The following is a 51,500-nucleotide window of genomic DNA, read 5'->3' on the forward strand; positions in this document are numbered from 1 at the left end:
TCGCCGACGACTCGGGCCTGGCCGTGGACGCGCTCAACGGCATGCCGGGCGTCTTCTCGGCCCGCTGGTCGGGCCTGCCGGGCGGCGCCCCCGACCGCGACGGCGCGAACCTCCGCCTGGTCCTCGCGCAGGTCGGCGACGTCCCCGACGAGCACCTCGGCGCCGCGTTCGTGTGCGCCGCCGCCCTCGTCTACCCGGACGGCCGCGAACAGGTCTTCCGCGGCGAGATGCGGGGCCACCTGATCAGGGCTCCCCGCGGCGACGGCGGCTTCGGCTACGACCCGATCTTCGTGGCCGACGGCTACACGAAGACGACCGCCGAGCTGACCCCGGAGGAGAAGGACGCCATCAGCCACCGCGGCAAGGCGTTCCGGGCCCTGGCCACCGCCCTGTAACACCGCGGATCTCACTTACTGCCAGACGGCGGTCGGCCCAGGCCGGGTTTTCCCGGTCCCTGCTCCGGCCGCCGCTCTGGCCCTTGTTCGTGCTCTCGTCAGGCGAGCGGCCCCGCCACCCCCTCGATCTCCTTGCGCAGCTCCCGCGACCAAACCAGCCCGCGAGCCGCCTCCATCACCGGCGCGAGGAACACGTCCGGCCCCGGCCCGCCCGCGAACCGCTCCACCATCGCCACCGCGCGCGTCCCGGCCGGCGAGGGCCGCAGCGGCGCCCGCAGCTGGATCCCGCGCACCGCCGAGAGCAACTCGACCGCCAGGATGCTGCACAGGTTGTCCAGAACGGTCCGCAGCTTCCGCGTCGCCGCCCACCCCATCGACACGTGGTCCTCCTGCATGCCCGACGTCGGCAACGAGTCCACGCTCGCGGGCGCCGCCAGCCGCCGGTTCTCCGCGACGATCCCCGCCGCCGTGTACTGCGCGATCATCAGCCCCGAATTGACTCCCGCATCCGGGGTCAGGAACGGCGGCAACTCCCGCGACCGGGTGACGTCGAGCAGCCGGTCCACCCGCCGTTCCGTGATCGCCCCGACCTCGGCCGCCGCGATCGCGAGGTAGTCCGCGGCGAACCCGAGCGGCGCCCCGTGGAAGTTCCCCGTCGACTCGACGCGCCCGTCGGTGAGCACCACCGGGTTGTCCACGATCGAGCGCAGCTCCCGCCCCGCGACCGTCGCCGCGAACTCGAGCGTGTCCCGCGCCGCGCCGGCCACCTGCGGCGCGCACCGCATCGAATACGCGTCCTGCACCGCATGCACCAGGTTGTCCCGGTGCGAGTCCATGATCGGCGAGCCCTGCAGGAGCCGGTGGATGTTCGCCGCCGAGGCCGCCTGCCCCGGGTGCGGCCGGATCGTGTGCAGCTCCGGCATGAACGGCCGGTCTGAGCCGAGCATCGCCTCGATCGACAGCGCCGCGGTGATGTCCGCCATCGTGAACAGGTGCCGCGAGTCCTCGATGGCCATGATCAGCATGCCGAGCATGCCGTCGGTGCCGTTGATGAGCGCCAGCCCCTCCTTCGAGGACAGCGCGATCGGTGACACCCCGGCGTCGAGCGCGCTGATCCGGGTGCCGTCCTTCGCCAGCACCCACCCCTCGCCGATCAGCACCAGCGCGCAGTGGGCCAGCGGCGCGAGGTCCCCGGACGCACCGAGCGACCCGTGCTCGGGCACCCACGGCGTGATGTCGGCGTTGAGCAGGTCCACGAGCGCCTGCGCGACCTCGGGCCGCACCCCGGAGCGCCCCATCGCCAGGGAGCGGATCCGCAGCAGGATCATCGCTCGTACGACCTCCCGCTGCACCGGCGCCCCGACGCCCGCCGCGTGCGAGCGGATCAGCGCGTGCTGCAGCTCCGCCCGGCGCTCGGGTGCGATGAACGTGTTGGCGAGCGCCCCGAACCCGGTCGACACCCCGTACACCGGGCGCCCGTCCCGCTCGATCGCGTCCACGATGGACCGGCTCGCGCGCATGGCGTCGAGCGCGTCCGGCGCGAGGGTCACCCGTGCGTTGCCCCGGGCGACCGCGATCAGGTCGTCGGGGGTGATGCCAGAGGCGGTGATGGTGATCAAACCAGCTCCCCATTGAGCACGACGTTGGTGGTCAGCGGCACCCCGGGCCGGTAGGCCAGGTGCACGTACGAGGGGGCGTCCAGCACGACGAGGTCGCCGCGCGCCCCGTACGTCAGCCGCCCGATGTCTTCCCGGCGCAGCGCCGCCGCCCCGCCCCGCGTCGCCGCGAGCACGGCCTCGGCCGGCGTCATCGCCATCTCCCGCACCGCGAGCGCGATGCAGAACGGCATCGACGTGGTGTACGACGACCCCGGATTGCAATCCGTCGCCAGCGCGACCGTCGCCCCCGCGTCGAGCAGCGCCCGGGCCGGCGGATACGGCGACCGCGTCGAGAACTCCGCCCCCGGCAGCAGCGTCGCGACCGTGCTCGACCCGGCGAGCGCCGCGATGTCCGCCGCGGCCAGGTGCGTGCAGTGATCCGCCGACGCCGCGTTCAGCTCCACCGCCAGCCGCACCCCGGGCCCCTCCGACAGCTGGTTCGCGTGCACCCGCACACCCATCCCCGCGTCGGCGCCGACGGTCAGGATGGCCCGCGAGTGATCCGCGTCGAACGCACCCCGCTCGCAGAACACGTCGATCCACCGCGCCCCGGCCCCGTGCGCCGCGGTGAGCATCGGCCCGCAGACGAGGCTCACATAGTCGTCCGCCCGGCCCGCGTACTCCGCCGGCACCACATGCGCCCCGAGGAACGTCGTCTCGGTGCTGAACTCCCGCGCGATCCGCAGCGACCGAGACTCGTCGGCGACGCTCAGCCCATACCCGGACTTGATCTCCATCGTCGTCGTACCCTGCCGCAGCGCCTCATGCCGCAACCGCGCCACGTTCGCCCGCAACTGCTCGTCATCGGCGGCCCGGGTCGCCCCGACGGTCGTCCGGATCCCCCCGCCCGTATACGGCTGCCCTGCCATCCGCGCCGCGAACTCCGCCGCCCGATCGCCCCCGAACACCAGGTGCGAGTGGCTGTCGACGAACCCGGGCAGCACCGCCGCCCCGTTCGCGTCGAGCCGCATGTCGGCCGCCGGCGTGTCCCCGGCCCGCCCGATCCACTCGACCCGCCGGCCGTCGATGACGAGCGCGGCATCGCGCCGGATCCCGAGCGGTCCCTCACCCCAGCTCGGGTCGCCCGTGACGAGCTCCCCGATGTTGGTGACCAGCAGCGACCTCATCGCGCCGCCGCCCCGACACGCCGGCTGTCAGCGGTCTCACTCGCACCGGCCGAGATCTTTCCGAGCGCCCCCTGCAGCGCCGCCCCCACATCCGGAACCGCGATGTGCACTCCATCGCGCACGACGACCCGCCCGTCGACCACCACATGGCGCACGTCCGCCGCCGTGGCCACGAACCCGATCGCCGCCGGATCGCAGCCCGCCGTCCGCGGCGAGTCGAGCGCCACGGTGACCAGGTCCGCCCGGCCGCCGACCGCGATAGCGCCGGCGTGCGACCAGCCGAGCGCCGCGTGCCCGGCGGCCGTGGCCGCGCTCATCAGCTCGGCGCCCGTGAAGTGCCCGCGATGCTCGGTGTGGAGCCGCTCGTGCATCTCGACCCCGCGCGCCTCCTCGAACAGGTCGATCACCGCGTGGCTGTCGCTGCCCAGGCTGAGCGGGCTGCCCGCGTCGACCAGCGCCCGCGCGTGCCCGATGCCGTCGGCGAGATCCCGCTCGGTCGTCGGGCAGAAGCACACCCCGGTGCCGCTGTCGCCGAGCTCGGTCCGGTCCGTGTCCGTCAGGTGCGTGGCGTGCACGGCCGTCACCCGCCCGCCGAGCAGCCCGCGATCGGCGAGCAGCTCCGTCGGCGTGCGGCCGTGAACCGCGAGGCAGGCCTCGTTCTCCGCGCGCTGCTCCGAGAGGTGCACGTGCGTCGGCAGGCCGTCGGTGCGCGCCACGAACGCCGTCAGCGCCTCCGCCGGCACGGCCCGCACGCTGTGCGCCGCCGCCCCGATCCGCGCGTGGGGCCGGGGCCGGAGCCGATCAAGCCGGTTCGACCAGGCATCGACCGACCCGTCGCCAAACCGCAGCTGTACCCCCTCAAGCGCCCGCCCATCGACCCCCGCCGTCAGATACAGCGTGTCGAGCAGCGTGATCCTGATCCCCGCATCGGCCGCCGCGGCGATGAGCGCCTCGCCCATCGCATTGGGGTCCGCATACCTCACCCCGCCCGGCCCGTGGTGCAGATAGTGGAACTCACCGACGCAGGTGATCCCGGCCCGCGCCATCTCGGCATACACCGCCACCGCCAGCGCGTGATACGAGTCCGGGTCGAGCGCCCCCGCCACCGCGTACATCTGCTCGCGCCAGGTCCAGAACGTGCCCCGCCCCCGTTGTGTCCGGCCCCGCAGCGCCCGGTGGAACGCGTGGGAGTGCGCGTTGGCCAGGCCCGGCAGCGTCAGCCCCGGCAGCCGCATCGCCCCGGCGGCCTCGGGCGCGTCGACCGGCGTCCGCGGCCGAACCACGACGAACCGGCCGCCCGCGATCTCGACCACCACGTCGTCGGCGACGCCGGACGGCAGCCAGGCGTGCTCGCAGTGGTACCGCATCACTGACATAGCCGGGCCAACAGATCGGTGAGCTTCTCCACCCCCGCGGCGCAGTCGGCATCGCGGGCCGATTCCTGCGGCGCGTGCGAGATGCCCGTCGGGTTCCTCACGAACAACATCGCCGTGTCGACGTGGGCGGACAACACGCCCGCGTCGTGCCCGGCACCGGTCGGCAGCACGGGCGCCTGAAGCTCGAGGGCGGCGAGCTTGCTGACGTCTCCCGTGAACCCGACCTCGCCGGTGACCGACTCCGCGGCCATGGTCACGTGCGTGCCGTCGAGCCGGGCCCGCCTCTCCGCTCGCTGGTGAATGGCCTCGACGAGCTTCTGCAGCGTCTCGCCGTCCGCGGCCCGGGCGTCGAGCCAGGCGGAGGCGCGGGCCGCGATGGCGTTGGTGGCGTTCGGCGCGACCTCGACCCGCCCGACGGTCGCGTGCGCGCCGTGGGTCCGGGCGGCCTCGTCGGTCGCCAGCACCGTGTAGGCAAGCGTGAGCATCGGGTCGTGCCGGTCCGACATACGGGTCGTGCCGGCGTGGTTGCCCTCGCCGGTGAACTCGAAGCGATACCGCCCATGCGGCCAGATCGCGCTCGCAATCCCGACCGGGGCGTCGAGGTGGTCGAGGGCTCGCCCCTGCTCGACGTGGAGCTCGACGAACGCCCCGATGCGCGCCAGACGCTCCGGATCGGGCCCGAGCCGATCCGGGTCGAGCCCGGCCCGCCCGATCGCGTCCGCGAGCCAGGCGCCCTCCTGGTCCCGCAGCCGCAGTGCCTTCGCGGGATCGAACGCGCCGGTCATCAGCCGCGAGCCGAGGCACGGCACCCCGAACCGGGCGCCCTCCTCCTCGGTGAACACCACGACCGCCACCGGCCGCGCCGGCTTCACGCCGCGCTCGCGGAGCCGGTCGATGGCGAGCAGCCCCGACACGACGCCCAACGGCCCGTCGTAGGCGCCCCCGTGCGGGACGGAGTCGAGATGGCTGCCGGTGACGACGGCGCCCTCCTGGTCCGGCTCGCCCCACCAGGCCCACAGGTTGCCGTTGCGGTCGATTTCGACCTCGAGGTCGCGGTCCAGCGCCTCCTCGACGAACCACTCGCGGCAAACCAGGTCGGTGTCGGTCCACGAGTGCCGGACGTACCCACCGTCCTCGCCGACCCGGCCGATCGGGCTCAGCGATCCCCACAGCGCGGCGAACCGGTCGGCGCTCATCATGCCCGCTCACCGGCCCCTCCGCCGTCGGCCGCCGACTCCCGCATCGGCACCCGTAGCCCGTTCGACTCGGCGACCTCGGCCGCGTCGTCGTACCCGGCGTCCACGTGCCGCAGCACGCCCATCGCGGGGTCGTTGCTGAGCACCCGTGCCAGCTTCTGCGCCGCGAGCTCGGTGCCGTCGGCGACCGAGACCTGCCCGGCGTGGATGGAGCGGCCGATCCCGACGCCGCCGCCGTGGTGGATCGACACCCAGGAGGCGCCCGAGGCCGTGTTCACCAGCGCGTTGAGCAGCGGCCAGTCCGCGATCGCGTCGGAACCGTCGCGCATCGCCTCGGTCTCGCGGTACGGAGAGGCGACGGAGCCGGTGTCGAGGTGGTCGCGCCCGATGACGATGGGGGCCTCCAGCGTGCCGTCGGCGACCATCTCGTTGAACCGGAGTCCGGCCCGGTCGCGTTCGCCCTGACCGAGCCAGCAGATGCGAGCCGGCAGGCCCTGGAACGCGACCCGCTCCTGCGCCATCTTGATCCAGCGGTGCAGCGAGGCGTTCTCCGGGAAGAGGTCGAGGATCGCCTGGTCGGTGGCGGCGATGTCGGCGGGGTTGCCCGACAGTGCGGCCCAGCGGAAAGGGCCCTTGCCCTGGCAGAAGAGCGGCCGGATATACGCCGGGACGAACCCCGGAAATGCGAACGCCCGATCGAACCCGCCCAGTTGCGCCTCGCCCCGGATCGAGTTGCCGTAGTCGAACACCTCGGCGCCGCGGTCGAGGAATCCGACCATCGCCTCCACGTGCCGCGCCATCGAGTGGCGGGCGCGCTCGGTGAACTCCTCGGGCTTCTTGGTCGCGTAGTCGGCCGCGTCCTCGGGATCGATGCCGCTCGGGATGTAGGACAGCGGGTCGTGCGCCGAGGTCTGGTCGGTCACGATGTCGACTGGGACGCCCATTCGCAGCAGTTCGGGAAGCAGCAGCGCGGCGTTGCCCACGATCCCGACGGAGAGCGGCTTGCGCGCGATCTGGGCCTCGGCGGCGGTGCGGACCCCGGCCTCCAGCGAGTCGGCGATGACGTCGAGGTAGCGGGTGGCGACCCGGCGTTCGAGCCGGCTGCGGTCGACGTCGATGATCAGGCAGACGCCGCCGTTCATGGTGACCGCGAGCGGCTGGGCACCGCCCATCCCGCCGCACCCCGCGGTGACCGTGAGCGTGCCGGCCAGCGTCCCGCCGAACCGCTTCTCCGCCACCGCCGCGAACGTCTCGTAGGTGCCCTGCAGGATGCCCTGCGTGCCGATGTAGATCCACGACCCGGCGGTCATCTGCCCGTACATCGTCAGGCCGAGCGCCTCCAGCCGCCGGAACTCCGGCCAGTTGGCCCAGTCGCCGACGAGGTTGGAGTTGGCGATCAGGACCCGCGGTGCCCACTCGTGCGTCTGCAGCACCCCGATGGGCCGGCCGGACTGCACCAGCATCGTCTCGTCGGGCGCCAGCGTCGTCAGCGTGCGGACCAGCGCCCGGTAGGACGGCCAGTCCCGCGCGGCCTTGCCCGTGCCGCCGTAGACCACCAGGTCCTGGGGGCGTTCCGCGACGTCAGGATCGAGGTTGTTCATGAGCATGCGCAGGGCGGCTTCCTGTTGCCATCCTCGCGCCGTCAACTGGGTGCCCCGAGGGGCACGGATTGCTTCCATGATTCTCCTCGGTTAGGGCAGGAATACCTGACGAGTGGCGGCGGAGCGCTCGAACGCCTCGAGCCGCTCCTGGGTTTCGGCCGGTGCGGAGTCGCACATCGCCTGGAGCAGGATCGTCACCATCGCCATCGGCGCGGTGTGCATGTCGAAGACCAGGCGGGAGCCCACCGGCGCGGTGAGCACCACGTCCGACTCGGCGGCCGCCGGACTGACCGGTGAGTCCGTCACGGTGACGACACGAAGCCCCGCGGCCCGCGCTTCCCGGAGCGCGTCGACCGCCTCGCGCGGATAACGGGGCAACACAAACGCCAGCATCGCAACTGCACCGGCCGCGCGCGCCTGTTCCAGACGATCCGCGAGCAGGCTGCCTTGCTCCTGGACAAACCGTACATCCGGATGGACCTTGGCCGCGAAGTAGGCGAAGGCTCCCGCGAGCGCCGCGGCTGCCCGCAGGCCGAGGACCGGCAGTGGCCGGCTCGCCATCAGTAACTGCCCCGCCTCGGTCAGCGGCCCGGGGTCCTTGACCATGGCGGAGAGCTGCTGCAGGTTGGCGATCTCGTCGCCGAGCGCCTGCTCGAACTCGCTGACCGGAACGGACTCGTCGGCGTCGTCCACTGTGGATGAGCCGTGCCGGTAACCGTCGATCGTCACGCGCAGCTGGTCGCGGAGCGCGGGATAGCCCTCGAACCCCAGCGCCGTTGCGAACCGGGTCACCGACGGCTGACTCACGCCCGCGAGGGTCGCCAGGTCGCCGCTGGAGAGATAACCGGCCTGCCCGGCGTGCTCGACCAGGATGCGCGCGATGCGCCGCTGGACGGGCGTGAGGCGCTGTCCATCGAAGAGGTCGAGTATCCGCTGGCGCGGGGTGGAAGTCATGGGGTCAATGTAAGTCGACTTTCAGGCTTGCGTCAAGTGCATGAGATCATTCAGAATGTTGGCGGGAAGGGGGATGGCCATGCGAGTCTCTGAGCGTGCGGCTGAGCTACCTAGCGACCTACCCGATCAAGAGCTGCTACCGCGTCGAGGCGAAAAGCGCGGAAGTCGAGCCATGGGGCCTGGCCGGCGACCGCCGCTGGATCGTCGTCGACGAGGCGGCCAAGCTGATCACCCAGCGGGACTGGCCGCCGCTGGGGCGGGTCCGGCCGCGGTACAACGACTTCGGGCTGGTGCTCGAGGCGGAGGGGGCGGAGCCGCTCGCGGTGCCCTATCCGTCGGCCGAGACGTCAGACATCAAGCACTTCCACATGTGGATCGCCGCGACGTCCGCGGGGGACGTCGCGAACCGCTGGGTGTCGCAGGTGATCGGCCGGCCGGCCCGCCTGTTCCACCTCGACGATCCGACCCGGCGGGTGGTCGACCCGGAGTACGGGACGCCGGAGGACCGGGTCAGCTTCGCGGACGGCTACCCGCTCCTGCTGGCCAACGAGGCCTCGCTGCGGGCGGTCAACGACTGGCTGGCCGAGGACGGGGACGAGCCCGTCGCGATGACGCGGTTCCGGCCCAACGTCGTCGTCTCCGGCGCCCCGGCCTGGGCAGAGGACGACTGGATCGGCCGCCGGGTCGTCATCGGCGAGGTCTCCTTCCGCGTGCCGAAGGCGTGCGAACGGTGCGTGCTGACCACCATCGACCCCGAGACGGGTGAGAAGGGGCGGCAGCCGCTGCGGGTGCTGGCCAAGCATCGGCGGTTCCCGAGTGGGCTGCTGTTCGCCGTCAACCTCATCCCGGACATGCGCGGGAAGATCGCGATCGGCGACGAGATCACGGTCGTCTGACAGCGCCTGCAACGAGATTCGGACATTGACGACGAGAGCACGCCGGACGGCGAGGCGAAAGTGGCATAACGCGTCGCGGGGTGCTGCTGGCGGGACATGATCAAGGCGTGACGCCCGTGCGGGTGCGGCCCCATCTTGCCGAGATCCTCGATCGCACGCATCACGTCGTCGTGACGTTCAGCGTGCTCGGGAACCTGCTGCCCGAGCCGGAGACGGTGGCGCGGCAGGTCGGCGAGATGCTGCAGGAGACCGGGCATCGGATGTCGATCCTGGGCGGCACGAGCGACAACCCGTTCGAGGTGCTGGCCGAGGCGTACGAGGTGTCGGAGGAGGTGGGGCGCAGGGCCGAGCAGCTGATCCACGACGCAGAGGTCGACGCGGCGGACTGGGCGCCGGTGACCACGGGATCGACCGAGTTGCTCGAGGCGTGCCGGGCGACGGGACGGTCGGTTGCCGTGTACGCGCCGCACAGCGAGTCGGCGGTCGGGCGGTACCTGCACCGGCTGGGGCTGCGCGGGCTCGTCGGGCCGGCGCTGGGGCGGGGGTTCGCGATGCGGAACCCGGCGATCCGGACGATGGCGCCGGTGTTCGAGGCGATCGGGGTTCAGGCGCAGGACGCGGCGGTGGTGTGCGCGACGTTCTCGGCGATGTCGGCGACGCAGCGGGCGGGGGCGCATGCGATCGGGGTGGAGCGGATTCGGGAGCCGCGGAAGATGCTGCACGGAGGGGAGGGGCGCAATGCGGTGGTGCGGTCGTTGATGGCGCTGGCTGAGGCGATGAAGGAGGTCGGGTCGCCGCGGGGTCTGTTGTAGCGGCGCTCGGGGCCACCGGGTTCAGTGGCCTTCGTCGAGGGGCGGCCAGCGTCGGCGGCTGGGGCGCGGCGGTTCGCGGCTGAGGGCTTGCGGTGCGCGCCGTGGGCGCTGGTGGCTTGGGGCCGCGGCGGTTTGGGGCTGAGGGCTCGTGGTGCGCAGCGGGGGTGCGGGCCGAAGCCGGAACCGGAGACAGGGCTTCGAGGCACGAAGTCGGGGTGGGTGTGGGGGCTCCGTTGGGGCATTGAAGGACTGCTATCGATGCAAGATCAGTGGCCAAAACACACCGGTAATGTGAGTGAAATGGTTCGTGCCTAGGCTCCGTTCATGGCGGACATCTTCGATGAGTACTCGATGTCCGGGGCCATGTTCGAGGCGTGGGACGAGATGTTCGAACGCCCCGGGCAGCCGCGGTCGCCCTATCGGTCGTTGTTTGCTGCGCTGCAGCCGCTCGCGCCGGCTGACCTGCGGTTTCGGGCCGATCAGCTGGCTCGGGTGTTCACCGATCGCGGGGTCACGTTCGCCTACGCCGGGGAGGAGCGGCCGTTCCCGCTCGACCTCATTCCGCGCATCCTCGACGCCACCGAGTGGGATCTTCTCACCGCCGCGGTGCAGCAGCGGGTCAAGGCGCTCGAGGCCTTTCTCGCCGACATCTACGGGGCCGGGCGCGTGTTCGCCGACGGGGTCGTGCCGCGCAAGCTGATCACGACCAGTGCGCACTTTCACCGGCAGGCGTACGGCATCGAGCCGCCCAACGGCGTCCGGGTGCACATCAGCGGCGTCGACCTGGTGCGGGACGAGCAGGGGCATTTCCGGGTACTGGAGGACAATCTCCGCATTCCGTCCGGGGTGTCGTACGTGATCGAGAACCGGCGGGCGCTCACGCACACGATGCCGGCGCTGTTCGCCGATGCCCGGGTGCGGCCCGTCGACGACTATCCGGCCCGGCTCCTCGCGGCGTTGCGGGCCGCGGCGCCCGAAGGGGTCGACGACCCGACCGTCGTGGTGCTGACGCCCGGGGTCTACAACGCCGCCTATTTCGAGCATGCGCTGCTCGCGCGGCTCATGGGCGTCGAGCTCGTCGAGGGGCGCGACCTCGTGTGCAGCGGCAACCGGGTGCGGATGCGCACCACGCAGGGCGAGCGGCCGGTGCACGTCGTCTACCGGCGCGTCGACGACGACTTCATCGATCCGCTGCACTTCCGGCCGGACTCGGTGATCGGGTGCCCGGGGATCGTGAACGCGGCGCGGGCGGGGCAGGTCACGCTCGCCAACGCGGTGGGCAACGGGGTCGCCGACGACAAGCTGCTGTACACGTACGTGCCCGACCTGATCCGCTACTACCTCGCCGAGGAGCCGCTGATCGACAACGTGGAGACGTACCGGCTCGACGACCGCGACCCCGAGGTGCTCCACGACGTGCTCGGCCGGCTCGACCAGCTCGTGCTCAAGCCGGTCGACGGGGCCGGGGGCAAGGGGATCGTGATCGGGCCGCAGGCCTCCGAGGAGACCCTGGCCACGCTGCGGCGGGCGGTCGAGAAGGACCCGCGCGGCTGGATCGCGCAGCGGCCCGTCGCGCTGTCCACGTCGCCGACGCTGCTCGGGGACCGGGTCGCGCCGCGCCACATCGACCTGCGGCCGTTCGCGGTCAACGACGGCAACGAGATCTGGCTGCTGCCCGGCGGGCTGACCCGCGTCGCGCTGCCCGAGGGGGCGCTCGTGGTCAACTCCAGCCAGGGCGGCGGCTCCAAGGACACCTGGGTGCTGGCCCACCCGGGCGATCCGGCGCCGCCACCGCAGCCGCGGGTCGCCGCCGAGCCGCGCGACACCGGCGGGAGCCCGCGCGACAGCGGGCCCGCGGCCGCCCAGATGGCCGGACAGCAGCAGTAGGGAGGAGGGCAGATGCTCAGTCGCATCGCGGAGTCGCTGTTCTGGATCGGCCGGTACATCGAGCGCGCCGACGACACCGCACGCATCCTCGACGCCTTCCTCGGCCGGCTGCTCGAGGACCCGTGGGCCGACGAGGACGCGGCCTGCCGCACACTCATGTCGATCCTCGGCGCGCCCGCGCCGCAGGACCGCCGGCTCACCACCGGCGACGCGCTCGAGCTGCTCGCGTTCGACGCCGAGGACCCGAGCGCGATCTCCGGTGCGATCGTGGCCGCGCGCGACAACGCGCGGGGCGTGCGCGAGACGATCTCCAGCGAGATGTGGGAATGCCTCAACGTCACCTGGCACACGCTCGCGTCGCGCCGGGTCGCGGCCGAGCGGCTCGGGCCGACGGTCTTCCTCAGCTACGTGCGCGAGCGGGCGGCCGTGCTCGCCGGGCTCGCCGAGTCCACGATGAGCCGCGACGACGGCTGGCGGTTCCTGGTCCTCGGCCGCAGCCTGGAGCGGGTCGACATGACCGCGCGGCTGCTGTCGATCCAGACCAACACGCCCGACGAGGTGACCGGCTGGCGCACGGTGCTGCGCTCCTGCGGCGCCGACGAGGCGTTCCTGCGCACCCATGGCGGCACGTTCGACCCGCAGCGGGTCACCGAGTTCCTGCTCCTGGACCGGCTGTTTCCCCGGTCCGCCCTGCACGCGCTGGGTACCGCCGAGCAGTGCCTCGTCGACCTGGCCCCCACCACCGAACGCGCGGGCGTGACCGATGCCGCCCGCCGGCCGATCGGGCAGATCCGCACGCGGCTGGAGTACGCCGACACGACCATGCTGCTGGCCGAGCTCCCGCAGCACCTGCGCGCGCTGCAGCAGACCTGCGCGACGGCGAGCGCGGCCATCACGGCCCGGTACTTCCCGCAGTCCACGCCCGTCACGTGGGGCACAGTCGCTTGGGGTGGCTCATGAACTGGCGCCTGAAGATCCGGCACGTCACCGGCTACAAGTACGCCGGCACGGTCTCGGCCTCCTACAACGAGGCGCGGCTCACCCCGCTGACCCTGCCGTGGCAGACGACGCTCTTCAGCCAGGTCGAGGTCACGCCCGGGGCGGCCACGTACCGCTACCACGACTACTGGGCCACCCAGGTCACCGCGTTCGACCTGCACCGCCCGCACCAGCAGCTGCGCGTGGTCTCCAGCAGCCTGGTCGAGGTGTCGCCGCCCCCGACGCCGGCGCTCTCGCTCGGCTGGTCCGACCTCGGCACCGACCTGGTGCTCGACGCGCACGCCGAGTTCCTCGCGCACTCGCGGCTCACCGCGGTCGCCCCGGCCCTCGTCGCCGAGGTCTGGGACGCGTGCGGGGGATCCCCGGGCGACGCCGCCGAGGCCGTCTGTCACTGGGTGCGGGATCAGGTGTCGTACGTCCCCGGCTCGACCGGTGTGCAGACCAGCGCCCAGGAGGCGTGGGACCTGCGCAAGGGGGTCTGCCAGGACATCGCGCACCTGACCGTGGGCCTGCTGCGGGCGCGGGGGATTCCCGCGCGCTACGTCTCCGGCTACCTGCACCCCAAGGTCGAGGCCGAGGTCGGCGAGACGGTCGCCGGGCAGAGCCACGCCTGGGTCGAGTGGTGGGCGGGGGAGTGGGCCGGCTTCGACCCGACCAACGGCGTGCCCGTCGGGCCGCGGCACGTGGTGGTCGCCCGCGGCCGCGACTACGACGATGTGCCGCCGCTGCGCGGGGTGTACCACGGGGCGCCGAGCAAGCACCTTGGCGTCACGGTGGAGATCACACGCCTGGCGTGAGTATTGTGTCTCTGCGTTACGCGGGGGCCGTAGCCCAATGGCAGAGGCACACGGTTTAGGTCCGTGCCAGTGTGAGTTCGACTCTCACCGGCCCCACCGCCTCAAACGCTTCGTGCTCACGCGCCGCCGTTTATCGCTACTGCAACCTGTTTGCGGGCTCGTACACTCGTGCGCATCATGACGAAGCTGAATCAGATCATCGCGGTCGAGAAGGGCGTGAAGTCCCGCTCGTTCCAGGACCTCACCGAGTCCCACCACGTCCTGCAGAAGCCGGCGCTGCTGGCCGGCATCTCCCGCACCTACCGCCCGAAGGACGAGGAGGGCGAGCAGCTGCCGCCCGAGTCGACCCGGGTGCAGGTCAAGGCCGAGGAGGTGCTCCGCCAGACGGGCACGATCCTGACCCGCCTGTTCGACGTCACCGCCACCAAGGACTGGACGAACTGCGTGGCACGCGCGGACGTCTCGGTCGACGGTCAGGTCCTCCTGCGCGAGGTTCCGGTGTCGTACCTGCTCTTCCTGGAGAAGCAGCTCGCCGACCTCCTGACCTTCGTGCGCAAGCTGCCGATCCTCGACGCCGCGGAGACGTGGGTCTACGACGCCTCGGCCGACACGTACGCGACCGAGCCGACGCAGACCACCCGCACGAAGAAGATCCCGCGCAACCACGTCAAGGCCGAGGCGACGGAGAAGCACCCGGCGCAGGTCGAGGTCTACTACGAGGACGTGGTCATCGGCTACTGGAAGACCGTCAAGTTCTCCGGTGCGCTGCCGGCCAAGCGCGTGAACGAGCTCGTCGAGCGCGTCGAGAAGCTGCAGGCCGCGGTGAAGTTCGCCCGCGAGGAGGCCAACGGCGTGGAGGTCGTGGAGCAGGAGACCGGGGAGAAGGTCTTCCGCTACCTGTTCGGCGCCTGACCGCGCGGCGGCGGGGCCGGAAATCGCGTTTCGCCGATCGGTGCCGAGCGACTAAGATCGGCAGTGCGCAAGGAGCGCAGGCTGAACCTGAGGCTCAGTTTGACAGGTGCGCGCGGTGTCAATGTGGAGGTTCGATTCCTCCCGCCGTCACGACACGAGACGGCGTAGCCCAACGGTAGAGGCGGCCGCGGGAGCCGAAACACAAACTCAACTTCTCGCTCCAGTCTGAGCATCCGCCGCCGAACGCCGGATCAACCGAACGGGACGCCAGTCGTCGAGGTTGCGGGTTCAACTCCCGCTCGGTCCTCTCCATGGGCCGATAGCTCAATCGAAGAGCGCGACGTCATAATCTGATCTTCGTTCTTCAAACGTCGCCGGTGTGTGCAATTGGGCGGCAAGCCGAAGCCCGGTGGATGGATACTCCGCCGGGCTTCACCAATTCCCGCGCCGGCCGGGCTGACAGCAAAGAACGCGGACAGCAAGAACACGGACAGCAAGAACACAGACTATGACTCGGGTCCGTTTCACCGGCGGACCGTTGCTCCCGCCAGACACCGCTTGGCGCTGCGCGCCGTCGCTGCCAGGTCCGTGGCGCAAGAGCGCAGTCAGTCCAGACCGAGGTCCTTGCGCAGCTTGGCGACGTGGCCGGTGGCGCGCACGTTATACATGGCGCGCTCGATGAGGCCCTTCTCGTCGATCACGAAGGTGGAGCGGATCACGCCGAGGACGGTGCGGCCGTAGTTCTGCTTCTCGCCGTAGGCCCCGTAGGCGCGCAGGACCGCGCGGTCGGGGTCGGAGACCAGCGGGAAGGTGATCGCGTCGCGGTCGCGGAACTTGGCCAGCTTCGCGGGGGCGTCGGGGGAGATGCCGACGACCTCGTAGCCGGCCGCCTGCAGTGACGCAAGGTTGTCGCGGAAGTCGCAGGCCTGCTTGGTGCAGCCGGGCGTCATGGCGGCGGGGTAGGCATAGAGGACGACCTTGCGCCCGCGAAGGTCGGCGAGCGACAGTGGCTCGTCCCGGTCCGTCTGCAGCGTGAACTCGGGGGCGGTGTCACCCGGCTCGAGGCGCGTCGTCGTCATGCCCCCGACTGTAGCCCTCGCGTACGACAAAATCCGCCGCGACGAGGTCGACACACGTCGCTACGCAAAGTCATGGCGGAGTCGTGAAGGAGTCGTAGGGAACTTTTTGCTGCCGCCCCGCGACCAACTCACAATGACCGGCGCGAAATCATGAACCCATGACCCGACGCAGATGGTCCGTCCCCCTGGCGATGCTCCTCGGCGCCCTGGCCATCCTCGTGCTGCCCGCCGCGCCCGCCAGCGCGCACGCGGAACTGGAGAAGACCGCGCCGGTCGCCGGTACGGTGCTCAACGACATGCCCGGCGAAGTGACGCTGACCTTCAGCGAGCAGGTCCGGCTCGTCGCGGACAAGATCAAGGTCGTCGCGCCGGACGGCGGCCGGGCCGACACCGGCAAACCGGTCGTGCGCGACCAGGAGCTCGTCATCCCGCTCAAGTCCGGCGGTGCGAAGGGCACCTACCTGGTCAGCTACCGGGTCATCTCGGCCGACAGCCACCCGGTCAGCGGCGGCTACAGCTTCTCCTACGGCCAGCCGTCGGCCACCCCGAACGCCGACGACGCCGGCTCCGGCGTGCAGACCGACGGCGTGGTCAAGAACGCCATGTCGGTCGCGCGCTTCCTCGGCTTCGCCGGCCTCGTGCTGCTGGTCGGGCCCGCGCTCATCCTGTTCGCGCTGTGGCCGCGCCGGCTGTCCACGCGCGACCCGGGGCGCGTCGCGCTGACCGGCGCCGGACTGCTCGCGGTGAGCACGATCCTGGAGTTGTACGTCCAGATCCCGTACACCGCGGGCACCACGCTCTTCGACGTCACCGGCGCGGCCGCGAGCGAGGTGATGGGCACCCCGTTCGGCGCCGCGCACCTGGTCCGGCTCGGCGTCGTGCTCGCGACCGCGATCCTGCTGCGCCCCGTGATCGCCGGGCGGGCCGGGAAGTTCGACCAGACCATGCTCGTGATCCTCGGCATCGTCGGGCTCGCGACCTGGCCGATCTCGGGCCACCCGAGCGCCTCGCCGGTGCCGACGCTGACCGTGGTCGCCGACGCCGCCCACCTCGCGGCCATGTCGATCTGGCTGGGCGGGCTCGTCATGCTCTTCGGCTTCCTGCTGCGCCGCGCGAACGCCCGCGAGCTGAGCGCGATCGTGCCGGTGTGGTCCGGGTGGGCGCTCTTCGCCATCACGGTGCTCGTGCTCGCGGGCACCGCCCAGGCCCTCGTGGAGATCGGGACGCTGGACGCGCTCACCGGCACGACGTACGGCCAGATCGTCATCGCCAAGGTCGCGCTGCTCGCCGTCGTGGTGGCGGTCGCGGCGTACTCGCGGCGCCTGACCGGCCGCCGCTTCGCCCCGGCCACGCCGGCCGCGCAGGACGACCTCGCGGACGACGACGAGCTGGTGGACGACGATGCGATGGACGACGGGTTGATGCATGACGAGCCGGTGCAGGAGGTGCCGGTGATCGAGGAGCGCGACCGGCGCCGGCTGCGCACCGCGGTCATCACCGAGGTCGCGATCGCCGTGGTGGTGCTCGCCCTGACCTCCGTGCTGGTCCAGACGAGCCCGGCCCGCGCCGGGCAGAGCGACACCCCGCCGGGCCCCTTCGACACGGTGGTCTCCACGAACCTGCTCAAGATCCAGGTCGACATCTCCCCGGCGACCGTCGGCATGAACTCCATCCATCTGTACGCGGTCAAGCCCGACGGCTCCGGCCCCCAGACGGTCGTCGAGTGGAAGGCGACGGCGGCGCTGCCGTCCAAGGGCATCGAGCCACTGACGGTGCCGACGCTCGCGGTGAGCGACGACCACGCGATCGGCCAGGTTTCGCTGGTGTCCGCGGGCACCTGGGAGTTCAAGATCACGGCCCGGGTGGACGACCTGAACCAGAGCACGGTGACGGTCCAGGTCCCGGTCAAATAGCGCGAAAACCGCGACATTCTGGGGTTTTCGGGCGATACGTGCGGTCTGCGCCCGAATTGCCCGGTAATGTCGGGCCCGTAACGCCGGGGGGAAGAGGGGCCGCTGCCATGGTCGTGCGTCTGGTTCGGGCGGGTGTCGGCGCGCTGCTGCTGCTCATCGCGGTGCCGCTGGCTCTCGCCGGTGGCGGACTGCTGCTCGCCATGGAGCATCGGGCCGGCGACGACACGTTCTCGGCGCGACTGGAGCGGGTCCGTGCCGACGGCGCCGCCGTCGTCGTGCCCGACGTCGACGCGCTCCTGCGAGCCGACGCGCCGTTCGCGCGGGGTGGGCAGACCACGCTCAGCCTGTCGGCGGTCGGCTCCGGCGGCCCGCTCTTCATCGGGCTCGCGCCCACCACGGACGTCAAGCGCTACCTCGACGGCCGGGCCCACACGAGCCTGACCCACGTCCGCCTCGCCCGCGGCCCGCTGCCGGTCGAGCTGACCGCCGAGCCCGCGAACCGCACCGCGAACCAGTCGGTCGTCCACAACGACCCCACCGACCTCGCCGACGCCGCGAACCAAGCCGCGAACCAAGCCGCGAACCAAGCCGCGAACCAGGCGGCCGACCAGGCGGCGAACCCGGACGCGGCGAACCCGGCCGCGAACAACCCGGCCGCGAAGCGCCCGGCCCAGGAGAAGTTCTGGATCGCCCGCAGCGAGCAGCGCGCCGCCGAGGCCCGGCTCACCTGGTCGTCCTCGGCCCTGCGGGGCAAGCACCTCGCGCTCGTCGTGATGCGCGCCGACGGCCAGGCCGGCATCGACGCCGCGATCACCGCCCGCCTCGCCCCCGCCTGGCTCGGCCCCACCACCGGTGGCCTGCTCATGCTCGGCGGCGCCCTGTTCTTCCTCGCCCTGATCACGCTCGCCTGGCCCCCGGCCCGCCCGGCGCTGCAGGCCGCCGCCCCGGCCTCGGCCCCGGAGCCGCTCCCGATCCCGGCGCAGGCCACGCCCGAGGAGCCCGAGGAGCCGAAGGCGCAGGAGCGGGAGCAGCCCGAGGAGCCCGAGGCCGAGACCCCCGGGAAGGCGAACGAGCGCGTCATGGCCACCCTCGCCGACGTCCTCAAGGCCGCCGACGCGGAGGTGCCGGCCCCGGCGAAGCCCGAGGAGCCGGCCCTGGAGGAGTGCGAGCTCGACCGCCCCGCCCCCAAGGACGCCGGCCTCGAGATCGACCTCCCGCCGCTGCCGGCGATGCCCAACATCGAGCTGCAGTTCACGTGGGCCCCGCTGGAGGTCGGCGACGAGCCCGCGGCCAAGGCCGAGAAGCCCGCCGAAACGGCCGCCATGCCGTGACGCACGCCACATCGTGGCCCGGCTTTGGTAACGACATGGCGCAGTATGGGTGGTTGCCCGCACCGAGGAGCGAGAAGTCGGCCGAATGAACACTAGGCTGTCCGGTGTGGGTGATCTTTTGGTCTGGATCGACTGTGAGATGACGGGTCTCGATCTGGGGAAGGATGCGCTGATCGAAGTCGCGGCGCTGGTGACCGACCCCGATCTCAACGTGCTCGGCGACGGCGTCGACGTGGTGATCCACGCCGACGACGCGGCGCTGGACGGGATGCTCGAGGTCGTGCGCGACATGCACGGCAAGTCGGGCCTCACCGAGGCGGTGCGCGCCTCCACCGTGACGGTGGCCGAGGCCGAGGACCTCATCATGTCCTACATCACCGAGCACGTCCGCGACCCGCGCACGGCCCCGCTGTGCGGCAACTCGATCGCGACGGACCGGGGCTTCCTGGCGAGGGACATGCCGCGCCTCGACCACCACCTGCACTACCGGATGATCGACGTCTCCTCGATCAAGGAGCTGTGCCGGCGCTGGTATCCGCGCGTGTACTTCGGCCAGCCCGCCAAGGGCCTCGCCCACCGCGCCCTCGCCGACATCCGCGAGAGCATCCGCGAGCTGGAGTACTACCGCCGCACCCTCTTCGTGCCGCTGCCCGGCCCCGACGTCGAGACCGCCAAGGGGATCGCCGCCGAGTTGAGCCGGGAAGGCGACACGAACGCGTCATAACCCTGTCGACGAATCCCGTCCCGCATGCCCTACTATTAGCGGGCGAGTTCATGGTGGCTGTAGCTCAGTTGGCAGAGCACCGGGTTGTGGTCCCGGGTGTCGTGGGTTCAAATCCCATCAGTCACCCCATATGAAAGCGGCCCCCGTCCGAGGACGGGGGCCGCTTTCATGCAGAGGATGCTTCGTGCGGGGGCTCAGGAGAGCGGGAGCAGCGCCAGCCGGGCGTGGTATTCGCCGCCGATCTTCTCCGTGTCCGAGCCCACCAGCAGGCCCTGGGGCGTCGCCAGCAGCGCCCGGGCGCCCACGCCCCGCGGATTGCGCTGCGGGTTCCACGCCGTGGCCTTGCCCGTCTGCGGGTTGATGGCCGCGATGCCCGGCCGCGACACCGCGCCCGGCCCGGCCGTCTCGCGGCCCTGCGGGTTGTCCATCCAGCGCTGGTGCCCGCCGACGTAGATCGCGGCCCCGGTGTCCGCCACCGAGTACAGCGAGTCCCCGCCCGTGTGGTTCACCCACAGCGGCTTGTGCAGCCCGCTGCCGCGCAGGTCGAAGCGCGCCGCCGTGTCGCACATGAGGTCCTGGCCCCACTTGCGGCCCGTCGCCACGATCGTCGCGTACGTGCCCGTCGGGTCGAAGTCGATCCCGCGCAGGTACGTCTCGAAGCCCGCCCGGCACTCGTGCGCGTACGCGTCCGTGTACCAGTCCGCGAGCCGCACCGCCCCCGTCGCCGGAATGTCGATCATCACGACCTGGGCCCGCCACTGCCCGGCTGCCTGCTCGACCGCGCCGATCGCGGCGAGCCGGTGCCCGTCCGGGGTCAGGGCCAGGTCCTCGAGCTTCACGCGGGTCAGGTGCGGCGCGGCCAGCTTCATGTCGAAGGCCGGGTCGACGGCGCCGGTGGTCGCATTGAGGCGGGCCAGGCCGACGCGCTGGGTGCCGTTGATGGCGCTGAACGAGCCGGCCGCGTAGAGCCACTGCCCCTGCGCGATGAGCGCCCGGTCGTCGCCCCAGTTGATGGCCGCGGTGAAGGCGGGCACGCGGCTGCCGTCGGCCAGGCTGAGCTGCGCCAGGCCCCGCTGCGCGCCCCCGGCGATCTTCTGGAACGCCCCGCCGGCGTAGACGGTGTTGTTCGGCCCCGTGGCCAGCGCGAACACCGGCGCGTCGGGCTGCGGCGCGAACGGCAGGATCTCGCCCGTCGCGGCGCGGTACGCGAACAGGTTCTTGCGGTTGTACCGCACCTTGCGCTGGGCATCGGTGACGGTGCTGAAATCGCCGCCGACCACCACCGTGTCCCCGACCAGCGCGAACGCCCGCACCTCACCGTCGAGCACGTTCGGGGTGAAGTCGGCGGGGTTGGTGGACACCTGGGTCGGCTGGTTCAGCGCGGCTGAGGCGGGGATGGCGACCGCGAATGCGGCCAGTGCTGTGGCGGCAGCGGCGATCAGGCGTCGGCGCATGCAGGCGTCTCCTCGGTCGTTTCATGGGTCCGGCTGTGCCACCGGAGACGGCGGCACATAGCCAAGACAACGGGAAACGTGGCGAAAGGAAACGCTAAAGCCGCTAAAGCACCTTAACGGCCGGAGAGTCCGATTCTTCCGGGTCGTCGGCGTTGACCATGAAGTGGGCCGCGCGCTCCAGGTAGTCCCAGAGCACCGCCTCGTGCTCGGGCGCCAGCTCGATCGCGTCGACGGCCCGGCGCATCTGCCGCAGCCAGGCATCGCGCTCGGCGGAGGCGATGCGGAAGGGGGCGTGGCGCATCCGCAGGCGCGGGTGGCCGCGGTTCTCCGAGTAGGTCGTCGGGCCGCCCCAGTACTGCATCAGGAACAGCCGGAAGCGCTCGTTGGCCGGGCCGAGGTCCTCCTCGGGATACAGCGGCCGCAGGATCGGATCCTCGGCCACGCCGGCGTAGAACTCGTCGACGAGCTTGCGGAAGGTCGGCTCGCCGCCGACGAGCTCGTAGAAGTTGGGGGACGTCACGCCATCAACTATGCCGCGCCGGCTGCGAGGGCGGTGCGGGCGGGAGGCCACCGAGCTCCGTGGTGCGCTCGGTCAGGTCGACGGTGACTTCCGGCGGGTCGACCATCATCGGCTCGCGGCGCGGGCCGGGGGAGGGGCGCCGGCGCGGCGGCAGCGGCACCCGGGCCAGGTCGATGGTGACCTCGCCGAGGTCGTCGATGGTCTCGTGCTCGGCGGCGTACTGCGCGGCCGCGGTCCGGACCTTGTTGGCCGCGATCGCGTCGGCGATGGTCGCCTTCGCCGGCCAACCGGCGATGATCAGCACGGTGGCGCCGAGCCCGGCGATCCCGAAGTAGCCGACGACGTCGGGGAGCGCGTAGCTGGTGGCCAGCCAGCCGGTGAGCAGGATGGCCCCGCCCTGCAGCAGGTGCACGCCGCTCTGCATCACGCCGAACGCGCGGGCCCGGTACGCCGGCGGCAACACCTGCACGAAGAGCCCGTTGCCGGCCGGGAGCGTGATCGCCAGCGAGGCGCCCGCGACCAGCGTCATCACGACGATGAGCGGCAGTTCCGGGTCCAGCAGGGCCGGGACGAGCGCGAGGGGCGTGACGATCGCGAGGGGGCGGATGAGCGCGACCCGGCGCTGGGGCGGCAGCAGCCAGGTGACCAGGGCGCTGCCGAGCACGAAGCCGGCCGCGGCCGCGGTCATGATGACGCCGAAGCCGAACGCGTCGGAGTGCCCGGCGAGGTGGGCGGCCCAGGCCGCGGCCAGCCCCTCGGGGACCACGCCGAAGCAGACCCCGGCGAAGACGATCAGCGCGATCGAGCGCATCACCGGCGAGCGGAACACCACCCGGTAGCCGTCGGCCGCCTCGCGCAGCAGGCCGGTGTGCTCCTCGTGCTTGAGCGAGGGCTGCCGCTCGGCGACGGCGAGGCTGATGAGCAGCGCCGAGACCGCGAACGTCAGGCCGTTGACCAGCAGGGCGAGGGAGCCGTTCACGGCCACGAGCAGGGCGCCGAGCGCGTAGCCGGCGATGAGCGAGACCTGCCCGGTGGTGCGGTTGAGCACGATCGCGGTGACGTACCGCTCGCCCTGCAACAGCTGCGGCATGAGCGCCGAGCGGGAGGCGTCGAACGGCGGGCTCAGCAGCGCGTTGCCGAACAGCAGCGCGATGACCAGAGCGGTCGGCATCCCGGGAAAGGCGGCCAGCACGAGCATGATCCCGGCGCGCAACAGGTCGCAGCCGATCATGGTGCGCCGATACGGATGCCGCTCGGCCCAGGCCGACAGCAGTGCCCCGAAGCCGAGCCAGGGCAGGTAGCTCACCGCGAACGCGGCGGCGGACATGATAGGGGAGTTCGTCTGCTTGTAGACCAGCGCGACCACGGCCGCGCGGGCCACATTGTCACCCAGGCTCGACTGGGCCTGCGCCGCGAACAGGGCCGCGAACTCGCGGTTGGCCAGGGTCTCGCGGATCGTGGCGGGGCGCTTCGCGGACTCGTCGGGGTGCGGCACCGGCAGAGCCCCCTTCCCCTTTGGTCGCGACGGCGGAATGTTCGCGGGCGCGGCCGAACCGGTCAATCCGCCCGAGAGGGGTCAAAGGCGGCGGACCGGGACACTGTGCAGCGATGCACCTGAACGAACGGACGATAACCGACTGACCACCCGACGCGCGACCCTACCCTCCGGGTTGATCACAGATGGCCGTGAGATTGGACAAACACCACCGATCAGGTGGGTCCACCCGGTCCCGGCTCGCCGCCCTCGCCGTTGGCCGGGCGGATGTACATGCGCGCGGCGGAGAGCTGGGCCGCGATCCCGGCGCGCTCGAGCGACTCGGTCAGCCGCCGGCGCAGCTCGCGCCCGATGCGCCACTGCGCCTCGTTCGACGTCTTCACCGTGGTCCGCAGCACCGCGCCGTCCGCGGTGAGCTGCTCAACGCCGAGCACCTTCGGCGGGTCCATGAAGTCGTCGGCGTAGTCGGGGTCGTCGGCGAACGCGTCGGCCGTCTCCTGCAGCACCGCGGTGGCCTGGTCGACCGAGACGAACCCGACCGGCACGTCGACGTTGACCACGGCCCAGCCCTGGCTCTTGTTGCCGACCCGCACGATCTCGCCGTTGCGCACGTACCAGACCACGCCGCCCGCGTTGCGGATCGTGGTGATGCGCAGCCCGACCGCCTCGACGGTGCCGGTGACCTCGCCCACATCGACCACGTCGCCGACGCCGTACTGATCCTCGAGCAGCATGAACAGCCCGGCGATGAAGTCCTTGACCAGGTTCTGCGCGCCGAAGCCGATCGCCAGGCCCGCGATGCCGGCGCTGGCCAGCAGCGGCCCGAGGTTGATGCCGATCTCGCCGAGCACGAGCATCGTCGCGATCGTGAACACGACGGCGGAGGCGATGCTGCGCAGCACCGAGCCGAGCGCCCGGGCGCGCTGGTTGCGCCGCTCCGAGGGGGCGGACAGCGTGGGCAGCCGCTTGCGCAGCGGCCGCAGCATCGCGCCGCCGGCCTCGTTGTCGCTGACCGTGTGCTTGATCAGCCGGTCGACCGCCCGGTGGATCAGCGCCCGGATGATCAGCGCGATGATGATGATCACGAGGATCGTCACCGGTTTGACCAGCACCCAGTAGCTGCTCTCGGCCAGCCATTTGTTCTTGGTCTGGTCGAAGATGAAGTCGCAGAAGCCGGATTTGTCGGCGCAGCTCGGCGTGCTTCCGGGCTTCGGCGTCTCCTCGAACGGCATCGCGATGGGGCTGATCACGGGGCTCCTAGCAGCAAACCGGGGCGAACGGGGCAAGTCCGCCCAAACAACAGGGGTGACGGGCGAAGGTTCACCCGACGGCCGCAAATAGTACGTGCAATCCGAGGATCTATCAGGGACGATTAGCCCACGGACCACCGCCGGTGGGCCCGCAAGCAGACCTCACGTGGCCTCATCCGGGGACGCATCGGGGCCCATTCCAGGGAGATTTCCTTCACGCACTAGGGGGACGGCGATGCCTGACATACGACCCGCACGAGTATCGGGTGCGCTGGTGCTGAATGCCACCTTTGAGCCGCTGTGTGTCGTGTCTGTCAGACGTGCCACCATCCTGGTCCTGACGTCGAAGGCCGTGTGCGTCGCCGACGGTGACGGGATCCTCCACAGTGCGATGAACGAGTTGCCGGTGCCGTCCGTGGTCCGGCTCACCCGCTACGTCCGGGTGCCGTACCGCACGCACATAGGCCTCTCCCGCCGCGGCATATTCGCTCGCGACGGATGGCGTTGCGCCTACTGCCGCGGCCCGGCCGAGACCATCGACCACGTGATGCCACGCAGCCGGGGTGGGCGGCACGCCTGGGAGAACGTCGTCGCCGCCTGCGCCCGTTGCAACCACACCAAAGGTGACAAAACGCCAGCCGAACTCGGCTGGCGTTTGCATGCCACCCCCATTGCGCCGAAGGGCGTGGCCTGGCGTGTCCTCGGTCACCGCACGCCCGACCCGCGCTGGGCCGACTGGCTGGACCTGCCCGTGGACGGCCTGCAGCAGGCCGCATAAATCCATGGCTCGGGTCCGCGTCAGTCGCTGACCGTTGCTCCCGCCAGACAAATGGGCGGGCCCGAGGGCCTTCGGCCGGAGGGGCCCGCCCAGCCAGGCCCGCGGTGCCAAGGGCGTCATGTGACGCGCCCGAGCTCAACGCCGTAGGACGAGTCCGCGCCAGTGCCGGCGACGTCCCGCGGCCGCGCCATGCCCTTCGGCCCCGGACTCGCGCAGCGGCACCCGCACCGAGCCCGCGGAGTGGCACAGATCCCACAGTGTGAGGACGCCCACCCGGTGCGTGACAGTGGTGATCGCCACCATGTCGGCGATCGCGCCCGACCGGTACGCCACGTGCGAGAGGCACACCAGCCGGCCCAGGGAGTTGCCGTCGAAATAGACCAGCTCGGTGTCCGGAATGTAGAATTGCGCCGAGAATGTCCGATCGGGTCCTGGGTGTCGAGCTATTCGGCATACTGGCGCGAGAGGGCCATGAACGTGACGGTAGGCCCCCGGCAACCGGCTGGTCATTGCCGCCCGCTAACGTGAAGCCGGTCTTTTAGTCCCTTCGACGCCTGGGGGCGTTGAGCTTGTCCATCATCGAGACGACGCTGATCTTCGCCGGGATTCCGGTTGCGGTCATCCTGATCATCGCGGGCGCCGTCTACGCGGGGGGTTCCCGCCGTAGCAGGCGCTACCGGCCCGGACGGCCGTTCGATTTCACGCCCGTCTGGTTCCTGTCCGCGCCCGAGCAGCAGACCGAGGCGGCGCACGCCCGCGAGCTCACCGGTGTGCGGCGGGCCGAACTGACCGCGAGTGGCGAGAGCTCCGGCGTGACCGACTGGTCGGGCGACCGGACGCAGCCGCAAGTCATCGGAGGCGCAAGTGACCGGTGGTAGCCCGGCCGGCCTGACCGGCCGGCCCGAAGTCCTCAACGGCCCGTTCACCACGCGCCAGCTGCTGCGCCTGGACGAGGCGCTGCGCCTGGCCGACTCGTCGACCGGGCTGACGTTCAGCATCTACGTCGGCGACCTCGAGGAGCCGGGCCGGACCTACGCCGAGAAGCTGCACGGCCAGCTCGCCGACCCGGCCAACACGGTGCTCATCGCCCTGTCGCCGAACCAGCGCGTGCTGGAGATCGTGACCGGTGGCGAGGCCCGTCGCCGGCTGCCCGACCGCGCGGCGAAGCTCGCGGCGCTGTCGATGGCGGCGGCCTTCGGCGGCGGCGACCTGGCCGGGGGCCTGGTCTCGGGCCTCGCCCAGCTGGCCGACCACGCGGGCAAGCACTGAACTGACGCGAAAAAGAGGCGCCGCGCTCGACTCGAGCGCGGCGCCTCTTTCCTGTCTCAGGAGGCCTCGGCGTCCTTCGCGCGCGCCTTGAGGGCCCGCACGATCCCGTCGCGCCCCTCGCCGACCAGGCGGCGCAGCGGCGCCGGCGTGCCGGGCGTGGCCAGCCAGGCCTCGGTGCGCGCCACGGTGTCCTCGCTCACCTGGTAGGCCGGGTACGCCATCTCCACGAACTCGGCCGCCGGCTCGCTGTCGCGGTGCTCCCAGACGGGCAGCAGCGCGTCGAAGTAGGCGGGCACGAACGGCGCCGTCAGCTTCGTCTGCGCCGAGTGCTGGAAGCCCTGCAGCAGCGAGCGCTGCAGCCAGTTCGGCAGCGCGTGGTCCTCGGTGAGCCGGCGCCATGTCTCGGCCTTCGACTCCTCCGTCGGCACCAGCGCCCGGCCCAGCGCCGCCTGCCGCTCGCCGCTGGCCGTGCGGTCGCGGTCGAGCTCGGCCTCGATCTGCTCCGGGTCGGCCGCGCCCGCCGCGATCAGCGAGTGCAGGATGCCCCAGCGCAGGTCGGCCTGGATGGTCAGCCCCGGCGGCACGTCCTCGCCGCGCAGCCAGCCCGCCAGCACCGCGAGGTCGGCCTCGCTGCGCGCGGCGGCCGCGAACGAGCGGGCCCAGGCCAGCTGGAAGCCGCTGCCCGGCTCGGCCGTGGCCAGCGCCGCGCGGGCGGTGTCGGCGAGCTGGGCCCAGCCCTGCGGCCCCCACGCCGGGTCGGCGTAGAACACCAGCGCCGACTGGGCCTGGCGGATCGTCGCGGTGACGAGGTTGATGTCGCGCTCGGCGGGCAGGCCGGTCGCGACGAGCTTCACGTAGTCGCGCGCCGCGAGCTCGGCGTCGCGGACCATGTCCCACGAGGCCGACCACACCAGCGCCCGGGCCAGCGAGTTGTCCAGCCCGTCGATGTGATCCACGACGACGGCCATCGAGGCCGGGTCGAGGCGCAGCTTGGCGTAGGTGAGGTCGTCGTCGTTGAGCAGCAGCACGTCGGCCGCACGCACCCCCGCGAGCGCGGCGATCTCGGTCTGCTCGCCGTCCACGTCCGCCTCGACCAGGTCGCGGCGCACCAGCCGGCCGCCGTCGGCCAGGTCGTAGAGGCCGATGCCGATGCGGTGCGTGCGCAGCGTCGGGTAGGCGGCCGGGGCTTCCTGGCGCACCACGACGCGCTCGTAGGTGCCGTCCGCGGCCACGGCGATCTCCGGGCGCAGCGTGTTCACCTGGGCCGTCTCCAGCCACTGGGCGGCGAACTTGCGCAGCTCCTTGCCACTGGCCGACTCGAGCGCGGTGAGCAGGTCGTCGAAGGTGGCGTTGCCCCACTGGTGCTGCTGGAAGTAGGCGCGCAGGCCGCTGCGGAAGGCGTCGATGCCCACGTACGCGACCAGCTGCTTGATGACGCTGGCGCCCTTGGCGTACGTGATGCCGTCGAAGTTGACCTCGACCGCCTCGACGTCCGGCATCTCGGTGTAGACGGGGTGGGTCGAGGACAGCTGGTCCTGCCGGTAGCCCCAGTTCTTGCGCACGGAGAGGAACGTCGTCCACGCGTCGGTGAAGCGGGTCGCGTGGGTGTTGCACCAGTGGCTGGCCCACTCCGCGAACGACTCGTTCAGCCACAGGTCGTCCCACCAGCGCATGGTCACGAGGTCGCCGAACCACATGTGGGCGAGCTCGTGCAGGATCGTGTTCGCGCGCTGCTCGTACTCGAAGTCGGTGACCGGTGAGCGGAAGATGTAGTGCTGCTCGGCGTGGACCACGCAGCCGAAGTTCTCCATCGCGCCGGCGTTGAACTCCGGGGAGTACACCTGGTCGTACTTCGGCAGCGGATACCGGATGCCGAACTCCTCGTGGAAGAAGTCGAAGCCCTGCTTCGTCACCAGGTTGATGTCGTCGGCGTCGAGGTACTGCTTCATCGACTGCCGGCAGAACACGCCCAGGTCGATGCCGTCGTGGGTGTCGCGGACCTCGTGGTACGGCCCGGCGCACACGGCGGTGATGTAGGTGCTCATCCGCGGCGTGGCCTGGAAGTGCCGCACGAGGCCCTCCTGCCGCTCGAGCGGCATGTTGGAGATGACCTTCCAGTGCGCGGGCGCCGTGACCCGGAAGGTGAACTCGGCCTTGAGGTCCGGCTGGTCGAAGCAGGCGAAGGCGCGCTGCGCGTCGGCCGTCTCGAACTGGCTGTAGAGGTACACCTCCTTGTCCACGGGGTCGACGCTGCGGTGCAGGCCCTGGCCGGTCGTGGAGTACGCGAACTCGGCGTCCACGACGAGCACGTTGTCGGCCGCCAGCCCGGACAGCGCCAGGCCGCCCTCGGTCGTCCAGCCGCTCGTGTCGACGGGCTCGCCGTTGAGCGTGGCGCCGTGCAGGGTCGCGGCGGCGACCTCGATGAAGGTCCCGGCCCCCGGCTCCCGGCAGGTGAAGCGCACCTCGGTGGTCGACCGGAACGTGCCCTCTCCCGGATGCCCGGCGCCGTCGGTCAGGTCGAGGCTGATGTCGTACGCCGTGACGCCGAGCAGGCGGGCCCGCTCGACCGCTTCGACCTGGCGTAGGTTGCGTACACCGGCCACGTGTCGTCTCCTGTCGTTTCGCTGTGGCCGTCCCCGTCGACGGCGTCACCCCGAGTGTTCCATGCTCGCGGAGGAGACTGGGGGAGTGGCTCAGGTCACTCATGCCCGAAGTGGTACCTCACGGGACGGTTGCGTAAGGATCGGTTCGGGTTTCCGACTCTTTCACTAGTGAGGTGGTCACCGTCATGGCCGAAGACCGCGTCGTCGCCGATATGTGGTTCGACCCGCGCTGCCCGTGGGCCTGGATCACGTCCCGCTGGCTGCTCGAGGTCGAGCAGGTCCGCCCCGTCGACGTCCGATTTCACGTGATGAGCCTCTCGATCCTCAACGAGGGCCGCGACGAGCTGCCGGAGAAATACAAGGAGGGTCTGGCAAAGGGTTGGGGGCCTGTCCGCGTGGCGATCGCCGCCGAGCAGAAGTTCGGCAATGACGTACTTCGTCCGCTTTACACCGCCCTGGGCAACCGGATCCACCACGAGCAGCAGGAGCTCTCCGCCGAGCTGTACCGTTCCGCGCTGGTCGAGGCCGGGCTCCCGGCCGAGCTGGCCGAGTACGCCGAGTCGACCGAGTTCGACGCCCAGCTCCGCGAGAGCCACTTCGCCGGGATGAACCCGGTCGGCATGGACGTCGGCACGCCGGTGATCCACGTGCCGGGCCCGGACGGCGGGATCATCGCCTTCTTCGGCCCCGTCGTCACCCCGCGCCCCAAGGGTGAGGCGGCCGGTCGCCTGTGGGACGGCACGCTCCTGGTCGCGGGCACGCCCGGCTTCTACGAGATCAAGCGCACCCGCGACGTGGGTCCGGTCTTCGACTGAGTAGCCTGGCTACTCGTGCGGCGATTCTTCACACCCCGGTGGGTGCTCGGGCATGTCCTTGCACTCGTCGGGGTGGCCGTCTGCGTGGTCGCTTGTCTGTGGCAGTACCAGCGGGCCACCGCGGGCAACATGCTCAGCTGGGCGTACACGGTGCAGTGGCCGCTCTTCGCGATCTTCGTCGTGTTCCTCTGGGCGCGGGCGATCCGCGACACGCGCGGCACCGTCACGCCGAGGAAACCGGGCCCGCCGCCGCTGCGGCCGATGGTGCCCCGGCCGGCGCCCGTGACCGAGGACGATCCGGAGCTGGCGCAGTACAACCGGATGCTGGCCTGGCTCGCCGCCAACCCCGACCGCCGCCCGAGCGACTTCCGAGGATGAAGCAGATGAATCTGAACCCCGCCCTCGCCCGCTACCGGGTCGTGGCCTGGATCGTCGGCGTGCTGCTGATCGTGCTCACGGTCGGCACCGTGCTCAAGTACGCCACCGACAACGAGACGATCGTGGCCATCGTGGGGCCGGCGCACGGCTTCCTGTACATGGTCTACCTGGTCCTCGCGGCCGACCTCGCCCGCCGGGCGCGCTGGAAGATCGGGTTCACGGTGCTGGTGCTGCTGGCCGGCACGGTGCCGTTGCTGTCCTTCGTCGCCGAGCGTGTGGTGACCCGCCGCGTCCGCGCCGCCCAGGCCCCGGAGCCGGTGCGCACCGCGGCCTGAGCGCGGGCCGCAAGTTTCCTCCCTTCGTGTGCGGGGCACCCTTACTGCACAAGGTGATCGCGCGAAGGGAGCCCGTTGTGGGGATGGAAGTACGGCTTTCGCTCTCCCTGCCACGCGACACCACGACGGTCCCGCTGACCCGGCGCGTGCTCGACGCCGCGCTGGCCGTCTTCGCCGTGACGACCGACTGCCGTGAGGACATCGGCCTGGCCGTCGGCGAGGCGTGCGCCAACGCGGTCCAGCACGCCGAGACCGGCACCGACTACGAGGTGACGGTCACCATCCACGAGGACCGCTGCATCATCGACGTGGTCGACGAGGGCATGGGCCTGGACAGCGCCGCCCCCAAGGACGTCGGACCCGACGCCGAGAGTGGCCGCGGGCTGAAGATCATCCACGCACTGGCCGACATGGTCGAGCTGCGGCGACGCCAGCCGCGCGGGATGGCCCTTCGGATTGTCAAGCTCCTCACCCGGACGACCCCGGCCTTCTCCTAACGGTCCATTGTTCGTGCCAGGTCCGCGACTGAACGCTCGCTCGGGTGCATACCTGTTGTTCTCTGGAATCGCACCCCTGGTGCGTCACCCGAACGGATGGGTGCCGTTGCACCTTGCGACGACACATTCTGGAGAAAGCCGAAGATCATGTCTGAGTCCCGCTGCACCGTCCAGGAACGGACCTGGAAGGACGAGCTGCCCGAGCTGCCCGACGATCTGAGCGCGCTCCTGGCGCCGCCGGTCGTGGTCCGCTTCGACACGGTGGTCTTCCACGCCACCGCTGACGACGCGCACCGGACTGCGGGACTGCTGAACCCCCACGCCGTGGCCACTGTCGCCTGACCTATAGCGTCGTACGCATGACGGTTGCGTACCCGATCGCCCACGCCTGGCTCTCCACCGGAGGGACCGGCGCGCAGAACTACGACGAGTTCGCCGACGACGCGGAGATCACCGCGATCATCGCCGCCAACCCCGCCAGCGCCCTGGCGGTCGAGATGCCGCACCGGGCGCCCGAGAGCGTCGGCCGCCCGTTCCTCGACTGCCTCCCCGACGCCGTCGCGCGCCTGCGCACGGCGAAGGAGGACGGCCACTACGCACCCGCCGCCGACGTCGTGGTGCTCTACCGGATCACGGCGCCGGACGGCGCGCGCGCATATGGCCTGTGGTGCATGGTTGCCACCGACCAGATCTCGACCAGCGCCGACGAGCCCGGCACGGTCATCCGCAACGAGGACGTCTTCATCGAGAAGGTCCGTGAGCGCGTCGCCCTGGCCGAGGCCACCAAGCACCTGCTCTCGCCCGTCCTGCTGCTGCAGACGGCCCACGGGGACGCCCTGCACGCCGCCCTGGCCCAGGCCGTGGCCGACGCCGGTCGCCCCGCCGTGACCGACGTCGACCCGACCGGTCGCGCCCACGAGATCTGGGCCGTCGGCGCCGGCACCACCCGCGACCGCCTCCTGGCCCTCGCGGGCGGTGGCGAGCTCGTCGTGGCCGACGGCAACCACCGCAGCCTCGCGGCCCAGACCGCCGGATACGAGCGCTTCCTCGCGGTCGTGACCACGCCGGAGTCGGTCGCGATCCAGCCGTACAACCGCCTGGTCTCGGATCTCCCGGAGCCCCTGGAAGGCCTGGACCTGGTGCCGATCACCGGCCCCGCGGGCGTCCCGGCCACGGGCGGCCGTGTGCACCTCTACACGCGTGAGGGTGCCTGGTCGGTGAGCCTGCCCCGCACCGAAGGGGCCGGCGTCGTCGAGAACCTCGACCACGCCCTCGTCGAGCGTCGCCTGTTCGCCGAGACGCTGAGCCTCGAGCCCGGGGACAAGCGCATCACGTACGTCGGCGGCGACTACCCCGCCGAGTGGCTGCGCGGCGAGGTCGACGCCGGCCGGGCCGAGCTCGCGGTGCTGATCGCACCGGTGACGGTCGATGACTTCGTGGCGGTCAACCTGGCCCGCCAGAAGATGCCGCGCAAGAGCACCTGGTTCACGCCGAAGGCCCGCGCGGGACTCGTGGTGGCTCAGCTCGATTCGTTCTAGTCACCCGATCGTGGTACACACTAGGCCGCTGAACTTCGGGCCTGGGGTGTGTAGATGCAGATGCAGATCTTCATCGCGGCGATGATCGCCGCGTGCGGAATCGGCGCGTTCGCCGCCGCCGCGCTCGTCTGGGACCGCCGGAGAATCCTGCGCCTCAAGTCGGGCGCGACGGCGGGTTGGGTGTTCGGCCTGGTCGTGCTGGGTGGCGGCTTGCTGGCGGGTTCCTGCCTGGGGCTCATCCGGCTCTGACAGACTGCCGGGTATGCGCGTCTACCTTGGTTCGGACCACGCCGGCTATGAGCTGAAAGTGCACCTGGTCAGCGCTTTGGGGCTGCAGGGCTACGAGGTCGTGGACGTCGGCCCGGCGAAGTACGACCCGGACGACGACTACCCGGTCTTCTGCTTCCACACGGGAGCCCGGGTGGTCGCCGATCCCGACAGCCTCGGCGTGGTGATCGGCGGCTCGGGCAACGGCGAGCAGATCGCCGCGAACAAGGTCCCCGGCGTGCGGGCCGCCCTGGCCTGGAACGTGGAGACGGCCCAGTTGGCCCGCGAGCACAATGACGCGAACATCGTCGCGATCGGCGCGCGCCAGCACACCCTTGACGAGGCGACCACCCTCGTGACGACGTTCCTGTCCACGAAGTTCTCGGGCAACGAGCGCCACGCCCGGCGGATCGCCCAGGTCCTCGAGTACGACAACTCGCGCGTTCTGCCCCCGCTGCCGACGGCCTGAGGTCTGCTCGGGGACATCGGGGGAGCCGGTGTCCCCGAGCAGGGTGCTCAACACTCACTCGGGGTCGAGCGGGACGTCCTCGGGGTTCTTGATCCCAAGCTGGCGGCGAACGGCGATGAACAGGTCTCGCTGCGCCCGCTCCAGCCGCACGGGCGGCGCGAGGCCACCGAACCGGGGATCGGTTTCGTACGGGTCCGGATGTCCTTCTCCCACGACTCGCACGGAGTATGCGTGCCGGAGGACCAGCCGAGCGGTCGACTGGACCTCGCCGGTGCCGAGAATGCGGATCTTCTGCATCAGCCCGCGGAGGCGCTGATGCTCGTCGTCGAGAGCCTTCGCGTGTCCGTCGACGTCCGCGGTGCGCTCATGGCCTTCCGCGAGATGACGGAGGCGCCGAGCGCTGTCCATGAAGTCGGCCACGACCGTGTACAGCGAAGAGTCCCACCGGATGCTTCGAGACTTGCGCTCCTTGACCGTCTCGTTGATGAACGCGGGCAGAAAGCCGATGACCGCGCCGACCACGACGGGTGCCAGCGCCTTGATCCAGTCCACCGCGTGACGCTAGCAGTCGATGCCTACGGCATCCATGATCTTCGTGCTGTGGGCTACGAGGTGGGGGAGCGGCGGCCCGGGCGCGTCAGCTCCTCGCGCGGCACCCAGCCCCGCCGGATGATCTGCAGGTCCCGCTCCGCCGCCGCAATATCCGCCTCCGTCGGACGGGCAGCATCGCGGGCGCGCAGGGCCGCCGACACCGAGACCTGCGACGCGCCGCCGCCGACCAGGCCGCGCAGGCCCCGCTCCGACACCACCTCGTCGTGGTGATGGTGGTGATGATGCTGCGGGTGGTGGTCATCGTGCGTGTTGGGGTTGTGCGGGTGGGGGTGATGCTCGTCCTCGTGGGCCGGCGCCGCCTCGGCCGGCTCCGGGTCGTGCACCGCGGCGGTCATCGCGAAGGTGCCCGACAGCTCCGCCAGGTGGTGTGGCGAGGGCGGGCGGGGCACGGCGGGCTTGGGCGGCTCCTCGGCCGCGGGCGCCGGCTCTTCAGCCGCCGGCGACTCGGGGGGCGTCTGGGTCACCGGTTGATGTTGCCGCATGCGGCGCCGCCGGCGCTGGATCCCTCCCATGAACCGAATCTACCGCCTGCGGCCCCGCCCGCCGAGGGATCAGAAGATTTCGATCGAGTACGGGGCGATCGGCCAGCTGAAGGCGGTGCTGGCCGCGGCCACCGCGGTCGGGCGGTGCTCCGTCACCCGGCCCGACAGGTGCAGGGCGCCCAGCCGGGTGCCGCCCATGTAGGCCGCGCCCAGCTCCTTGATCCCGAGCGTGAAGTCCGGGTCGCCGTCGGCCCTGGTGCAGGTGACCAGGGCACCGCCGGCGCCGGCGCGCAGGCGCCAGCGGCCCGCGTTGGCCGGGAGGAGCTCGTCGGTCACCTCGAAGACGACGTCCAGCGGGGCGGCGTACTTGCGCGCCGCCAGCGCCCGCGGCAGGTCCACGATGCGCACCCAGAGGCCGTCGCCGGCCTTGGCGCCCAGGTGCCTCGGCTCGTCGACGAGGTGGAAGAGCGGGTCGTCGGCGCTGGTCATGCCCTGGACCAGGGTGCGGGCGAGGTCGATGCGCAGCAGGAAGCGGTAGAGCTCGGCGTAGGCCGCGGGCGTCCCGGCCACCACCTCGATGACGTTGACCTCCTGCTTCGGGCCGTTGTCGTCCCAGGTGCCGCGGATCCGGTACCGGGCGAAGCCCTCGATCGCCCCGTCGCCGTTCTCGTACAGCACCGCGCGGGCCCGGGTGGCGCCGCCGCGCTCGGATTCCGGGTCCGAGGTCAGGTGCCGCCACCAGTGCTCGTCGCGGCTCGACCAGCCCGGCTTGCCGGGGAACACGCGCGAGTACACCTCGGAAAGCTCCTTGATGAGCTCCGCCGGGTTGCCCGAGCGCAGGGTGCCGGGCGCCGGCGGGGCCGTGATCGAGAGCTCCCGGCGGTCGGCGCGCATGGTGACGTTCTGGGCGGCGAGGCCGTAGCCGAACCGCGGGTAGATGCGGCCCTCCGACGCCCACAGCGTCGCCACGGCCTCGGGCGCGGTCGTCAGCTGGGCGGTCATCATGCGGCTGAGCAGGCCCTTGCGGGTGTGCACCGCGGACACCGCGACGCCGGTGACGTGCGCGGCCGGGATCACCGCGCCCGGCACCGCGAGGTCCCGCGTGAAGACGCCCGCGGCCGCCACGACCTGCCCGTCGTGCTCGACCAGGTGGGTCCGCGCCGGCTCGAAGACCAGCCGGTACGTGCTCTCGGGGTCGAAGTCGGCGGCGGCCGCGAACGCCTCGCGGCGCAGGCGCGCGAGCGCGGGGAGTTCGTCGGCGCCGGTGGTGCGCAGGACATAGTCGCTCATCGGTTGTGTCTACCTCGTGACCTCCGGTCAGCGCGACCGATTTGCTCGCTCGTTACTCTCGAAACCGTATGGGGGCGGCAAAACAATGCTGGGGGGAGCGACACGATGACGCAGGGTGCGTTGCTGGACCTGGTTTGCGGTCCGGCGAGCCCTTTGCCCGAGACGTTCCAGCGGTACCGCCTGGTTGCCCATCTGGGCTCGGGCGGGCAGGCGGACGTGTACCGCGCGGTGCGCGTCGCCGGCGGGGTGACCTCGGCGCCGATGACCGTGAAGGTCTTCCGCGTCGACCCGCAGCGCCCGATCGCCGACGAGCTGCGCTCGTGGGACAAGGGCGACGCCGCGCTCATGGACCTCAACAACCGCGGGGTCCCCGGCATCTGCCGGCGGGCCGACGGGTTCTACGGGCCGCCGCCGCACCGCCCCGGGGAGCGCCCGGCGCCGGGCGACGCGGTGCCGTACCAGGTCTATGACTATCTGCACGGCGTCAACCTGCGCGAATACGTGGTGCAGCGCTCCGGGGCGAACCCGGCCGGTCGGCGCCTCAACGCCGTCTCCGCCCTGAAGACGCTCGCCGTCGTGCTGTCGAACCTGCACGACCCGCAGGAGCCGGGCGCGACCCCGGTGCTGCACATGGACGTGAAGCCGTCCAACCTGATGGTGCTGGCCACCGGCGAGGTGCGCCTGATCGACTTCACCGGGGCGCGGTACTACCGCGAAGAGGAGATCACCCAGATCGCCTACACCCCGGAGTCGGGCGGCCCGGAGGCGTTCGGCGGGGTGAAGTACGTCGGACCGGCGTACGACGTGCACGGCTTCGGCGCGGTCGCGTACTTCATGGTCACCGGCGCCTACCCGCGCGTCGACGGCCGCAGCGACCAGGGCGGCCCGCCGGACGCGTCGCCGCCGCCGTGGAGCGTGCTGCGCCGCCACCCGCTGCTTGAGCGCATCCCGGCCCTGCGCGACCACCTGCACGCGCCGCTCGCCGACCGGCCGTCCGACCGGCCGCAGACCCGCGAGCTGCAGTCGTGGCTCGCCTATCTGGCCGACCTCGTGCGCCGCTCCGGCCTGCCCGACGTGGGCTGCGACTGGCACGAGCCGGAGGCGGGCGAGACGGGCCGGGTGGTCGGGCGGGCCCGTCCGTCCGTCAGCGGCACCGAGACCGACGCCGCCCAGCGCATCGAGCGTCTCGAGCGCGAGCTCGTCGCCATGCGCACCGGCGTCGCCCCGCCGACCGCGTACCACCAGGAAGTCCCGCCGCCGGTCTCCGCACCCCCCGTCTCGGGTGCGCCGGTCTCACATGGAGGTGTCGCCGTGAACGCCGACGGAGTGCCGCAGATGCGCGGACGGGCCAAGGTCGTCCCGCGGCCCGCCCCGGAGCCGACGGGCGTGATGGACTTCGAGCCGCAGGAGCAGCAGCCGCGGTACTCTCCTCCGCGCGGCGAGCGCGCCCGGCAGCTCAAGCTCGGGTGGGAGTACACCGGCACCGGCGCGGTCATCGCGTTCATCTGCTGGGGCCTGTGGGCGCTGGACAGCGAGGGCAGCCTCAACGGGCCCTTCATCGCCTTCCTGGTCGTGCTCGCCGTGGCCGTGGGCGTGTTCGCGCTGGCGCGGCTGCTCGGCCGGCTCATCATCGAGCAGCGCCTCGGCCGCTCGCGGCGCTCCGCCCGCGGCGCCCACGCGATCACCGGGCTCTTCCTGGCCGTGGCGGGCATCGCCTACCTGCGCGAGGTCAGCGGGGCGGTCAAGGTCTACCACTGGGTGAAGGACCTCATCGGGTGAGGTTCTGGCGCCGCCGCAAGCCCTCCGCCGGGTCGCCGACCGGCCCGCTGGAGGGGCTCGTCAACTTCCGTGACCTCGGCGGCATGCCGGCGGACGGCGGCACCGTGCGCACGGGCGTGCTGTTCCGCAGCGACTCCCTCGCCTACGCCACCCGGGCCGACGCCGACCGCCTGGTCCGCGACCTCGGCCTGTCCACCGTGATCGACCTGCGCGGGGAGTACGAGGTGTCGCAGCTCGGCCGCGGCCTGCTCTCGGACACCGCGGTCGAGTACTACCCGGCCCCGATCGCGGACGTCAGCGGGGCCGAGGATCTCGTCGGGCACTACGTGGCGATGCTCACGGAGAAGGGCCCGGTGCTCGCGGGCACCGTCCGGCTGCTCTCCTGCGCCGGCACGCTCCCGGCCGTCTTCCACTGCGAGGCCGGCTGTGACCGCACCGGGGTGCTGGCCGCGGTCGTGCTCGGGCTGCTCGGCGTGCCTGAGGACGCGATCGCGGCGGACTACGCGGCCACGGCGGCCGCGATGCCGACGATCCACGAGCGCGTGGCCGTCGTCGTGGACCGGCTCGGGCTGCCGCCGCGGCCGGTGGAGGTGCCGGCCTGGGAGCCCGAGGCGGCGCTGATGGCCAAGATGCTCGACGTGGTGCGGGAGCGCTGGGGCGACATGGAGGGGTGGGCGCTCTCCTATGGGCTGACGCAGGACGAGCTCGCCGCCCTGCGTCAGAACCTGATCCTGGCCTGATAGCCCCCGGTTGGTCCGGATATGTCGGGCGCTCCGCGCCACGACATATCAGATTTATCGCCCGACAGGTCATATGTCCGAAAAGTCGTGGCGCGGAGCGCCCGACTTTTCGTCGCACCTACACCGGAACGGCCTGAGCCGCGGGAACAGGACGAGCGTTCAGTAGCGCCGTGTAGTCGCGCTGGGCCGCGTCCAGCAGACCCCGCCAGGCGTCCTCGCCGACCGGGAGGCGAACGGGCCGCTCGTCCGCCGCGATGTACCGCAGCACCGCGGCCGCGAACACCTCCGGCGGGCTGGACATCGGCAGCGACTTCAGCGCCCGCAGGCCGGCCCGCATCGGCTCGGTGACGCCCGAGTACGCCGAGACGTGCTCCGCGGACTCGGTGAGTGACGAGCCCCACTCGGTCGCGAACATCCCGGGCTCGACCGCGGTCACGTGCACCCCGCTCCCGGCGAGCTCGAGCGCGAGCGTCTCGACGAGCCCCTCGAGGGCGAACTTCCCGACCGCGTACGCCCCGAGGCCCGGCATCGCCATCCGCCCCGCCATCGAGGACACCATCACGATGTCGCCGAAGCCCTGGGCGCGCATGAGCGGCAGCACCATCCGGGTGAGCCGCCACGGCGCGACGAGATTGACCGCCAGCTGCGCCTCCAGCTCGGCGTCGGTGACCTCCTCGACGGCCCCGAAGTGCCCGATGCCGGCGTTGTTGACCAGCACGTCCACGCCGCCGTAGCGGGCCAGGGCCGCGTGCACGGCGTTGTGGCAGTCGTCGGGGTCGCGGACGTCGAGGACGCAGGTGGCGAGCGTTCTGGGGTACCGGTCCCGCAGCTCCTCGAGCACCTCGGGACGGCGAGCGGTGGCCAGCACCTGCTGTCCGGAGGCGGCGACCGCCTCGGCCAGCGCGCGTCCCAGGCCGGTGGAGCAACCAGTGATCAACCAGCGACGAGTCATGTTCGACATAGTGACTCTCAGTATCCGCCGACCAACAGTCCGAGAAACGTGAATGACAATCATTCAGCGGCCATTTCCGTCGTTCGTGTCGGCCCGGCATCCGGCCGTACAGTTGCGGCGTGCGCTCGCTGGCGGAGCTGATCTCCGACGACCGGTCCGCCTGGGCCGAGATCGAGGCGGCGGTGTCCGGCTCGCCGTATGCGGTCGAGCTTCTGCCCGCCGACCCCGACCACGCGGCCGCGTGCCTGCACCGGCTCCAGGTCGCCACCACCTCCTGGCTGGGCGCGCTCGTCTACGGCACCGGCGGCCTGATCGTCGACGGCGGCTGGCTGCGCGTGCTCGGCTCCGGCCACCCGCGCCGCCGCCTGGCCGACATCCACGAGGTCAACGCGACCTTCGAGGCCGCGGGGCTGGTCGTGGCCCAGGACATTCTCGGCGGCGAGTTCGTGTGGCGGCAGGGCGAGTCCGGCAAGCGACCCACCATCCACTACTTCGCCCCCGACACGCTGGGCTGGGAAGACCTCACGCTCGGCTACACCGACTGGCTCTTCGCGATGCTCGGCGGCGCCGCCGACCAGTTCTACCTGAGCTCGCGCTGGCCCGGCTGGCGCGACGAGGTGGCGGCCTGCCCGCTCGACGCCGGCATCCACACCGCGCCGCCGCTGTTCACGAAGGAGGGCCGCGACCTCGACAGCGTCAGCCGCCGTCCGATCGCGATGGCCGAGCTGGTCGGCTACAAGCACGACATGGCCGACCAGCTGGGCGCATGAGGCTCGCGCGCAACGACACCGGAGGCTCCGGCCCCGCGATCGTGCTGGTGCACGGCGGCGGGAGCGGGCGCGGCACCTGGGACGCGTTCACCGGCGAGCTCGCGGGCTGGCGGGTCGTCGCCCCGGACCTGCGGGGGCACGGGGAGAGCCCGCGCTGTGCGGAGTACACCCTGGAATGTCACGCCGACGACGTGGCCGGCCTGCTCGACGAGCTCGACCTCGACGCGCCCGTGCTCGTCGGCCACAGCCTGGGCGCCTTCGCGGCCTCGCTGGTCGCGCAGCGCCATCCGGACCGGGTCGCCCGCCTGGTGCTCGAGGACCCGCCGGCCCCGCCCCGCGACGGCGTGCGCGCCGGGGGCTTCTCGCGCGCCCGGCTGGCCGTGTCCGCCCTGGCCGGCGGCCTGTCCCGGCGCAGCTTCGACCGCAACGCGCTGATGTCGGCCATCCATCAGCTCCGCGAGCCGAATCCGTCCTGGTGGGCCGGGTTGGAAAAGATTCAGGCGCCTTCATTGGTACTGTCGGGAGGCCCCAAGAGCCACATCCCGCCCGCGCGCCTCGCGTCGGTGGCCGCGGCGATCCCGGCCGCCGAGCTGGTCACGATCCCGGTGGGGCACCGCATCCACAGCACCGCGCTGCCCGAGTTCACGACCGCGGTCAAAGCATTTCTGAGCTGACGGTCCGGATTGGCGCGGCGGCTCCGACGTAGCCCGCGCAGACACCCGAACCGAAGGGGCAACCGTGAAGTACATGATTCTCAGCTACGCCTCCCAGCGCGACTACGACGCGATGGCCGGCCGGCCCGGCGAGACGCCGTGGAAGCCGGAGGACTTCGCCGCCATGGGCCAGTTCATGGCCGAGTTCAACCAGGAGCTCGAGGCAAGCGGCGAGCTCGTCGAGACCCGCGCCCTGGACGCGCCGGTGCACACGCGCCGGGTGGGCGGCGCGCCGGCGCTCGTCACCGACGGCCCGTACGCGGAGACGCAGGAGGTCCTCGCCGGCTACTGGATCGTGGAGTGCGACAGCTTCGACCGCGCCACCCAGATCGCCAAGCGCCTCGGCGAGTGCCCGGCCCCGCCGGAGGTGGCCGCGAGCGCGTACGCCGACGTGCGCCCGATCGTCGAGTCCTCCGGCGAGCTCGGCTTCTGATCCCTTGAGCGGGACGCAGCGCGGGGGCGGCGCCTGGTCCGGCTCGGACCAGGCGCTGCTGCGCGAGCTCGCGCCGCAGGTCCTCGGCGCGGTGGTGCGGCGGTACGGGCACTTCGACACCGCCGAGGACGCGGTGCAGGAGGCGCTGCTGGCCGCCGCCCGGCAGTGGCCGCACGACCCGCCGGCCGACCCGCGCGCCTGGCTCATCACGGTCGCCGCGCGCCGCCTCACCGACCTGCTGCGCGCTGACCAGGCTCGCCGGCGCCGGGAGGAGACGGTGTTCCGGCTGGCGCATGAGGTACAGCCGGAAATCGCGCAGACCGATGACTCTCTGGTCCTGCTGTTCATGTGCTGCCACCCCGCGCTCGGGCCCGACGCGCAGCTGGCGCTCACCCTGCGGGCGGTCGGCGGCCTGAGCACCGCCGAGGTGGCGCGCGCGTTCCTCGTCCCCGAGGCGACGATGACGAGGCGCATCACCCGCGCCAAGCAGCGCATCAAGGCCAGCGGGCTGCCCTTCGCCCCGCCGCCCCCGGCCGATCGGGCTTCAAGGACGGCAGTCGTACTCCACGTGCTGTACCTGATCTTCAACGAGGGCTACGCCGCCACGCGGGGCGAGGCCCTCCAACGCCCGGACCTGGCCGCCGAGGCCATCCGCCTGACCCGGCTCGTCCATCGCCTGCTGCCCGACGACCTGGAGGCGGCCGGTCTGCTGGCCCTGATGCTCCTGACGGACGCCCGCCGCGAGGCCCGCACCGCGCCCGACGGCTCCCTGGTGCCGATGGCCGAGCAGGACCGCACCCGGTGGAACGCCGAGCAGATCGCCGACGGCGTCGCCTTGATCACCGCGACCCTTCCCCGCGGCGTGCCCGGCCCCTACCAGCTCCAGGCCGCGATCGCCGCGCTGCACGACGAGGCCCCGACCGCCGCGGAGACGGACTGGCCCCAGATCGTGGCCCTGTACGAGCTCCTGCAGCGCCGCGCCCCCGGCCCGATGGTGGCCCTGAACCACGCGGTGGCGGTGGCCATGGCCCGCGGCCCGCTGGCCGGCCTCCCGCTGCTGGACGCCCTGACGTCGCTGGACGCCGACCACCGCCTGCACGCCGTGCGCGCCCACCTGCTGGAGATGTCGGGCGACCACGCCGCGGCCCGGGAGTCGTACCTGCGCGCGGCCTCGCTCGCCGGCACCCTGCCCCAGCGGCGCTACCTGAACGCCCGGGCCGGACGAATTCCGGATTCGAGGGCATGATCCGGGCGTTTCCCCAGGTCATTTCCTTGATCCGGCCCTTCTTCGAACTGATGTTCGATTAGTGTCAGTGGTCATGACGGAAACCTGTTCGGCCACGAAGACCACGACGACGGCAACGGGCGACGTGGAGGTCCGCTGCACCAAGCCGGCCGGCCACGAGTCGGCCCACGAGGCCAGGCTGGGCGCCTTCCCCATCCGCTGGCGTCAGACCTCATAGGTCTCCGCCATCTCGGGCGACTCGCGCGGCAGAATCCCGTCCACGAGCAGAAACGGCGTGCCGGCCACATCGTGCACGGTGAGGATCGACAGCGCCACGCTGAGTGGGTACGGCAGGGCCAGCGCCGCCGTCTCCGCTCCCGTCGTCAGCCGCGCTCCGAAGCGCTCGACCACGCGATGCGCCCGCCGCCCGTGCGTCGATTCGAGTTGCTCGAGCAGCCCCCTCGCATGGGCGAGACGCACGGGCGTGAAGGCGGTGGTGAGCGCCAGCGGCCGAGCCTTGATCAGCGTGAGCCGGTAGCGGGCGGCGAACACGGTCGCCCCGGCGGGCAGCCCGAGCAGGGCCGCGACGCGCGGGACGGCCGGCAGCAGCCTGCTGCCGAGACACTCGCCGTGGCGGTCGGCCTGGAGCAGGTACTGCACCCGCCGCGGCAGGGCCGCGAAGGTCGTCATGGGCCGCCCGAGCACGATGCGGCCCTTACCCTGCACGCCACGCACCCAGCCCTGATGGCGCAGGTGCCGCAGCGCGCGGACAACGGTGGAACGGGACGTTCGGAACTCGTGCGTGAGCTCGGCCTCGCTGGGCATGAGCGCCCCGACGGCGAGCACTCCGCGCTCGATGCGGTCCTGCAGGGCGAACACGATCTCGGCGTACTTCGAATCCACGGCGGCGCGAACCCTTCCGGGACTGGGGGTCTGCGAGCCGCCATCCCGGAGCGTACTGACGCCCCACGATCTCGATCGAATATCGACGCGTTGCCTGGTCAGGCCCTGTTTGCGGCGCAACCACCGTCACCGGGAACGCCGGTTTCCGATCGCGCGCTTTCGCCGCGCTTGCCCGGCCGGTTCAACCTGTAGACCTGCTCGCCGATCCGTTCCGGCTGCGCCCGGTCAGGATCCACCAATGCCGATCCGCCGAGCGCCTCGTGTCTGAACCGGAACGCCCGTCCTGCATGGGGCCGCGATCGATGACAACACCAAAATCGGCCAGGCGCCGGCGGGGGACACTGCGCGGTGGACATGCGGACGGTGGGCATCGGAGGGTGCCTCGAGCCGCAACGCGTGGGCCGAGTCGGCGCTGACGGCGTTGCGCCGGAAGGACGGCTATCCCGTCCCGACGCCAGCTCAGGTCGCGGTGTTCTCCACGCAGATCACGACGGCGTGCGAGCCGGTCTCCGGAGTCACGGGTGGCCGAGATTGCCGCCACGTTGTACCTGATGAACCGCTGAGTCGGCGCGGCGGCTGCCGTGCCGCGCCGAAACCACGGCGCGATGGGCAAGATGCCGGGGTGGCCGAGCCAAACGTCATCGCGCACCTCCCACGTCAGGTCGGAGGTGCGCGATGATCGGCAGTTATGGCAGGGCGACCTTCGCGCCGCGCGAGAACAGCGAGTCGTGGAGTTCCAGGGTGACCAGCTTGACGTTGGCGGCGACGTCGAACACGACGACGACGCTGACCTGATTCCCCGGGTTGATCTTCTCCAGGAAGGACTCGCCATTGGGGTTGGCGTACAGGCCGGCGACCCCGTCGGTTTCGTACCGGGCGCCAGCGGCGTCGTAGGCGACGACGTTGCTGTCGTCGAAGGTGCGGGCGTCGTTACCGATGTTCTTGACCTGCAAGGTGATCTGGCAGAAGCGGCCCTGCGCCTTCTGTCCCGCGATCTGGGTCTTGCCGCAGTCGGGGCCCTTCGTCACCGCGAACTCGAACTTGCCATCACGGACCGCACTGCCGGCCCCCGCCACGTCGGGGGTTTTCGCCGGGGCTGCAGCCGTGGTCTTCGCCTTCGCCGCCGGGGCCTGACTGCTGCCACCCGAACTGCTGCCGTCCGGTGCGGCAGCGAGCGGCTGATTGTCGGCGGCCTGCTTGTCGGGCTTCTTGTCGTCAGACGTGGCGACCAGCGCGATCCCGCCGAGGCAGCACAGTGCGATGACGCCCCCGATGACGATTCCGACGATGGCGCCTGCGGACAGGCCCTTCTTCCTCGGCGGGGGCGGAAACGGCGGCGGCGTCAGCGGGCCGGTGGCGGGGAATCCGCTGGTGGGCGGATAAAAGCCAGGCGGCTGCGGTCGCTGGATTGGGCCGGGGGCGGGCTGGCGGGGGTCGGGGTAGGTCATATGGACGGCTCCACGGGTGGTGCGGGCCGCGCCACCGGAACTCGTCATGACGACGGCCGGGGACGCACGAACGCAAGCTGACGTGCTACCCGCTGTAGGGTGCCGACTCCTGCACGTGTCCGCCATAGGCCGCCGGAGCCGCCGATTCGATCCGATCGGGCGTCACTCGCCGTACGCAAGTTGCCTGATTCCGGCATTGACGATCTTCGCCGGGTGGGCCTTGTGTGCTCCGAGGTTCCGGCCAGGTTCGGGACCAGCGTCGAGGCCATGGAGTGGCTCTGAGGATCCTCAATGCGCTGCGGACTGGTTACTCGGTGTTGCAATGGGATTACTCGTGGCGGCGGGCTTGGCGCATCTCTCGATCTCCGGCGCTTTGCGCGGCGGATCGGGATTGTGGTCCAAGTGTGACGGTGGGCTCGCGAGGAAGTTGCTATTCGCGGTGCCGAAGTGACTCTGGGTGAAGTTGAGCGTCTTGGGTGGATGAGGGCGCGGTGGTTTTCTGGGTGGTGATCGTCGGGCTCGCGGTGGGCGGCGGGCAGCAGGAAGTACCAGAGCCGCTGGGTGAAGGCGAGAACTTCTGGATCCCTCAGGCGCTTGGTGCGGTCTTGAGGGGGTCTGGGTGGAGCGAAGCTCCCCCAGGGAAGGAGGTAGAGAGCGGGCGAGGAGAATCGAACTCCCACCGTCAGTTTGGAAGACTGAAGCTCTGCCATTGAGCTACGCCCGCATGCGGCCCCGCGGAACGGGGCTGCGACCACCAGAGTACCGAATCCCCCCGCGCCGGGTCAGTGGTGGGGGTCCACGGTGTGCGACACCGGCATACCGACCGGCGAGGTCTCCGGCGGAGCGCATACACTTGCCGACGCACACCACCGGGGTGTAGCGCAGTTTGGTAGCGCACTCGCTTTGGGAGCGAGGGGCCGTGGGTTCAAATCCCGCCACCCCGACCGGGAACAACGACGTAGCGCAGCCGCCAGTCCAACCAGTCCGTAGTAACGAGGGAGAAAGTTCTGTGAAGAGCACCGTCGAGACCCTGAGCCCGACTCGCGTGCGGCTCGAAATCGAGGTGCCGTTCGCCGAGCTCGAGTCGAGCCTCAAGAAGGCGTACCGGGAGATCGGGTCGCAGGTCAACATCCCCGGGTTCCGTCGGGGCAAGGTGCCCACCGCCGTCATCGACCAGCGGGTCGGGCGCGGGGCCGTGCTGAACGAGGCCGTGCAGGAGGTCATTCCGACCCAGATCCTGGCCGCGGTCCGTGAGCACGAGGTGAAGACGCTCGGGCGGCCCGAGGTCGAGATCACCGAGTTCGCCGACGGGCAGCCGCTGAAGTTCACGGCCGAGGTCGACGTTCGGCCGCAGATCACCCTGCCCGACATGAGCGAGATCACCGTCACGGTCGACGCGCTCGCCGTGTCCGACGACGACGTCGACGAGCAGCTCAAGGGGCTGCGCGACCGGTTCGCGACGCTCAAGACCGTCGAGCGGACCGCGGTGGCCGGCGACTACGTGCAGATCGACCTCGTCGCGAAGGTGGACGGCGAGGAGGTGCCCGGCGGCAGCGCGACCAACGTCTCGCACGAGGTCGGCTCCGGCCAGCTGGTTCCGGGCCTCGACGACGTGCTCGTGGGCATGGGCGCCGGCGACTCGACGACGTTCACCACGCAGCTGGTGGGCGGGGAGTTCGAGGGCCGCGACGCCGAGGTGTCGGTGACCGTGAAGTCGGTCAAGGACAAGCAGCTGCCCGAGGTGGACGACGAGTTCGCGCAGCTCGCGAGCGAGTTCGACACGCTCGACGAGCTCAAGGACGACCTGCGCACGCGCCTGACGCGGGTGAAGCGCATGGAGCAGCTCTACTCCGCTCGTGACCTCGCGCTGAAGGCGGTCATCGACGCGACCGACGTCCCCGCGCCCGAGGGCGTGGTGAAGGACGAGGTGGAGTCGCGCAAGGAGTCGATGAACGACCAGCTCCAGCGGATCGGGGCCTCGTTCGACGACTACCTGCAGACCGAGGGCAAGACCGAGGAGGAGATGGACGCCGAGCTCAACGAGGCGGCCGTCGAGGGCGTGAAGGTCCAGCTGGTGCTCGACACCCTGGCCGACGCCGAGGATGTCCAGGTCAGCGACGACGAGTTCGGGCACGAGATCGTGCACCGGGCGCAGCGCGCGGGGATGGGCCCCCAGCAGTACTACGACCAGCTGGTCCAGGCCGGCGTGGCCGGTGCGGTCTTCGGTGACGTGCGCCGCGGCAAGGCGCTCGGGATCGTGCTCGAGCGGGTGAAGATCGTCGACAGCGAGGGTGCCGAGCTCAGCCTCGACGACCTGCGCGGCGCGGCCGACGACCACGAAGGTCACGATCACGGGGATCACGAGGGTCACAACCACTAACGTTGTAGGCCGGGGCAAAAGCCCCGGCCTTCACCACGGTGCGCTCATAGCGAAATGCGGTGAGCACGGGAAGCTGCGGCCCCCCACACCGGTTAGGGTCGGCAAGTACAAGACTCTTGCGAAGGGCTGCCATGACCGACCTGCATATTCCAGCGTCGCCATTCAGTCCCGCGCCCCAGGGGCGCGGTAGGGGCGCGGACACGAGCCTGACGCTCGACGACTCGGTGTTCAACCGGCTGCTCAAGGAACGCATCATCTTCCTTGGCAGCGAAGTCAACGACCAGGTCGCCAACCGGATCTGCGCCCAGATGCTGCTGCTCGCCGCCGAGGACGACGAGCGCGACATCTGGCTTTACATCAACTCGCCCGGTGGCTCCGTCTACTCGGGCATGGCGATCTACGACATCATGCAGTTCGTCACCAACGACGTGGCGACTGTGGCGATGGGTATGGCCGCCTCGATGGGCCAGCTCCTGCTGTGCGCCGGGGCGCCGGGCAAGCGCATGGCGCTGCCGCACGCGCGGATCATGATGCACCAGCCGTCCGGCGGCATCGGGGGCACGGCCTCCGACATCGCCATCCAGGCCGAGCAGATGCTCTACACGAAGCGCATGTTCCAGGAGCGCGTGTCGTTCCACACCGGTCAGTCGCTCGAGCAGATCGAGTCCGACTCCGACCGCGACCGCTGGTTCACCGCCGAAGAGGCGCGAGACTACGGCTTCATCGACAAGGTGATCACCGGGGCCCAGCAGGCTCCGGAAGGCGCCGGAACCCTGGCCTGAGGAGCGAAGCCATGACCGATCTGAGCCTGCCCCCGGCGCTGCGCGAGGTGCACAACCGCTACATCCTGCCGTCCTACGTCGAGCGGACGTCCTACGGCATCAAGGAGACCAACCCGTACAACAAGCTGTTCGAGGACCGGATCATCTTCCTCGGCGTGCAGATCGACGACGCGTCGGCCAACGACGTGATGGCGCAGCTGCTGACGCTGGAGAGCACGGAGCCGGACCGGGACATCACGCTCTACATCAACTCGCCCGGCGGCTCGTTCACGGCCATGACGGCGATCTACGACACCATGCTCTACGTCCGGCCCGACATCCTCACGGTGTGCCTGGGCCAGGCGGCGAGCGCGGCCGCGGTGCTGCTCGCGGCGGGCACGCCGGGCAAGCGCCTCGCGCTGCCCAACTCGCGCATCATCATCCACCAGCCGGCCACCGAGGGCGGCTACGGGCAGGGCTCGGACATCGAGATCCAGGCTCGGGAGATCATGCGCATGCGGACCCAGCTCGAGGAGATGGTGTCGCGGCACACCGGCCAGCCGGTCGAGAAGGTCCGCAAGGACATCGACCGTGACAAGATCCTCACGGCGGACGAGGCCAAGGAATACGGCCTGGTCGACAACGTGCTGGTCAGCCGGAAGAAGTCGAGCCTCGTGGCGTCGGGCAGCTGACGGCTCTGCGTGCAACACCCATCGGCTCGCCCTAACCTGGAGGTTGGGCGGGCCGATGGAGTGTCGGGCGGATGTCGTCGGGAGGCCGGCCCAAAAAGACACCCCCTCGTAGGGGGTCGGAATACGGGCGACCACCAGGTAACGTCGAGGCAGTAGCCAGCGTGAGGCGGGAACGCGCACGCGGCGAGCAGATGCGATCCGGACGTAGGGTCCGGCCGAAGGCAGGGAGATCGTAGGTGGCACGGATCGGCGACGGCGGCGACCTACTGAAGTGCTCCTTCTGCGGCAAGTCGCAGAAGCAGGTGAAGAAGCTGATCGCCGGGCCCGGCGTCTACATCTGCGACGAGTGCATCGATCTCTGCAACGAGATCATCGAGGAAGAGCTGGCGGAGTCGGGCGACGTCAAGTTCGACGAGCTGCCGAAGCCGATGGAGATCTGCGCCTTCCTCGATCAGTACGTCGTCGGCCAGGACCAGGCCAAGAAGGCGCTTGCGGTGGCGGTCTACAACCACTACAAGCGGGTGCAGGCGGAGTCCGGCGGCAACTCGGGCGGCGACGGCGTCGAGCTGGCGAAGTCCAACATTCTGCTCATCGGCCCCACGGGCTGCGGCAAGACGCACCTGGCCCAGACGCTCGCGCGGATGCTCAACGTGCCGTTCGCGATCGCCGATGCCACGGCGCTCACCGAGGCGGGATACGTCGGCGAGGACGTCGAGAACATCCTGCTGAAGCTGATTCAGGCCGCGGACTACGACATCCGCCGCGCCGAGACCGGCATCGTCTACATCGACGAGGTCGACAAGATCGCGCGCAAGTCGGAGAACCCGTCGATCACGCGAGACGTCTCCGGCGAGGGTGTGCAGCAGGCGCTGCTGAAGATCATCGAGGGCACGGTCGCCAACGTCCCGCCGCAGGGCGGACGCAAGCACCCGCACCAGGAGTTCATCCAGATCGACACGTCCAACGTGCTGTTCATCTGCGGTGGCGCCTTCGCCGGCCTCGACCGGATCGTGCAGCAGCGGGTCGGCAAGGGCGGCACGGGCTTCGGCGCCAACCTCCGCTCGATCACCGACCGGACGGCCGACGACGCCTTCAGCGATGTGATGCCCGAGGACATGCTCAAGTTCGGCCTGATCCCCGAGTTCATCGGGCGGCTGCCGGTCATCACGAGCGTGAAGAGCCTCGACCGCGACGCGCTGGTGAAGATCCTGACCGAGCCGCGCAACGCGCTCGTCCGGCAATACCAGCGGCTGTTCGAGCTGGACGGGGTGGAGCTCGAGTTCGCCCCGGAGGCCCTGGAGTCGATCGCGGACCAGGCCATCCTGCGCGGCACCGGCGCCCGCGGACTGCGGGCCATCATGGAGGAGGTTCTGCTCTCCGTGATGTACGAGGTGCCGAGCAACCCCAACATCGCCCGGGTGCTCATCACCCGCGAGGTGGTGCTGGAGAAGGTGATACCGACCATCGTGCCGCGGGACCTGGCCGCCCACCGGGTCGGTCGTCGACGCGCGGACCGCGAGGAGAAGTCGGCGTAGCCTGGCGCCTATGCGCGTAGCGGTATGTCAGCTCAATGCCCGCGACAACCGGGCTGAGAACCTCAAGACGGCCCGAACGCTCCTCCAGCGGGCATCCGATGGGGGAGCGGATCTGGCGGTCCTCCCGGAATACGTGGACTACCTCGGGCGCGGCCACTCGGCTCCGGCGCCCGAGCCCGTCGACGGGGAGTTCGCCGCGTTCTTCGCCGACGCCGCGCGGGAACTCGGGATGTGGGTCCACGCCGGCTCGTTCCACGAGACCGGACCCGACTCCGAGCACACGTACAACACATCGCTTGTCTTCGATCGATCCGGCACACTTGCCGCGACCTATCGAAAGATCCACCTCTATGACGTCGAGATCCCCGGACGCGTCTCATACCGGGAGTCCGCGACCGTCGCACCGGGGGAGTCGACGAGCACCGTCGATGTCGAGCAGATCCGACTAGGCCTGTCGATCTGTTACGACCTGCGATTTCCTGAGTTGTACCGTCAACTCGCGATCGACGGCGCCACAGTCCTCGTGGTTCCGGCCGCGTTCATGCTCCACACCGGACGGGACCACTGGGAGGTTCTGCTCCGCGCGCGAGCCATCGAAAACCAGTGCTACGTGCTCGCCTCCGGGCAGATCGGCAACCACGATCCGGACCGCACCTGTTTCGGCCGCAGCATGATCGTGGATCCGTGGGGGACGGTCGTCGCCCAGGCCCCCGATGCCGCCGGCGTGACCATCGCCGAGCTCGACCTCGACCGGCTCGCCGAGATCCGCGAAACGCTCCCGAGCCTCGCCAACCGCCGGCTCTGAACGGCCCCGGATCCCTTCTGCGGTGCCGATTTGACTCGGTCGGCACCGGGTCCGTAAGGTTCTCCAAGTCCGAGGGGATGGGCGGAAACGCCCGGTTCGTCGGATTAGTACCACCAGGGCGGTGCGGGAAGCGATTTGCGAACGCGAAGCCGACCGGGTAAGGTACTCCAGCCGGTAGGAAACCGGGCGAGTTCGCAAGAGCTGGCCGGTCTACCGAAACCCCGAGCAGATCTGGCGCCGGAAACGGCGCGGATGGCCTGTGCGGGGGAAACGTTCCAGACGGTCAACAAGCGGAAAACGCGGACTTGACAGAACGGAACGGGCTGGTAAAGTAAACGGGCCGGGAACGAGCCGGGCGGGCCAAGCGAGCGACAAGCTCCCAAGTGCCGGCCGGTGTAACCGGACCTTCCGAAACAAGATCACCGGAGACGGTGGCCTTGCTATGCTCGGAAAAACCGCTCAACGTTCTAGAGTTCGGACACGGACTTGACAACGGCGAGCGATCTGGTAAAGTGGAGAAGTTGCCCCGGGCGGGACACGCAAGCGATTGCGGGCCTCGACGGTGTGTGTTGGTTGTTTGAGAACTCAACAGGGTGCTTGTTAAGCCAGTGCCAAATGATTATTACCCCGTGGCATGGGCGCGCTTCTTCGGGAG

The 51,500-nt window shown here is 70.9% G+C and carries 51 protein-coding genes and 4 tRNA genes (1 of these 55 only partly in view); 36 read left to right on the plus strand and 19 right to left on the minus strand.

What is annotated here, in order from left to right; translation table 11 throughout:
• Nucleotides 1–395: the 3' portion of an RdgB/HAM1 family non-canonical purine NTP pyrophosphatase gene (gene rdgB / locus ABT369_RS27030; RefSeq protein ID WP_350615993.1), read on the plus strand. 202 nt of this gene lie to the left of the window's left edge; 395 of the gene's 597 nt are visible here — the last part of the coding sequence; the start codon falls outside the window, past its left edge; its stop codon occupies nt 393–395.
• A gap of 98 nt (nt 396–493) precedes the next feature.
• Here rdgB and hutH read toward each other — a convergent pair whose 3' ends face one another.
• From hutH to ABT369_RS27060, 6 genes are read right to left on the minus strand one after another with little or no spacing between them, the layout of a single operon-like run.
• Nucleotides 494–2,014, minus strand: coding sequence for a histidine ammonia-lyase (gene hutH, locus ABT369_RS27035; RefSeq protein ID WP_350615995.1), 1,521 nt, complete (start codon nt 2,012–2,014; stop codon nt 494–496).
• On the minus strand, nt 2,011–3,180 hold the full coding sequence (gene hutI / locus ABT369_RS27040) for an imidazolonepropionase (RefSeq protein WP_350615997.1): 1,170 nt from the start codon (nt 3,178–3,180) through the stop codon (nt 2,011–2,013). Before hutI ends, hutH begins: the two co-directional genes overlap by 4 nt.
• Entirely contained in the window at nt 3,177–4,550 is a 1,374-nt protein-coding gene (locus ABT369_RS27045; protein WP_502891827.1) for a formimidoylglutamate deiminase, read from the minus strand. The genes hutI and ABT369_RS27045 overlap by 4 nt, the downstream gene beginning before the upstream one ends.
• Entirely contained in the window at nt 4,547–5,752 is a 1,206-nt protein-coding gene (locus ABT369_RS27050) for an allantoate amidohydrolase (RefSeq protein ID WP_350616067.1), read from the minus strand. Before ABT369_RS27050 ends, ABT369_RS27045 begins: the two co-directional genes overlap by 4 nt.
• Nucleotides 5,752–7,434 (minus strand): urocanate hydratase, encoded by a 1,683-nt coding sequence (gene hutU / locus ABT369_RS27055; RefSeq protein ID WP_350616068.1) that lies wholly within the window; start codon nt 7,432–7,434, stop codon nt 5,752–5,754. The genes ABT369_RS27050 and hutU overlap by 1 nt, the downstream gene beginning before the upstream one ends.
• A gap of 9 nt (nt 7,435–7,443) precedes the next feature.
• Nucleotides 7,444–8,307 carry a MurR/RpiR family transcriptional regulator gene (locus tag ABT369_RS27060; RefSeq protein ID WP_350616001.1) on the minus strand — a complete coding sequence of 288 codons (864 nt, stop codon included), beginning with the start codon at nt 8,305–8,307 and terminating at the stop codon, nt 7,444–7,446.
• Nucleotides 8,308–8,402: 95 nt separating this feature from the next.
• On the opposite strand from ABT369_RS27060, the gene ABT369_RS27065 reads away from it, so the two are divergent.
• The 7 genes from ABT369_RS27065 to ABT369_RS27095 all read left to right on the plus strand — a co-directional run bounded on the left by ABT369_RS27065 (nt 8,403) and on the right by ABT369_RS27095 (nt 14,610).
• The gene (locus ABT369_RS27065) at nt 8,403–9,203 is read left to right on the plus strand and encodes an MOSC domain-containing protein (RefSeq protein WP_350616002.1); all 801 of its coding nucleotides are present in this window, start codon (nt 8,403–8,405) and stop codon (nt 9,201–9,203) included.
• Nucleotides 9,204–9,310: 107 nt separating this feature from the next.
• Entirely contained in the window at nt 9,311–10,015 is a 705-nt protein-coding gene (locus ABT369_RS27070; protein WP_350616004.1) for a hypothetical protein, read from the plus strand.
• Between the two features lie 324 nt (nt 10,016–10,339).
• Nucleotides 10,340–11,902, plus strand: coding sequence for a circularly permuted type 2 ATP-grasp protein (locus tag ABT369_RS27075; protein WP_350616006.1), 1,563 nt, complete (start codon nt 10,340–10,342; stop codon nt 11,900–11,902).
• Between the two features lie 12 nt (nt 11,903–11,914).
• Entirely contained in the window at nt 11,915–12,862 is a 948-nt protein-coding gene (locus tag ABT369_RS27080) for an alpha-E domain-containing protein (RefSeq protein WP_350616007.1), read from the plus strand.
• Nucleotides 12,859–13,698 carry a transglutaminase family protein gene (locus ABT369_RS27085; RefSeq protein ID WP_350616009.1) on the plus strand — a complete coding sequence of 280 codons (840 nt, stop codon included), beginning with the start codon at nt 12,859–12,861 and terminating at the stop codon, nt 13,696–13,698. Before ABT369_RS27080 ends, ABT369_RS27085 begins: the two co-directional genes overlap by 4 nt.
• A gap of 23 nt (nt 13,699–13,721) precedes the next feature.
• A tRNA-Leu gene (locus ABT369_RS27090) sits at nt 13,722–13,794 on the plus strand.
• 81 nt (nt 13,795–13,875) lie between these two features.
• Nucleotides 13,876–14,610 (plus strand): DUF7873 family protein, encoded by a 735-nt coding sequence (locus ABT369_RS27095; protein WP_350616011.1) that lies wholly within the window; start codon nt 13,876–13,878, stop codon nt 14,608–14,610.
• A 605-nt stretch (nt 14,611–15,215) separates the two neighbouring features.
• Here ABT369_RS27095 and bcp read toward each other — a convergent pair.
• Nucleotides 15,216–15,689, minus strand: coding sequence for a thioredoxin-dependent thiol peroxidase (gene bcp, locus ABT369_RS27100; protein ID WP_350616012.1), 474 nt, complete (start codon nt 15,687–15,689; stop codon nt 15,216–15,218).
• A 158-nt stretch (nt 15,690–15,847) separates the two neighbouring features.
• Here bcp and ABT369_RS27105 point away from each other — a divergent pair, with 158 nt between their 5' ends.
• From ABT369_RS27105 to ABT369_RS27120, 4 genes are all read left to right on the plus strand, one after another.
• Complete coding sequence (locus ABT369_RS27105; protein ID WP_350616014.1) at nt 15,848–17,602, plus strand: copper resistance CopC/CopD family protein; 1,755 nt, start codon at nt 15,848–15,850, stop codon at nt 17,600–17,602.
• 107 nt (nt 17,603–17,709) lie between these two features.
• A complete protein-coding gene (locus tag ABT369_RS27110; RefSeq protein WP_350616015.1) occupies nt 17,710–18,933 on the plus strand; it encodes a hypothetical protein in 1,224 nt (407 codons plus the stop codon).
• Nucleotides 18,934–19,018: 85 nt separating this feature from the next.
• Complete coding sequence (gene orn / locus ABT369_RS27115) at nt 19,019–19,657, plus strand: oligoribonuclease (protein WP_350616017.1); 639 nt, start codon at nt 19,019–19,021, stop codon at nt 19,655–19,657.
• Nucleotides 19,658–19,710: 53 nt separating this feature from the next.
• A tRNA-His gene (locus ABT369_RS27120) sits at nt 19,711–19,786 on the plus strand.
• A gap of 65 nt (nt 19,787–19,851) precedes the next feature.
• Here ABT369_RS27120 and ABT369_RS27125 read toward each other — a convergent pair.
• From ABT369_RS27125 to ABT369_RS27140, 4 genes are all read right to left on the minus strand, one after another.
• A complete protein-coding gene (locus tag ABT369_RS27125; RefSeq protein WP_350616019.1) occupies nt 19,852–21,111 on the minus strand; it encodes a delta-60 repeat domain-containing protein in 1,260 nt (419 codons plus the stop codon).
• Between the two features lie 103 nt (nt 21,112–21,214).
• Nucleotides 21,215–21,631 carry a globin gene (locus ABT369_RS27130; RefSeq protein WP_350616020.1) on the minus strand — a complete coding sequence of 139 codons (417 nt, stop codon included), beginning with the start codon at nt 21,629–21,631 and terminating at the stop codon, nt 21,215–21,217.
• Nucleotides 21,632–21,635: 4 nt separating this feature from the next.
• Nucleotides 21,636–23,126, minus strand: coding sequence for an MFS transporter (locus ABT369_RS27135; protein WP_350616022.1), 1,491 nt, complete (start codon nt 23,124–23,126; stop codon nt 21,636–21,638).
• Between the two features lie 215 nt (nt 23,127–23,341).
• Nucleotides 23,342–24,358, minus strand: coding sequence for a mechanosensitive ion channel family protein (locus ABT369_RS27140; RefSeq protein ID WP_502891828.1), 1,017 nt, complete (start codon nt 24,356–24,358; stop codon nt 23,342–23,344).
• Nucleotides 24,359–24,611: 253 nt separating this feature from the next.
• On the opposite strand from ABT369_RS27140, the gene ABT369_RS27145 reads away from it, so the two are divergent.
• The 3 genes from ABT369_RS27145 (at nt 24,612) to ABT369_RS27155 (ending at nt 26,423) form a co-directional block, all read left to right on the plus strand.
• Nucleotides 24,612–25,154 carry an HNH endonuclease gene (locus ABT369_RS27145; protein ID WP_350616025.1) on the plus strand — a complete coding sequence of 181 codons (543 nt, stop codon included), beginning with the start codon at nt 24,612–24,614 and terminating at the stop codon, nt 25,152–25,154.
• A gap of 569 nt (nt 25,155–25,723) precedes the next feature.
• Nucleotides 25,724–26,032, plus strand: coding sequence for an aa3-type cytochrome oxidase subunit CtaJ (ctaJ, locus tag ABT369_RS27150; protein WP_350616026.1), 309 nt, complete (start codon nt 25,724–25,726; stop codon nt 26,030–26,032).
• Nucleotides 26,019–26,423, plus strand: coding sequence for a DUF5130 family protein (locus tag ABT369_RS27155; protein WP_350616028.1), 405 nt, complete (start codon nt 26,019–26,021; stop codon nt 26,421–26,423). The genes ctaJ and ABT369_RS27155 overlap by 14 nt, the downstream gene beginning before the upstream one ends.
• Before the next feature lie 56 nt (nt 26,424–26,479).
• Here ABT369_RS27155 and pepN read toward each other — a convergent pair whose 3' ends face one another.
• On the minus strand, nt 26,480–29,026 hold the full coding sequence (gene pepN / locus ABT369_RS27160) for an aminopeptidase N (protein ID WP_350616030.1): 2,547 nt from the start codon (nt 29,024–29,026) through the stop codon (nt 26,480–26,482).
• A 185-nt stretch (nt 29,027–29,211) separates the two neighbouring features.
• Here pepN and ABT369_RS27165 point away from each other — a divergent pair, with 185 nt between their 5' ends.
• The 8 genes from ABT369_RS27165 to ABT369_RS27200 all read left to right on the plus strand — a co-directional run bounded on the left by ABT369_RS27165 (nt 29,212) and on the right by ABT369_RS27200 (nt 33,325).
• Complete coding sequence (locus ABT369_RS27165) at nt 29,212–29,841, plus strand: mycothiol-dependent nitroreductase Rv2466c family protein (protein ID WP_350616032.1); 630 nt, start codon at nt 29,212–29,214, stop codon at nt 29,839–29,841.
• A 15-nt stretch (nt 29,842–29,856) separates the two neighbouring features.
• Entirely contained in the window at nt 29,857–30,219 is a 363-nt protein-coding gene (locus tag ABT369_RS27170; RefSeq protein WP_350616033.1) for a hypothetical protein, read from the plus strand.
• An 11-nt stretch (nt 30,220–30,230) separates the two neighbouring features.
• Nucleotides 30,231–30,554: a DUF3817 domain-containing protein gene (locus tag ABT369_RS27175; protein WP_350616069.1), complete on the plus strand. Its 324-nt coding sequence runs from the start codon at nt 30,231–30,233 to the stop codon at nt 30,552–30,554.
• 83 nt (nt 30,555–30,637) lie between these two features.
• Nucleotides 30,638–31,051 carry an ATP-binding protein gene (locus ABT369_RS27180; RefSeq protein WP_350616035.1) on the plus strand — a complete coding sequence of 138 codons (414 nt, stop codon included), beginning with the start codon at nt 30,638–30,640 and terminating at the stop codon, nt 31,049–31,051.
• A 147-nt stretch (nt 31,052–31,198) separates the two neighbouring features.
• Nucleotides 31,199–31,393: a hypothetical protein gene (locus tag ABT369_RS27185; protein ID WP_350616036.1), complete on the plus strand. Its 195-nt coding sequence runs from the start codon at nt 31,199–31,201 to the stop codon at nt 31,391–31,393.
• 17 nt (nt 31,394–31,410) lie between these two features.
• Nucleotides 31,411–32,589: a DUF1015 family protein gene (locus ABT369_RS27190; protein WP_350616038.1), complete on the plus strand. Its 1,179-nt coding sequence runs from the start codon at nt 31,411–31,413 to the stop codon at nt 32,587–32,589.
• A 54-nt stretch (nt 32,590–32,643) separates the two neighbouring features.
• Nucleotides 32,644–32,838: a hypothetical protein gene (locus ABT369_RS27195; RefSeq protein WP_350616040.1), complete on the plus strand. Its 195-nt coding sequence runs from the start codon at nt 32,644–32,646 to the stop codon at nt 32,836–32,838.
• A gap of 13 nt (nt 32,839–32,851) precedes the next feature.
• Nucleotides 32,852–33,325, plus strand: coding sequence for a ribose-5-phosphate isomerase (locus ABT369_RS27200; RefSeq protein WP_350616042.1), 474 nt, complete (start codon nt 32,852–32,854; stop codon nt 33,323–33,325).
• 54 nt (nt 33,326–33,379) lie between these two features.
• On the opposite strand, the gene ABT369_RS27205 is transcribed toward ABT369_RS27200, so the two are convergent.
• The 3 genes from ABT369_RS27205 to ABT369_RS27215 all read right to left on the minus strand — a co-directional run bounded on the left by ABT369_RS27205 (nt 33,380) and on the right by ABT369_RS27215 (nt 35,709).
• Nucleotides 33,380–33,877 carry a hypothetical protein gene (locus ABT369_RS27205; protein WP_350616044.1) on the minus strand — a complete coding sequence of 166 codons (498 nt, stop codon included), beginning with the start codon at nt 33,875–33,877 and terminating at the stop codon, nt 33,380–33,382.
• A gap of 53 nt (nt 33,878–33,930) precedes the next feature.
• The gene (locus tag ABT369_RS58020; RefSeq protein ID WP_502891826.1) at nt 33,931–34,401 is read right to left on the minus strand and encodes a hypothetical protein; all 471 of its coding nucleotides are present in this window, start codon (nt 34,399–34,401) and stop codon (nt 33,931–33,933) included.
• Nucleotides 34,402–34,488: 87 nt separating this feature from the next.
• The gene (locus ABT369_RS27215; protein WP_350616045.1) at nt 34,489–35,709 is read right to left on the minus strand and encodes a GNAT family N-acetyltransferase; all 1,221 of its coding nucleotides are present in this window, start codon (nt 35,707–35,709) and stop codon (nt 34,489–34,491) included.
• A gap of 105 nt (nt 35,710–35,814) precedes the next feature.
• Between ABT369_RS27215 and ABT369_RS27220 the strand changes: the two genes are divergently transcribed.
• Both ABT369_RS27220 and ABT369_RS27225 read left to right on the plus strand, forming a co-directional pair.
• Nucleotides 35,815–37,488 carry a protein kinase domain-containing protein gene (locus ABT369_RS27220; protein ID WP_350616046.1) on the plus strand — a complete coding sequence of 558 codons (1,674 nt, stop codon included), beginning with the start codon at nt 35,815–35,817 and terminating at the stop codon, nt 37,486–37,488.
• Complete coding sequence (locus ABT369_RS27225; protein WP_350616048.1) at nt 37,485–38,228, plus strand: tyrosine-protein phosphatase; 744 nt, start codon at nt 37,485–37,487, stop codon at nt 38,226–38,228. Before ABT369_RS27220 ends, ABT369_RS27225 begins: the two co-directional genes overlap by 4 nt.
• A 118-nt stretch (nt 38,229–38,346) precedes the next feature.
• Here ABT369_RS27225 and ABT369_RS27230 read toward each other — a convergent pair whose 3' ends face one another.
• Nucleotides 38,347–39,180, minus strand: coding sequence for an SDR family oxidoreductase (locus tag ABT369_RS27230; protein WP_350616049.1), 834 nt, complete (start codon nt 39,178–39,180; stop codon nt 38,347–38,349).
• A gap of 119 nt (nt 39,181–39,299) precedes the next feature.
• Between ABT369_RS27230 and ABT369_RS27235 the strand changes: the two genes are divergently transcribed.
• The 5 genes from ABT369_RS27235 (at nt 39,300) to ABT369_RS27255 (ending at nt 42,559) form a co-directional block, all read left to right on the plus strand.
• Nucleotides 39,300–39,950 carry a DUF2625 family protein gene (locus ABT369_RS27235; RefSeq protein ID WP_350616050.1) on the plus strand — a complete coding sequence of 217 codons (651 nt, stop codon included), beginning with the start codon at nt 39,300–39,302 and terminating at the stop codon, nt 39,948–39,950.
• Nucleotides 39,947–40,624, plus strand: coding sequence for an alpha/beta fold hydrolase (locus tag ABT369_RS27240; RefSeq protein WP_350616052.1), 678 nt, complete (start codon nt 39,947–39,949; stop codon nt 40,622–40,624). Before ABT369_RS27235 ends, ABT369_RS27240 begins: the two co-directional genes overlap by 4 nt.
• Nucleotides 40,625–40,697: 73 nt before the next feature.
• A complete protein-coding gene (locus ABT369_RS27245; protein ID WP_350616071.1) occupies nt 40,698–41,096 on the plus strand; it encodes a YciI family protein in 399 nt (132 codons plus the stop codon).
• A 4-nt stretch (nt 41,097–41,100) separates the two neighbouring features.
• Nucleotides 41,101–42,342, plus strand: coding sequence for an RNA polymerase sigma factor (locus ABT369_RS27250; RefSeq protein ID WP_350616053.1), 1,242 nt, complete (start codon nt 41,101–41,103; stop codon nt 42,340–42,342).
• Between the two features lie 73 nt (nt 42,343–42,415).
• Nucleotides 42,416–42,559: a hypothetical protein gene (locus ABT369_RS27255; RefSeq protein ID WP_350616054.1), complete on the plus strand. Its 144-nt coding sequence runs from the start codon at nt 42,416–42,418 to the stop codon at nt 42,557–42,559.
• On the opposite strand, the gene ABT369_RS27260 is transcribed toward ABT369_RS27255, so the two are convergent.
• The 3 genes from ABT369_RS27260 to ABT369_RS27270 form a co-directional block, all read right to left on the minus strand.
• On the minus strand, nt 42,547–43,224 hold the full coding sequence (locus ABT369_RS27260) for a GntR family transcriptional regulator (RefSeq protein WP_350616055.1): 678 nt from the start codon (nt 43,222–43,224) through the stop codon (nt 42,547–42,549). The genes ABT369_RS27255 and ABT369_RS27260 overlap by 13 nt on opposite strands.
• 686 nt (nt 43,225–43,910) lie before the next feature.
• The gene (locus ABT369_RS27265) at nt 43,911–44,672 is read right to left on the minus strand and encodes a DUF4352 domain-containing protein (protein WP_350616056.1); all 762 of its coding nucleotides are present in this window, start codon (nt 44,670–44,672) and stop codon (nt 43,911–43,913) included.
• Between the two features lie 653 nt (nt 44,673–45,325).
• A tRNA-Gly gene (locus ABT369_RS27270) sits at nt 45,326–45,396 on the minus strand.
• A 146-nt stretch (nt 45,397–45,542) separates the two neighbouring features.
• Here ABT369_RS27270 and ABT369_RS27275 point away from each other — a divergent pair.
• The 6 genes from ABT369_RS27275 to ABT369_RS27300 all read left to right on the plus strand — a co-directional run bounded on the left by ABT369_RS27275 (nt 45,543) and on the right by ABT369_RS27300 (nt 50,845).
• A tRNA-Pro gene (locus ABT369_RS27275) sits at nt 45,543–45,616 on the plus strand.
• A 65-nt stretch (nt 45,617–45,681) separates the two neighbouring features.
• Nucleotides 45,682–47,052, plus strand: coding sequence for a trigger factor (gene tig, locus ABT369_RS27280; RefSeq protein ID WP_350616057.1), 1,371 nt, complete (start codon nt 45,682–45,684; stop codon nt 47,050–47,052).
• Between the two features lie 131 nt (nt 47,053–47,183).
• On the plus strand, nt 47,184–47,834 hold the full coding sequence (locus ABT369_RS27285) for an ATP-dependent Clp protease proteolytic subunit (RefSeq protein ID WP_350616059.1): 651 nt from the start codon (nt 47,184–47,186) through the stop codon (nt 47,832–47,834).
• A gap of 11 nt (nt 47,835–47,845) precedes the next feature.
• Entirely contained in the window at nt 47,846–48,505 is a 660-nt protein-coding gene (locus ABT369_RS27290; protein WP_350616060.1) for an ATP-dependent Clp protease proteolytic subunit, read from the plus strand.
• A 236-nt stretch (nt 48,506–48,741) separates the two neighbouring features.
• Complete coding sequence (gene clpX, locus ABT369_RS27295) at nt 48,742–50,040, plus strand: ATP-dependent Clp protease ATP-binding subunit ClpX (RefSeq protein ID WP_350616061.1); 1,299 nt, start codon at nt 48,742–48,744, stop codon at nt 50,038–50,040.
• Between the two features lie 10 nt (nt 50,041–50,050).
• On the plus strand, nt 50,051–50,845 hold the full coding sequence (locus tag ABT369_RS27300) for a carbon-nitrogen hydrolase family protein (protein WP_350616062.1): 795 nt from the start codon (nt 50,051–50,053) through the stop codon (nt 50,843–50,845).
• The last annotated feature ends 655 nt before the right edge of the window (nt 50,846–51,500 follow it).

The organism is Dactylosporangium sp. NPDC000244 (genome assembly GCF_040300725.1).
Taxonomy (GTDB): domain Bacteria; phylum Actinomycetota; class Actinomycetes; order Mycobacteriales; family Micromonosporaceae; genus Dactylosporangium.

Coding starts and splice junctions, on each gene's coding strand:
- hutI (WP_350615997.1), bottom strand. CDS start 3,180: ATGAGGTCGCTGCTGGTCACCAACATCGGGGAGCTCGTCACGGGCGAC.
- ABT369_RS27050 (WP_350616067.1), bottom strand. CDS start 5,752: ATGAGCGCCGACCGGTTCGCCGCGCTGTGGGGATCGCTGAGCCCGATC.
- ABT369_RS27060 (WP_350616001.1), bottom strand. CDS start 8,307: ATGACTTCCACCCCGCGCCAGCGGATACTCGACCTCTTCGATGGACAG.
- ABT369_RS27075 (WP_350616006.1), top strand. CDS start 10,340: ATGGCGGACATCTTCGATGAGTACTCGATGTCCGGGGCCATGTTCGAG.
- ABT369_RS27080 (WP_350616007.1), top strand. CDS start 11,915: ATGCTCAGTCGCATCGCGGAGTCGCTGTTCTGGATCGGCCGGTACATC.
- ABT369_RS27085 (WP_350616009.1), top strand. CDS start 12,859: ATGAACTGGCGCCTGAAGATCCGGCACGTCACCGGCTACAAGTACGCC.
- ABT369_RS27095 (WP_350616011.1), top strand. CDS start 13,876: ATGACGAAGCTGAATCAGATCATCGCGGTCGAGAAGGGCGTGAAGTCC.
- bcp (WP_350616012.1), bottom strand. CDS start 15,689: ATGACGACGACGCGCCTCGAGCCGGGTGACACCGCCCCCGAGTTCACG.
- ABT369_RS27105 (WP_350616014.1), top strand. CDS start 15,848: ATGACCCGACGCAGATGGTCCGTCCCCCTGGCGATGCTCCTCGGCGCC.
- ABT369_RS27110 (WP_350616015.1), top strand. CDS start 17,710: ATGGTCGTGCGTCTGGTTCGGGCGGGTGTCGGCGCGCTGCTGCTGCTC.
- orn (WP_350616017.1), top strand. CDS start 19,019: ATGAACACTAGGCTGTCCGGTGTGGGTGATCTTTTGGTCTGGATCGAC.
- ABT369_RS27125 (WP_350616019.1), bottom strand. CDS start 21,111: ATGCGCCGACGCCTGATCGCCGCTGCCGCCACAGCACTGGCCGCATTC.
- ABT369_RS27140 (WP_502891828.1), bottom strand. CDS start 24,358: ATGCCGTTCGAGGAGACGCCGAAGCCCGGAAGCACGCCGAGCTGCGCC.
- ABT369_RS27145 (WP_350616025.1), top strand. CDS start 24,612: ATGCCTGACATACGACCCGCACGAGTATCGGGTGCGCTGGTGCTGAAT.
- ABT369_RS27165 (WP_350616032.1), top strand. CDS start 29,212: ATGGCCGAAGACCGCGTCGTCGCCGATATGTGGTTCGACCCGCGCTGC.
- ABT369_RS27180 (WP_350616035.1), top strand. CDS start 30,638: ATGGAAGTACGGCTTTCGCTCTCCCTGCCACGCGACACCACGACGGTC.
- ABT369_RS27185 (WP_350616036.1), top strand. CDS start 31,199: ATGTCTGAGTCCCGCTGCACCGTCCAGGAACGGACCTGGAAGGACGAG.
- ABT369_RS27190 (WP_350616038.1), top strand. CDS start 31,411: ATGACGGTTGCGTACCCGATCGCCCACGCCTGGCTCTCCACCGGAGGG.
- ABT369_RS27195 (WP_350616040.1), top strand. CDS start 32,644: ATGCAGATGCAGATCTTCATCGCGGCGATGATCGCCGCGTGCGGAATC.
- ABT369_RS27200 (WP_350616042.1), top strand. CDS start 32,852: ATGCGCGTCTACCTTGGTTCGGACCACGCCGGCTATGAGCTGAAAGTG.
- ABT369_RS27215 (WP_350616045.1), bottom strand. CDS start 35,709: ATGAGCGACTATGTCCTGCGCACCACCGGCGCCGACGAACTCCCCGCG.
- ABT369_RS27220 (WP_350616046.1), top strand. CDS start 35,815: ATGACGCAGGGTGCGTTGCTGGACCTGGTTTGCGGTCCGGCGAGCCCT.
- ABT369_RS27230 (WP_350616049.1), bottom strand. CDS start 39,180: ATGACTCGTCGCTGGTTGATCACTGGTTGCTCCACCGGCCTGGGACGC.
- ABT369_RS27240 (WP_350616052.1), top strand. CDS start 39,947: ATGAGGCTCGCGCGCAACGACACCGGAGGCTCCGGCCCCGCGATCGTG.
- ABT369_RS27245 (WP_350616071.1), top strand. CDS start 40,698: ATGATTCTCAGCTACGCCTCCCAGCGCGACTACGACGCGATGGCCGGC.
- ABT369_RS27255 (WP_350616054.1), top strand. CDS start 42,416: ATGACGGAAACCTGTTCGGCCACGAAGACCACGACGACGGCAACGGGC.
- ABT369_RS27265 (WP_350616056.1), bottom strand. CDS start 44,672: ATGACCTACCCCGACCCCCGCCAGCCCGCCCCCGGCCCAATCCAGCGA.
- ABT369_RS27285 (WP_350616059.1), top strand. CDS start 47,184: ATGACCGACCTGCATATTCCAGCGTCGCCATTCAGTCCCGCGCCCCAG.
- ABT369_RS27290 (WP_350616060.1), top strand. CDS start 47,846: ATGACCGATCTGAGCCTGCCCCCGGCGCTGCGCGAGGTGCACAACCGC.
- ABT369_RS27300 (WP_350616062.1), top strand. CDS start 50,051: ATGCGCGTAGCGGTATGTCAGCTCAATGCCCGCGACAACCGGGCTGAG.